The sequence below is a fragment of the Halopiger goleimassiliensis genome (assembly GCF_000455345.1).
In the GTDB taxonomy this organism is placed as follows: Archaea; Halobacteriota; Halobacteria; order Halobacteriales; family Natrialbaceae; genus Halopiger_A; species Halopiger_A goleimassiliensis.
On record NZ_HG315690.1, the window covers coordinates 588,815 to 645,113 of the forward strand.

The 56,299-nt window shown below is 66.2% G+C and carries 56 protein-coding genes and 1 tRNA gene; 26 read left to right on the forward strand and 31 right to left on the reverse strand.

The genetic code is table 11. The features are described from left to right. A partial coding sequence (locus TX79_RS02885) for an SDR family NAD(P)-dependent oxidoreductase (RefSeq protein ID WP_049928247.1) occupies positions 1-699 on the reverse strand: 699 nt, incomplete at its 3' end. A 152-nt stretch (positions 700-851) separates the two neighbouring features. On the opposite strand from TX79_RS02885, the gene TX79_RS02890 reads away from it, so the two are divergent. Both TX79_RS02890 and TX79_RS02895 read left to right on the forward strand, forming a co-directional pair. Beyond that, on the forward strand, positions 852-1,304 hold the full coding sequence (locus TX79_RS02890; RefSeq protein ID WP_049925657.1) for a universal stress protein: 453 nt from the start codon (positions 852-854) through the stop codon (positions 1,302-1,304). 113 nt (positions 1,305-1,417) lie between these two features. Further along, the gene (locus TX79_RS02895; RefSeq protein ID WP_049925659.1) at positions 1,418-1,882 is read left to right on the forward strand and encodes a universal stress protein; all 465 of its coding nucleotides are present in this window, start codon (positions 1,418-1,420) and stop codon (positions 1,880-1,882) included. 458 nt (positions 1,883-2,340) lie between these two features. Here TX79_RS02895 and TX79_RS02900 read toward each other — a convergent pair whose 3' ends face one another. Then, a complete protein-coding gene (locus TX79_RS02900; RefSeq protein WP_049925661.1) occupies positions 2,341-4,041 on the reverse strand; it encodes an acyl-CoA mutase large subunit family protein in 1,701 nt (566 codons plus the stop codon). 210 nt (positions 4,042-4,251) lie between these two features. Here TX79_RS02900 and TX79_RS02905 point away from each other — a divergent pair, with 210 nt between their 5' ends. Next, on the forward strand, positions 4,252-4,920 hold the full coding sequence (locus TX79_RS02905) for a potassium channel family protein (RefSeq protein WP_049925663.1): 669 nt from the start codon (positions 4,252-4,254) through the stop codon (positions 4,918-4,920). A gap of 2 nt (positions 4,921-4,922) precedes the next feature. Then, positions 4,923-6,467, forward strand: coding sequence for a TrkH family potassium uptake protein (locus tag TX79_RS02910; RefSeq protein WP_230198532.1), 1,545 nt, complete (start codon positions 4,923-4,925; stop codon positions 6,465-6,467). A 105-nt stretch (positions 6,468-6,572) separates the two neighbouring features. Here TX79_RS02910 and TX79_RS02915 read toward each other — a convergent pair whose 3' ends face one another. The 16 genes from TX79_RS02915 to TX79_RS02990 all read right to left on the reverse strand — a co-directional run bounded on the left by TX79_RS02915 (position 6,573) and on the right by TX79_RS02990 (position 22,341). Beyond that, positions 6,573-7,379 (reverse strand): CBS pair associated ParBc domain-containing protein, encoded by an 807-nt coding sequence (locus TX79_RS02915; RefSeq protein WP_049925664.1) that lies wholly within the window; start codon positions 7,377-7,379, stop codon positions 6,573-6,575. Between the two features lie 71 nt (positions 7,380-7,450). Then, the gene (locus TX79_RS02920) at positions 7,451-8,953 is read right to left on the reverse strand and encodes a DHH family phosphoesterase (RefSeq protein ID WP_049925665.1); all 1,503 of its coding nucleotides are present in this window, start codon (positions 8,951-8,953) and stop codon (positions 7,451-7,453) included. A gap of 116 nt (positions 8,954-9,069) precedes the next feature. After that, entirely contained in the window at positions 9,070-10,596 is a 1,527-nt protein-coding gene (locus TX79_RS02925) for an NADH-quinone oxidoreductase subunit N (protein WP_049925666.1), read from the reverse strand. Then, positions 10,596-12,131, reverse strand: a complete 1,536-nt coding sequence (locus TX79_RS02930; RefSeq protein ID WP_049925667.1) for a complex I subunit 4 family protein — start codon at positions 12,129-12,131, stop codon at positions 10,596-10,598. The genes TX79_RS02925 and TX79_RS02930 overlap by 1 nt, the downstream gene beginning before the upstream one ends. Beyond that, positions 12,128-14,176: an NADH-quinone oxidoreductase subunit L gene (gene nuoL, locus TX79_RS02935; protein WP_049925668.1), complete on the reverse strand. Its 2,049-nt coding sequence runs from the start codon at positions 14,174-14,176 to the stop codon at positions 12,128-12,130. Before nuoL ends, TX79_RS02930 begins: the two co-directional genes overlap by 4 nt. Before the next feature lie 2 nt (positions 14,177-14,178). After that, a complete protein-coding gene (gene nuoK, locus TX79_RS02940) occupies positions 14,179-14,487 on the reverse strand; it encodes an NADH-quinone oxidoreductase subunit NuoK (protein ID WP_049925669.1) in 309 nt (102 codons plus the stop codon). Next, positions 14,484-14,933 (reverse strand): hypothetical protein, encoded by a 450-nt coding sequence (locus TX79_RS02945; RefSeq protein ID WP_049925670.1) that lies wholly within the window; start codon positions 14,931-14,933, stop codon positions 14,484-14,486. The genes nuoK and TX79_RS02945 overlap by 4 nt, the downstream gene beginning before the upstream one ends. Beyond that, a complete protein-coding gene (locus TX79_RS02950; protein WP_049925671.1) occupies positions 14,930-15,211 on the reverse strand; it encodes an NADH-quinone oxidoreductase subunit J in 282 nt (93 codons plus the stop codon). The genes TX79_RS02945 and TX79_RS02950 overlap by 4 nt, the downstream gene beginning before the upstream one ends. A gap of 40 nt (positions 15,212-15,251) precedes the next feature. After that, entirely contained in the window at positions 15,252-15,713 is a 462-nt protein-coding gene (locus tag TX79_RS02955) for a NuoI/complex I 23 kDa subunit family protein (RefSeq protein WP_049925672.1), read from the reverse strand. Continuing rightward, positions 15,710-16,804: a complex I subunit 1/NuoH family protein gene (locus tag TX79_RS02960; protein WP_049925673.1), complete on the reverse strand. Its 1,095-nt coding sequence runs from the start codon at positions 16,802-16,804 to the stop codon at positions 15,710-15,712. Before TX79_RS02960 ends, TX79_RS02955 begins: the two co-directional genes overlap by 4 nt. Continuing rightward, positions 16,801-18,453, reverse strand: coding sequence for an NADH-quinone oxidoreductase subunit D (locus TX79_RS02965; RefSeq protein WP_049925674.1), 1,653 nt, complete (start codon positions 18,451-18,453; stop codon positions 16,801-16,803). Before TX79_RS02965 ends, TX79_RS02960 begins: the two co-directional genes overlap by 4 nt. Beyond that, the gene (locus tag TX79_RS02970; protein WP_049925675.1) at positions 18,450-19,157 is read right to left on the reverse strand and encodes an NADH-quinone oxidoreductase subunit B; all 708 of its coding nucleotides are present in this window, start codon (positions 19,155-19,157) and stop codon (positions 18,450-18,452) included. Before TX79_RS02970 ends, TX79_RS02965 begins: the two co-directional genes overlap by 4 nt. Then, the gene (locus TX79_RS02975; RefSeq protein ID WP_049928249.1) at positions 19,151-19,564 is read right to left on the reverse strand and encodes an NADH-quinone oxidoreductase subunit A; all 414 of its coding nucleotides are present in this window, start codon (positions 19,562-19,564) and stop codon (positions 19,151-19,153) included. The genes TX79_RS02970 and TX79_RS02975 overlap by 7 nt, the downstream gene beginning before the upstream one ends. Positions 19,565-20,077: 513 nt before the next feature. Then, on the reverse strand, positions 20,078-20,713 hold the full coding sequence (locus TX79_RS02980; RefSeq protein ID WP_049925676.1) for an AIR carboxylase family protein: 636 nt from the start codon (positions 20,711-20,713) through the stop codon (positions 20,078-20,080). Between the two features lie 50 nt (positions 20,714-20,763). Continuing rightward, positions 20,764-21,075: a hypothetical protein gene (locus TX79_RS02985; protein ID WP_049925677.1), complete on the reverse strand. Its 312-nt coding sequence runs from the start codon at positions 21,073-21,075 to the stop codon at positions 20,764-20,766. A 105-nt stretch (positions 21,076-21,180) separates the two neighbouring features. After that, entirely contained in the window at positions 21,181-22,341 is a 1,161-nt protein-coding gene (locus tag TX79_RS02990; protein WP_049925678.1) for a 5-(carboxyamino)imidazole ribonucleotide synthase, read from the reverse strand. Positions 22,342-22,489: 148 nt separating this feature from the next. Between TX79_RS02990 and TX79_RS02995 the strand changes: the two genes are divergently transcribed. From TX79_RS02995 to TX79_RS03005, 3 genes are all read left to right on the forward strand, one after another. Continuing rightward, complete coding sequence (locus TX79_RS02995; protein WP_081655473.1) at positions 22,490-24,601, forward strand: methyl-accepting chemotaxis protein; 2,112 nt, start codon at positions 22,490-22,492, stop codon at positions 24,599-24,601. 126 nt (positions 24,602-24,727) lie between these two features. Continuing rightward, on the forward strand, positions 24,728-25,147 hold the full coding sequence (gene ribH / locus TX79_RS03000; protein WP_049925679.1) for a 6,7-dimethyl-8-ribityllumazine synthase: 420 nt from the start codon (positions 24,728-24,730) through the stop codon (positions 25,145-25,147). A 2-nt stretch (positions 25,148-25,149) separates the two neighbouring features. Continuing rightward, complete coding sequence (locus tag TX79_RS03005; RefSeq protein WP_049925680.1) at positions 25,150-26,298, forward strand: pyridoxal phosphate-dependent aminotransferase; 1,149 nt, start codon at positions 25,150-25,152, stop codon at positions 26,296-26,298. 78 nt (positions 26,299-26,376) lie between these two features. Here TX79_RS03005 and TX79_RS03010 read toward each other — a convergent pair whose 3' ends face one another. Together TX79_RS03010 and TX79_RS03015 are read right to left on the reverse strand one after the other, a co-directional pair. After that, the gene (locus TX79_RS03010; RefSeq protein ID WP_081655474.1) at positions 26,377-27,126 is read right to left on the reverse strand and encodes a bacteriorhodopsin; all 750 of its coding nucleotides are present in this window, start codon (positions 27,124-27,126) and stop codon (positions 26,377-26,379) included. After that, positions 27,123-28,709, reverse strand: coding sequence for a methyl-accepting chemotaxis protein (locus tag TX79_RS03015; protein ID WP_049925681.1), 1,587 nt, complete (start codon positions 28,707-28,709; stop codon positions 27,123-27,125). Before TX79_RS03015 ends, TX79_RS03010 begins: the two co-directional genes overlap by 4 nt. Positions 28,710-28,883: 174 nt before the next feature. Here TX79_RS03015 and TX79_RS03020 point away from each other — a divergent pair, with 174 nt between their 5' ends. The 5 genes from TX79_RS03020 to TX79_RS03040 all read left to right on the forward strand — a co-directional run bounded on the left by TX79_RS03020 (position 28,884) and on the right by TX79_RS03040 (position 32,400). Next, on the forward strand, positions 28,884-29,690 hold the full coding sequence (locus tag TX79_RS03020) for an alpha/beta fold hydrolase (protein WP_049925682.1): 807 nt from the start codon (positions 28,884-28,886) through the stop codon (positions 29,688-29,690). 265 nt (positions 29,691-29,955) lie between these two features. After that, the gene (locus tag TX79_RS03025; RefSeq protein WP_049925683.1) at positions 29,956-30,705 is read left to right on the forward strand and encodes an HNH endonuclease; all 750 of its coding nucleotides are present in this window, start codon (positions 29,956-29,958) and stop codon (positions 30,703-30,705) included. 110 nt (positions 30,706-30,815) lie between these two features. After that, positions 30,816-30,918 (forward strand) — tRNA-Gln (locus tag TX79_RS03030). 270 nt (positions 30,919-31,188) lie between these two features. Next, complete coding sequence (locus TX79_RS03035) at positions 31,189-31,716, forward strand: hypothetical protein (RefSeq protein WP_049925684.1); 528 nt, start codon at positions 31,189-31,191, stop codon at positions 31,714-31,716. A 231-nt stretch (positions 31,717-31,947) separates the two neighbouring features. Beyond that, on the forward strand, positions 31,948-32,400 hold the full coding sequence (locus TX79_RS03040; RefSeq protein ID WP_049925685.1) for an SPW repeat protein: 453 nt from the start codon (positions 31,948-31,950) through the stop codon (positions 32,398-32,400). A gap of 20 nt (positions 32,401-32,420) precedes the next feature. Here TX79_RS03040 and TX79_RS03045 read toward each other — a convergent pair whose 3' ends face one another. Continuing rightward, positions 32,421-33,080: a hypothetical protein gene (locus tag TX79_RS03045; RefSeq protein WP_049925686.1), complete on the reverse strand. Its 660-nt coding sequence runs from the start codon at positions 33,078-33,080 to the stop codon at positions 32,421-32,423. Between the two features lie 203 nt (positions 33,081-33,283). On the opposite strand from TX79_RS03045, the gene leuS reads away from it, so the two are divergent. The 3 genes from leuS (at position 33,284) to TX79_RS03060 (ending at position 37,180) form a co-directional block, all read left to right on the forward strand. Continuing rightward, a complete protein-coding gene (leuS, locus tag TX79_RS03050; protein ID WP_049925687.1) occupies positions 33,284-35,968 on the forward strand; it encodes a leucine--tRNA ligase in 2,685 nt (894 codons plus the stop codon). A gap of 245 nt (positions 35,969-36,213) precedes the next feature. Then, positions 36,214-36,507, forward strand: a complete 294-nt coding sequence (locus TX79_RS03055; RefSeq protein WP_049925688.1) for a HalOD1 output domain-containing protein — start codon at positions 36,214-36,216, stop codon at positions 36,505-36,507. A 73-nt stretch (positions 36,508-36,580) separates the two neighbouring features. Continuing rightward, on the forward strand, positions 36,581-37,180 hold the full coding sequence (locus tag TX79_RS03060) for a DUF420 domain-containing protein (protein WP_049925689.1): 600 nt from the start codon (positions 36,581-36,583) through the stop codon (positions 37,178-37,180). 68 nt (positions 37,181-37,248) lie between these two features. Here TX79_RS03060 and TX79_RS03065 read toward each other — a convergent pair whose 3' ends face one another. Further along, entirely contained in the window at positions 37,249-38,022 is a 774-nt protein-coding gene (locus TX79_RS03065) for an ABC transporter permease (protein ID WP_049925690.1), read from the reverse strand. Next, positions 38,019-39,026, reverse strand: a complete 1,008-nt coding sequence (locus tag TX79_RS03070) for an ABC transporter ATP-binding protein (RefSeq protein ID WP_049925691.1) — start codon at positions 39,024-39,026, stop codon at positions 38,019-38,021. Before TX79_RS03070 ends, TX79_RS03065 begins: the two co-directional genes overlap by 4 nt. 100 nt (positions 39,027-39,126) lie before the next feature. On the opposite strand from TX79_RS03070, the gene TX79_RS03075 reads away from it, so the two are divergent. From TX79_RS03075 to TX79_RS03090, 3 genes are all read left to right on the forward strand, one after another. Beyond that, the gene (locus tag TX79_RS03075; RefSeq protein WP_049925692.1) at positions 39,127-40,083 is read left to right on the forward strand and encodes a TIGR03557 family F420-dependent LLM class oxidoreductase; all 957 of its coding nucleotides are present in this window, start codon (positions 39,127-39,129) and stop codon (positions 40,081-40,083) included. Between the two features lie 446 nt (positions 40,084-40,529). After that, positions 40,530-41,420 (forward strand): hypothetical protein, encoded by an 891-nt coding sequence (locus tag TX79_RS03085; RefSeq protein WP_154660449.1) that lies wholly within the window; start codon positions 40,530-40,532, stop codon positions 41,418-41,420. A gap of 68 nt (positions 41,421-41,488) precedes the next feature. Next, positions 41,489-42,487, forward strand: a complete 999-nt coding sequence (locus TX79_RS03090; RefSeq protein ID WP_049925695.1) for an aldo/keto reductase — start codon at positions 41,489-41,491, stop codon at positions 42,485-42,487. Between the two features lie 12 nt (positions 42,488-42,499). On the opposite strand, the gene TX79_RS03095 is transcribed toward TX79_RS03090, so the two are convergent. From TX79_RS03095 to TX79_RS03110, 4 genes are all read right to left on the reverse strand, one after another. Then, on the reverse strand, positions 42,500-42,958 hold the full coding sequence (locus TX79_RS03095; protein ID WP_394324990.1) for a hypothetical protein: 459 nt from the start codon (positions 42,956-42,958) through the stop codon (positions 42,500-42,502). 146 nt (positions 42,959-43,104) lie between these two features. Continuing rightward, entirely contained in the window at positions 43,105-43,746 is a 642-nt protein-coding gene (locus TX79_RS03100; RefSeq protein WP_049925696.1) for a DsbA family protein, read from the reverse strand. 50 nt (positions 43,747-43,796) lie between these two features. Then, positions 43,797-45,212: a heme o synthase gene (locus TX79_RS03105; RefSeq protein ID WP_049925697.1), complete on the reverse strand. Its 1,416-nt coding sequence runs from the start codon at positions 45,210-45,212 to the stop codon at positions 43,797-43,799. 103 nt (positions 45,213-45,315) lie between these two features. Further along, positions 45,316-45,669 (reverse strand): DUF7111 family protein, encoded by a 354-nt coding sequence (locus tag TX79_RS03110; RefSeq protein ID WP_081655475.1) that lies wholly within the window; start codon positions 45,667-45,669, stop codon positions 45,316-45,318. A gap of 93 nt (positions 45,670-45,762) precedes the next feature. Between TX79_RS03110 and TX79_RS03115 the strand changes: the two genes are divergently transcribed. From TX79_RS03115 to TX79_RS03125, 3 genes are all read left to right on the forward strand, one after another. Further along, positions 45,763-46,662 (forward strand): DUF3267 domain-containing protein, encoded by a 900-nt coding sequence (locus TX79_RS03115; RefSeq protein WP_049925698.1) that lies wholly within the window; start codon positions 45,763-45,765, stop codon positions 46,660-46,662. Positions 46,663-46,745: 83 nt separating this feature from the next. Next, complete coding sequence (locus TX79_RS03120; protein WP_049928253.1) at positions 46,746-47,030, forward strand: PadR family transcriptional regulator; 285 nt, start codon at positions 46,746-46,748, stop codon at positions 47,028-47,030. 277 nt (positions 47,031-47,307) lie between these two features. After that, entirely contained in the window at positions 47,308-47,502 is a 195-nt protein-coding gene (locus TX79_RS03125) for a cold-shock protein (RefSeq protein WP_049925699.1), read from the forward strand. 240 nt (positions 47,503-47,742) lie between these two features. Here TX79_RS03125 and TX79_RS03130 read toward each other — a convergent pair whose 3' ends face one another. After that, positions 47,743-48,600 carry a 3-hydroxyacyl-CoA dehydrogenase family protein gene (locus TX79_RS03130; protein WP_049925700.1) on the reverse strand — a complete coding sequence of 286 codons (858 nt, stop codon included), beginning with the start codon at positions 48,598-48,600 and terminating at the stop codon, positions 47,743-47,745. A gap of 144 nt (positions 48,601-48,744) precedes the next feature. On the opposite strand from TX79_RS03130, the gene TX79_RS03135 reads away from it, so the two are divergent. From TX79_RS03135 to TX79_RS03145, 3 genes are all read left to right on the forward strand, one after another. Beyond that, positions 48,745-49,299 carry a DUF7409 domain-containing protein gene (locus TX79_RS03135; RefSeq protein ID WP_394324996.1) on the forward strand — a complete coding sequence of 185 codons (555 nt, stop codon included), beginning with the start codon at positions 48,745-48,747 and terminating at the stop codon, positions 49,297-49,299. Positions 49,300-49,394: 95 nt separating this feature from the next. After that, positions 49,395-50,189, forward strand: a complete 795-nt coding sequence (locus TX79_RS03140; protein ID WP_049925702.1) for a class I fructose-bisphosphate aldolase — start codon at positions 49,395-49,397, stop codon at positions 50,187-50,189. 2 nt (positions 50,190-50,191) lie between these two features. Next, positions 50,192-51,049, forward strand: coding sequence for a class 1 fructose-bisphosphatase (locus tag TX79_RS03145; protein WP_049925703.1), 858 nt, complete (start codon positions 50,192-50,194; stop codon positions 51,047-51,049). Between the two features lie 55 nt (positions 51,050-51,104). Here TX79_RS03145 and TX79_RS03150 read toward each other — a convergent pair whose 3' ends face one another. Further along, the gene (locus TX79_RS03150) at positions 51,105-51,410 is read right to left on the reverse strand and encodes a hypothetical protein (protein ID WP_230198533.1); all 306 of its coding nucleotides are present in this window, start codon (positions 51,408-51,410) and stop codon (positions 51,105-51,107) included. Between the two features lie 4 nt (positions 51,411-51,414). Then, entirely contained in the window at positions 51,415-52,593 is a 1,179-nt protein-coding gene (locus TX79_RS03155; RefSeq protein WP_049925704.1) for a hypothetical protein, read from the reverse strand. Between the two features lie 569 nt (positions 52,594-53,162). Between TX79_RS03155 and TX79_RS03160 the strand changes: the two genes are divergently transcribed. Together TX79_RS03160 and TX79_RS03165 are read left to right on the forward strand one after the other, a co-directional pair. Then, positions 53,163-54,962, forward strand: coding sequence for an acyl-CoA carboxylase subunit beta (locus TX79_RS03160; protein WP_049925705.1), 1,800 nt, complete (start codon positions 53,163-53,165; stop codon positions 54,960-54,962). A 228-nt stretch (positions 54,963-55,190) separates the two neighbouring features. Next, on the forward strand, positions 55,191-55,541 hold the full coding sequence (locus TX79_RS03165; RefSeq protein ID WP_049928255.1) for a DUF5658 family protein: 351 nt from the start codon (positions 55,191-55,193) through the stop codon (positions 55,539-55,541). 125 nt (positions 55,542-55,666) lie between these two features. Here TX79_RS03165 and TX79_RS03170 read toward each other — a convergent pair whose 3' ends face one another. After that, positions 55,667-56,281, reverse strand: coding sequence for a GNAT family N-acetyltransferase (locus TX79_RS03170; RefSeq protein WP_081655587.1), 615 nt, complete (start codon positions 56,279-56,281; stop codon positions 55,667-55,669). Positions 56,282-56,299 lie beyond the last annotated feature (18 nt).

The following is a 56,299-nucleotide window of genomic DNA, read 5'->3' on the forward strand; positions in this document are numbered from 1 at the left end:
CTCGCCGCTGACGTACTCCGTGTCGGGATCGACGAAGAAGTACAACGGGCCGACGAGGTCCTCGTAGCTGGCCGGTCGGTCGCGGGGGAGTTCGTCGGGGAACTCCTCGGAGTTCTCCACGACGTACGGCGAGATGGCGTTGACCGTGATACCGTCGTCCTGCGTGTCGGCCGCGAGCATCCGCGTGAACATCAACACACCGGTCTTCGCGACGAAGTACGGGAAGTTCCCCGGGCTGACCAGCCCCTTCTCGCTCGAGGCGTAGCCGAGGTTGACGATCCGGCCGTACTCCGCCTCGCGCATCGTGGGCAGCGCCCGCTTCGAACAGAGGTAGGTGCCGTTGAGGTTCGTCTCGAGCACCCGGTTCCAGGTCTCGAAGTCGATCTCCTCCCAGTGGCGGGGGGCGAAGTCGCCGACGTTGTTGACCAGCACGTCGACCGACCCGAGGTCGGCCTCGACGGTCGAGAAGATCCCGTCGACGCTCTCGGGGTCGGTCACGTCGCCCTGGACGGTAGTCACCGCCGGCGCACCGCGCTCGCGTGCGTCCTCGGCGACCTCGCGGGCGGCATCGGCGCTGGTGTGGTAGTGGACGGCCGTCCGTGCGCCACAGTCGGCGAGCGCGAGCAGGAGTGCGCGACCGACGCCGCGCGCGCTCCCCGTCACGAGCGCCGTCTGGTCGGAGATGTCGGGTCCGTTCATATCACCTCCTGAACGGGGCCAGCCCTAACCCGCTATCGATCGGTTCCGGCCGGTTCCGTCGCGACCACTGCCCCGTGGACCGATCGTCCGGGTCGACAGTTCGGTCCTCCTCTTCGCGTGGATTTACAATCGGTGATGTCCCTACTGGAAGTATGGAACTGAACACCGTGTTGCTGGCCGTCGGTCCGGGCGACGCCGACCGAAGCGACGACCTCGCCGAAGCCGTCCTGCAAGTCGCCGGGCCGGCGGACGCGACGGTCGTCCTCGCTCACGTCTTCACGGACTCCGAGTACGACGAGGTCGTCTCCCGCCTCGAGTTCGACGACGAGGCGGCGATCGAACCCGACGAAGTCGCCCGCCGCCACGCGACGATCCGCGAACTGCAGGACTTTTTCGACGACCACGGCCTCGCGTACGAGACGCGCGGGTCGGTCGGCGACCACGGCGAGGCCATCGTCGATCTGGCCTCGGACGTCGACGCCGACCGCGTCGTCGTCGGCGGCCGTCGCCGTTCCCCGACCGGAAAGGCCGTCTTCGGATCGACCGCACAGGAGGTGCTGCTCTCGGCCCCCTGTCCGGCGACGTTCGTCCGGAGCGACGAGTGATACCGCCGCCGATCACCGTGCGTCCAACGACGAGTGCAGCGTTCATTCCGCCCCTCTTCTGTAATTCTGCAAGTACGGGAATACTTAAGCGGGTCGCAACGCCAATAGTTGTCATGGCTATCGATACGGTCCTGCTCGCTGTCGGCCCGATGGATACGGTCCGCGCCGAGGAACTCGCCGAGACCACCCTCGAGATCGCCGACCCGCTGGGGGCGACGGTCGTGATCGGCCACGCCTTCACGGACGAGGAGTACGAGGAGTTCCGGGAGGAGCTGGGCTTCGAGGCCCGCGTCGAGAACGTCGATCCCGACGAGGTGGCCCGCCGTCGACCACCCGTCGGCGACCTCGAGGAGATGATGGAAGCGGCCGGCGTCGACTACGAAGTCCGTGGCGAACGCGGCGAGGTCGCCGCCAAGGTAGTCGACATGGCCATCGACGTCGACGCCGATCGGATGATCCTCGGCGGCCGTCGCCGCTCTCCCGCGGAGAAGGCCGTCCTCGGGTCCGTCTCCCAGGAGATCATCCTTCAGGCCCCCTGTCCGGTCACGTACTTCCGGGATCTCGACGTCATGGAGTGACGCGTCGCGTCGGTCGGATCTCGAGATACCTCATCGGTGCTGTTTCTGTGGAATATCGTGCGGATGGCACACTCGCAGCACGGAGATCCACAGTTGATCAGTACAGCCCACAGATTTTTCACTGCAGAAGACTACTCGGAAATAATGCTCTCTGAACTTCTGGTTATTACGGCTATAAGCAGTATTTTCGTTGGGATACCGCTCGTTCTTTTGTTAAGTAAGATACTCAGAGGTGAGTTCTGGCCGGGACGGATATACGCCCAATACAAGGAAGGTAAACACGACGTTTCTAATTCTGATGATAGGTAAGCAATGCTACTGATCACCCGCTCGATCGAACGAGCATCGAGCACAACTTCGAGTGACGACCGACCCGATCCCGTTTGCAACCCCGAGCCGCTACCGAACGTCCCCGGTTCCGACGAGGTCCGCAGGTCGAACCAGTCCCGTAATCGTCCTCAGGCCAAGCCGATTCGCTCGCTGTAGGCTCCGTGTCGTCGCTCGAAGACGGACATGATCTCGCCCATCGTCGCGTAGGCCTTCACGGCGTCGACGATGTACGGCATCGCGTTCTCGCCGCGCTCGAGGGCCTCGTCGAGCGCCTCGAGCGTCTCCTCGACCACCGCGTCGTCGCGTTCCTCCTTGACCGACTCGAGGCGTTCGCGCTGGCGTTCCTGGGCGGTCTCGTCGACCTGCAGGATGTCCGGGCTGGTGTCCTCCTCGAGGGTGTACTCGTTGACGCCGACGACGACCTCCTCGCCGCGTTCGACCCGTTCCTGGTACTCGTAGGCGGCGTCCTGGATCTCCCGGTGGAAGTAGCCGTCGTCGATCCCCTGCAGGATGCCGTCCCGAACGGAGCCGTCTCCCATGTCGCGGATCTCCTCGATGTAGGCCATCGCCTCCCGTTCGATCTCGTTGGTCAGCGACTCGACGGCGAAGCTCCCGCCCAGCGGGTCGACGATGTCGGCGACGCCGGACTCCTCGGCGATGATCTGCTGGGTGCGAAGGGCGACCCGAACGGCCTCCTCCGAGGGCAGTGCCAGCGCCTCGTCGAAGCTATTCGTGTGCAGCGACTGGGTACCGCCGAGGACGCCCGCGAGCGCCTGGATCGTCACGCGGACGATGTTGTTCATCGGCTGCTGAGCGGTCAACGACTGGCCCGCCGTCTGGGTGTGGAACTTCAGCCGCTTCGATTCCGCGCGCTCGGCGTCGTACCACTCGTCCATCACGCGGGCGTAGATCCGCCGGGCGGCCCGGAACTTCGCGATCTCCTCGAAGAAGGAGTTGTGGCAGTTGAAGAAAAAGGAGAGGCGGGGCGCGAACGCGTCGACCTCGAGGCCGCGGTCGACGGCGTCCTCGACGTAGCCGAAGCCGTCGGCGAGCGTGAACGCGAGTTCCTGGACGGCCGTGGAGCCGGCCTCGCGAATGTGATAGCCCGAGATCGAGATGGGGTGGAACTTGGGGGTCTCCTCGGTCGAGAACTCGACGACGTCCGTGACGAGGTCGAGCGAGGGTTCCGGGGGGATCACCCACTCCTTCTGGGCGATGAACTCCTTGAACATGTCGTTCTGGAGGGTGCCCCGGATCTCCTCGCGGGGAACGCCCTGCTGGTCGGCCAGCGCGACGTACATGGCGTAGATCACCGGCGCGGAGGGGTTGATCGTAAAGCTCGTGGAAATCTCGCCGAGGTCGATCCCGTCGAACAGGATCTCCATATCGCGCAGCGTGTCGACCGCGACGCCCTCCTTGCCGACCTCGCCGTCGCTCATCGGGTCGTCCGAGTCCAGACCCATCAGCGTCGGCATGTCGAACGCGACCGAGAGCCCCGTCTGACCCTCGTCGATCAGGTAGTGGAATCGCTCGTTGGTCTCCTCGGCCGTCCCGAAGCCGGCGAACTGCCGCATCGTCCACGTCCGGCCGCGGTACATCGTCGGGTACGGCCCCCGGGTGTACGGTTCCTCGCCCGGAAACCCCAACTCCTCGAGGTAGTCGAGATCGGCGACGTCCTCGGGGGTGTAGAGGCGATCTACCTCGAGATTCGAGACGGTCGCGAAGCGATCCTGTCGTTCGCCGTGGCGCTCCAGCACCGGATCGAGCGTCTCACGGTCCCATTCCTCGGTCGCCTTGCGGATCGCCTCGAGGTCGTCGGCGTCGTACATGGATGCAATATTTGCCAGCCTGGTTGGTAAGGATTCCGGGGTGTGGTATCGAACGACATCCAGGTCGGTATCGCAACACCTTTTTTCGAACCACCGAAAGCGTGCCGTAGTCATGCATATCGGGGAGGGTTCGGTTCCACTGATCGTCGCCCAGCAGGGATCGTCCGCCCCTGTCTCGAGGGCCACGTCGCGTCACGGAGGGTCCCAGTAATGTATCTCGTCGTCATCGGAGCCGGGAAAACCGGCCGAAGCCTGGTCGAACTCGCAGTCGAAGACGGACACGACGTGGTCGTCGTCGAAATCGACGAGGAGAAGGCGAACGCCATCTCCGCCGACTACGACTGTCTCGTGTTGCACGCCGACGCGACGAACGACGGCACGCTCCAGGACGCGGGGATCGACCGGGCCGACGCCGTGATCTCCACGACGAACGTCGACGCCGTCAACATCATGGTGATGTTGCTCGCCCAGGAACACGACGTGCCCAACCTGTTGAGCGTCGTCCACGAGCCGGCACACCTCCCCGTTTTCGAGAAGATCGGCGTCAACGTCATCGAGAATCCCCAGCGGCTGATCGCCGAGTACCTGTATCACTCCGTTCAGTATCCCGGGGTCAGCGACTTCGTCGAACTCGCCGACGGGACGGAACTGGTCGAACTCGCGGTCGATCCGGGATCGCCCGTCGCCGACCAGTCCCTGGCTGACGCGAAGTCGTCGGGCGAGCTTCCGGAGGGCTGTCTCGTCGTCGCCCTGCAACGCGGCGACGAGTTGTACCCGCCGGACGGGACGACGGTGCTCTCGGCCGGTGACGACGTGACGCTGCTCGTCGACGACGAACACATCGACGACGCAATTGCGGCCTTTTCCTCGCCCGAGTGAGTATGGTATCGGTGCAGTTCGGAACCGTCGCGCGCGACGTCGGCCGCATACTGCGAGTCGTCGCGCTGATGCCGCTCGCCTCGATTCTCGTCGCCGTCGTCGTCGGCGAGTTCTACGCCGTTCCCGCGTTCGTCGCCACCGCCGTCGTGTTCGCCGCCGTCGGGACGGGCCTCGCCCGGCGGTACGCGGACGCGCCGCAGCCGGGCAAACTCCACGGGATGATGATCGCGGCGGCGGCGTGGGCGTTCGTCGCCCTCCTCGGAAGTCTCCCGTTCCTGCTCGTCGCTGGAACGATCGCGTACGGCCCGTCGTGGCTCGCCACGCCCGAACTCGGCGAGACGACCGCGGCGTTTCTGCGGCCGTTACACGCCGTCTTCGAGAGCATGAGCGGCTACACCTCGACCGGTCTCACGATGGCGACCGACGAATCGACGCTGCCGTCGTCGATCCAGTGGTGGCGCTCGTTCACGGAGTGGGTCGGCGGCGTCGGCGTGATCGTCCTCACGGTCGGCATCCTCGCCAGGCCGGGCAGCGGCTCGCTGACCCTCTACGAGAGCGAGGCCCGCTCCGAGAAGATCCACCCCAGCATCGTCTCGACGGCGCGGGACATCTGGAAACTCTACCTCGGGTTCACGGTCGGAGCGATCGCCCTCTTCTTCCTCGCCGGCATGCCCGTCTGGGACGCGATCAACCACGCGATGACCGCCATCTCGACGGGCGGATTCTCGGTTCACGCCGACTCGATCGGCCACTACGGCGAGCCGCTCATCGAGTACGCCGTCATCCCCGTGATGGTCGCGGGATCGATCGCCTTCCCCGTCCACTACCTCATCTTCAAAGGGGAGATCCGGAACCTCTACGCCGACCTCCAGACCCGCTGGGTGTTCATCTGGTTCACCGTCGGCAGCGCGGTCCTGATCGCGATCCTCTCGCTGCGCGGGTTCTACGGCTCGCTCGAGGAGACGATACGGATCGGCCTGTTTCAGTTCGTCTCTGCGACCTCGAACGCCGGGTTCGGGACGGCGACGCTCGGCGGGGGGACCGAGCAGGTCTGGACGGCCGACGCGATCCTCTTTCTCTGTCTCGGGATGTTGACCGGCGCGGCAGCCGGGTCGACGGTCGGCGGCCTGAAGCTCATCCGCGTCATCACGCTCGTGAAAGGGGTCCGGTGGCGCATCAGCGGAGTATTTACGCCGGTCTCCGCGGTGCGACGCCTGCAACTCGGCGATCGGCGGCTCTCGGCGGACCAGGCCGCGAAGGAGATCGAAGAGGCCGCGATCGTACTGGTGCTCTGGTTCGCGTTTCTCGCGATCGGGATCGCGGTCATGCTGGCGATCCTCCCGACCGAGACGCCCACGGAGTACGTGATCTTCGACGTGATGAGCGCCCAGAGCACCGTGGGGCTCGACACCGGTATCACCGGGGTGGAGATGCCCAACGCCGGGAAAGCGGTGCTGATCATCAACATGTGGGTCGGCCGTCTCGAGATCATCCCCGTCGTCGTCCTGCTCCGCGGGGCGTTGCTCCGGTTTGATCTCTACCGGTGACGGCTTCGAGGCTGCGAGCCGACTTGCTGCCGTGATCGGAGCGAAACGAAACCGGGTAATCGGGCGACGGTCGACCCCTCAGCGGGTCCGAAGTGTGACCGGGGGTCAGTCGCCCGACTGGAGCCGCTGGGTCGTCTGGACGAGCGGGTGGTGGGCGTAGTCGACGACTTCGATGTCGTCGATCCGCTCGAGTCCCTCTTTCTCGGCCGTCTTGGCCATCCCGAGGTCGATCTCCCGATCGACGACGATCACGTAGGCGTCCATCTCGTCGATCCCCAGGCGATCGGCCGCGAGCACGCGGTGGTGGCCGTCCGCGAGCAACAGCGTCCCCGCGTTGTCGATGACCACCAGCGGTTCGGCCAGCCCGCGCTCGAGTTCGTAGCGCCGCCCCTCGAGTTCGTCGGCGTAGACCCGCCCCTGGGTCGGCGTCAGCGCCTCGAGGGCGACGGTCCGTCGCTCCTGCTCGAGGTCGATCTCGTGGATCTGTTCCAGGGTTCGCATCAGTTTGCCCACCTTCTGGGGCGTCGCGCGTTCGATCTGGCTGCGGACGACGTCGGCGTTGGAGATGATGCCCACCAGGTTGCCGGCGTCGTCGACGACGGGGAGTTTCTGGATCCCCGACCGGAGGATGACGCGGGCGGCGTCGTTGACCTTCATCTCGGGGTGGGCGACGAGCAGGTCGGTCGTCATCACCTTGAAGATCGGTTCGTCCTCGTCGGCGAGCAACAGATCGCGGGCGCTGACGAACCCCTCGACCCGACGGCGTTCACAGACCGGATAGCCGCTGTGGTCGTCGCTCTCGGCGATGCGTTTCGCGACGGCTCCGACGGTCGCGTCCGGCGAGACCGTGGCCACGTCGCGGGTCATGTACTCCTGGACCTGCGCCTTGCTCCTGTCCGACGTGACCTCCATGCCTCGCCGTACGGACCGGGCGCGCAAAAGTACTGTTATCGGCCTCCCGCCCCCGACGGCATCCGCACCGATCAGGCCGACTCGCCGTCGCCGCGCTCGCCGGCGTCGGTGAACAGCCACTCGCTGGTCCGGTCGTACGCGCCGACCGGGACGCCGGGTCTGGTCTCGATCGCCTCGAAAAAGCGGTTCGTGATCACTTCCTCGACGACGCTGACTATCGAATCGACCTCCTCGTCGTCGTCCACGTCGCCCAGGATCCCCACCTCGAGTTGGGCACCAGCCATGTCGGCGTGACCGCCAGCGCTGCCGATCCGCTCGAACGCGTCGCGGAGGGTCTCGCCGAGGTCGACGTCGTCGGCGCGGGACCGGGCCGAGAGGTAGGCCATTTCGTCCCGGAAGCCAAACACCAGCGTCGTGTCGACGCCCTCCATCGCGAGCAACTGGTCGGCCGCCTGCGGGAGCGCGTCCCGGTTCGAGAGGCGGCCGACGCTGGCGACGGCGACCGAATCACGCTGGTCCCGATTCTTGATCGCCCGCGCGATGGTCTCTAAGGTTTCGCCCTCGATCGTCGGCTGTTCGATCTGCTCGAGGAGGCTCACGTCCGCGTGTCCCCAGAGGATCGACGCCGCCCGGAAGTCCGCGGGCGAGACCTCGCGGGTGAAGTCGCTGGTGTCGACGCGGATGCCGTAGAGTAACGCCGTGGCGGTCGCCGTCCCGAACTCGAGGTCGTACCGGTGCAGGAACTCGGTGAGGATCGTGCTGGTCGCCCCAACGTGTTCGCGAAGTTCGACGAACGTCCCGGGCACCGGTCCGCGCGGGGGATGGTGGTCGACCACGATGTCGACGTGTAACGTCTCCGGGAGGCCGTCGTTGACGCCCGGCCGGGAGTGATCGACCAGCGCGAACGACGAGAACTCCTCGAGCGACGCCTGATCCTCGAGGTTGCGCAACGGGAGGTCGAGCAGGTTGACCATCGCCCTGTTCTCCTGGTGGGAGATTTCGCCGAAATAGCAGGCCTCGGCCTCGAGGCCGTGCCACTGGGCGATGTCGACCAGCGCGACGGCGCTTGCGATCGCGTCGGGGTCGGGATTGTCGTGGGTGACGACCGCCAGCGGCCCGTCGATCGACTGCAGTTGATGCCGGAGTTCGATCGCCGATTCCGCACCCGGGCCGAGGCTCACGTCGGCGACCCGGTCCGCGATCGCACTCTCGGCGTCGACCACGTGATCGGCGAGGTCGCCGAACTCCGTTCGGTCGGCCGGCGTCGGGTTACCGCCCAGATACGCGACGATCGACGACTCCGGGAACCGTTCGCGGGCTCGCCGGAGCGCGACGCGGTTGACGTCGGTCCGATCTGCGCCGACGAAGACGGTCTCCGGGTCCTCGATCGAGGCGATCGCCGAGGGATCGGTCGGATCGGCCGCTCGAGCGGGGATGCTCGCGTCCCGCAGCGTCTCGACGATGCTCTCGTCGGCGGTGACGACGAGCAGGCGGTCGGTCCCGTCGCGCTCGGCCAGCTCCTCGATGATCCCGCGACAGACGCTACCGCAGCCGAGCACGAGCTGTAACCCCATCCTCGTATCGCGGCTTGCAACCCCGGCCGGTAAAAGCTACCGGGTCCAGCGAACGGCGAGCGGCCGGTCGGCTACCGATCGGGAACTCGCAAAAACGGTCGAATCGATGCCGCCGATCAGGGCGGCCAGACGTCGCCAGCGGTCTCGAGCGCGACTTCGACGACCGGTCCGAAGCCGGGCAGCAGGACGACCGTCATCACGGCGGCGAACGCGATCGCCGCGTAGATGCCGGTCGGCTGTGCGAGCGGGTCGCGCTCGACCAGCGGCTCCTCGATCCAGACGGCCTTGACCAGCCGCGCGTAGTAGTACAGCGACAGGGCGCTGTTGACCACCAGCGCGGCCGCGACCAGCAGCAGGCCGGTCTCGAGTGCGCCGACGAACAGGAAGTACTTGCTCCAGAAGCCGCCCAGCGGCGGAATGCCCGCGAGGCTGAACATGAAAATCGCGAGCGCGAAGCAGGCGACGGGCGCGCGGCGGGCGAGGCCGTTGTAGTCCTCGAAGGTGCGGCCGACGCCCCAGTGTTCGGCCAGCGCGACGAACAGGAACGCGCCGGTGTTCATGAAGCCGTAGACGAGCAGGTGCATCATCGCCGCGCCCATGACCAGTTCGCCGCCGTCGACGGTGAGGCCGGCCAGGCCGATCAGCACGTAGCCCGCGTGTCCGATCGAGGAGTACGCGAGCATGCGCTTGACCTTGTCCTGGGTTGCGGCGGCGAAGTTCCCGACGGTCATCGTGACGACCGCGAGCACGACGAACGCGAGCGTCCAGTCGATGCCGATCAGTTCGTTCGTCACGTCGATCGGGAACGCCGTCGAGAAGACGCGGAACGCGATCACGAAGCCGGCGGCCTTCGAGGCCGACGAGAGGAAGGCCGAGATCGGCGCGGGCGCGCCCTCGTAGGCCTCGGGGGCCCAGAAGTGGAACGGGACGCTGGCCGTCTTGAACGCGATGCCGCCGATCAGCATCAACACGCCGAGCCCCAGCAGCCCGCCGACCTCAGCGCCGTCGTCGACCAGCGTTCCGAGTTCGGTCGCGATGGCGTCGAGTTGGAGGACGCCGGTCGCGCCGTAGATCAGCGAGATGCCGTAGACCATGATCGCCGAGGACAGTGCGCCGATCAGGAAGTACTTCAGCCCGGCCTCGACGCTGCCGCGGTCGTCCTTGAGAATGGACACGAGCGCGTACGACGGCAGGCTCGAGAGCTCGAGCGCGATGAAGACCGTCACGAGGCTGTTGGCGGTGGCCATCGTGGCCATGCCCGTCGCCGCGAGCATCATCAGGGAGTAGTACTCGGCCTGGTAGGCGTGGCCGTCCATGTAGTCGTAGCTGGCGACCGACACCAGCGCGGTGACGATCGCGACGACGATGGTGAAGTACAGGGCGAGCTGGTCGACGACGAGCTGGCCGTCGAACAGTTCGATCGCCCCGAAGCCCTCGATCCCGCCGAGCCCGACGTCGGCGGCGATGAACCAGGCGGCGACGCCCAGCGCGGCCAGCGAGCCGACGGTCGCGGTACCCGCGAGCAGTGCGCGATTGGTCGACCGCGGGCTGACGCTGTCGATCAGGAACAGGACGAGTGCGGTCGCGGCCAGCAACAGGGCCGGCGCGAGCGCGACCCACTCACCGAGTTCGATCAGCGCCATTACAGTTCACCTCCGGTCTCGAGGATCGGATCGACTGCGTCCGTGATCATCTCGAAGATCAACTCGGGTGCCACGCCCAGCGCGATGATGATCCCCAGCAACACGAACAGCGGGGCGACGTCGTGTAGCGGGGCGCGGCCGACGTCGTAGTCGGTTTCCAGGGTGTACGGTCCGAAGATCGCCCGCTGCATCGCAAACAGCAGGTAGCCCGCGACGAGGACGATGCCGAACATCGCCAGCGCGGTGAAGATCGGTGCGTACGCGAGTACCTCGGACTGGAACGCGCCGAAGAAGATGTAGTACTCGGCGGCGAAGCCGGACAGCAGCGGCAGGCCCATGTAGCCGAACGCACCGGCGACGAAGACGCCCGCGGCGACGGGCATCCTGTCGGCCATTCCGGACATGTCCGAGACCATCCGGGTGTGGGTGGCGTTGTAGATGACGCCGACGGTCATGAACATCAGCCCCGAGATCAACCCGTGCGAGACCATCTGGAACGTCGCGCCGCCGACGCCGAACTGGGTCAGGGCGATCAGGCCCAGGATCACGTAGCCCATCGACGACACCGACGAGTAAGCGACGATCCGCTTCAAGTCGGTCTGGGCCAGCGCGAGCAAGGCACCGTAGATGACGCTGATGACCGCGACGACCGCGATGGGGACGAGGAACGGTTCGATCACCTCGTCCGGGAACATCGTGAAGTTGAACCGCAACAGCGCGTAGGTCCCCATCTTCAGCAGGACGCCGGCGAGCAGCACCGACGCGGGCGTCGGCGCTTCCACGTGGGCGTCCGGCAGCCAGGTGTGGAAGGGAACCACGGGCACCTTCACGGCGAAGCCGAGGAACATCGCGACGAACACGACCGACGCGAGCGTCGTGCCCTCGATGCCGTAGAAGGCGTCCGGGGTGCCCGCAAGCAGCGCCTGGGCGATCTCGGGGAGCGCGAAACTCGAGACGCTATCGCCGAGGCCGAACACGAGCGTGACGAACGCGCCGAACATTACCAGCGACGCCACGTTCGTGTATACGAAGAACTTGATCGCGGCGTACTTCCGGCGCGGGCCGCCCCAGATGCCGATCAGCAGGTACATCGGGATCAGGACGGCCTCCCAGAAGATGAACCAGAGGAAGAAATCCAGCGCCGCGAAGACGCCGATGAGGTTGGCCTCGATGAACAGCACGAGCCCGTAGAACTGGGACTCGCGCTCGTCGATCGGCGTCCAGGAACTCACGATCGCCAGCGTGACCAGGATCGTCGTCAGCACGACCAGCGGCAGGCTGATCCCGTCGAGGCCGACGAACCACGAGATGGCGTAGTCGCCGAACTGGACCCACTCGTACCGGGACTCGAAGGCGATCTCGCCGCCCTCGAGCAGGGCGTTGCCGCTGCCGTCGAAGGCCGCGAACAGCCAGAGGCCGATCGCGGCGGGCACGAGGCTGATCCAGAAGGCCAGTTTGCCGGCGATACGGTCAGGCGCGAGGAACACGGCTCCCGCGCCGATCAGCGTCACTGCGAGCAGGATCTCGATCATCATAGGAACCACCCTCCGAGCAGTCCGAGGCCGAGCAACAGCAGGACGAACCCGGTCACCAACAGTGCGGCGTAGTTCGTGACGACGCCGGTCTGGAGTCGCTTCATCCAGCTCCCGCCGAACAGGCTGGTCGTCGAGACGCCGTTGACGACGCCGTCGATCACCGTCTGGTCGAACCGGTCGGCCAGCCGGGAGAGCGGCAGCGTCAGGCCCTCGGCGAGCCAGACCTGGTACTCGTCCTGGTAGTAGTTCTTCTTTGCCACCGCGCCGATCGAACCGAGCCGCTCCGTGTGCGCGGTCGGCTCGGGACCGCTGTAGAGCCACCAGGCGAGGCCGGCACCGGCCAGCGCGAGCAGCAGGGACACCCCCGCGCCGAGCAGGACCGTCAGCGTCTCACTTCCGACGTAACCCGTCGCGTAGACCGCGTCGGCCCCGAAGATCATCTCCGAGTAGGCCTCGTAGGTCGTCCCCTCGACGCCGCCCGCGAGCCAGTGCTCGAGGAACGTGAGGTCGATCCCCGTGAGCTTGTACACCGGCGCGAGGTTGGCAGCGCCCGCGACGAGTGCGAGGGTACCGAGTACGACCAGCGGTGCCTTGATCGACCAGCCGACGGGATGGGGGTTTTCGGCGACCTCCGACCGGGGTTCGCCGTGGAAGGTCAGTTTGACCATCCGGAAGGTGTAGAAGCCGGTGAAAAAGACCGCGAGCAGTCCCATCGCGTACGCGACCAGGAAGATGGGCTGCTCGAGGCCGACGATCAGGGCGTCGTAGAGCACCTCGTCCTTGGACCAGAAGCCCGAGAACGGAACGATCCCCGCGAGCGCGAGCGCGCCGGCGAGGAACGTGTAGTAGGTGATCGGCGCTTTCGATTTGAGGCCGCCCATCTTCCACATGTCCTGTTCGTGGTGCATGAGGACGATGACGGCACCGGCACCGAGGAACAGCAGGGCCTTGAAGAAGGCGTGGTTCATCAGGTGGAAGACCCCGGCGACGTAGCCGCCGACGCCGAGGCCGAGCATCATGTAGCCGTACTGGCTGATCGTCGAATAGGCCAGCACCTGCTTGATGTCGTCCTTGACGACGCCCATCGTCGCGGCGAACAGCGCGGTGAAGCCGCCGACGAAGGCGATGATCGCCAGCGCGGTCGGCGACAGCGCGTAGTAGCCGAACATCCGGGCGACCAGATAGACGCCGGCCGCGACCATCGTCGCCGCGTGGATGAGCGCGGAGACGGTCGTCGGGCCTTCCATCGCGTCGGGGAGCCACGTGTGCAGCGGGAACTGCGCCGACTTCCCGATGACGCCACCCAGCACCAGGAGTCCAGTGATCGTCACCCACGTCTGGGCGTCGAAGCCGCCGGGAATCGACGCGTCGCCGGTTCCGTCGATGGCCGCTTCGGCGGCGTGGACGAACGACTCGTCGCCGGCGAACGCGACCGTGCCGAACGTCGCCGCGATGGCGACGACCCCGAGCAGGAAGAAGTAGTCACCGAAGCGGGTGACCAGGAACGCCTTCTTCGCGGCCGACGGCGCGGACTCCGTGCGGAACCAGAAGCCGATCAGCAGGAACGAACACAGCCCCACGAGTTCGAAGAACATGAACGCCATCAGCAGGTTGTCCGCGTAGACGAACGAGAGCATGCTGAACGTGAAGAGGCCGAGACCGGCGTAGTACCGCGGCAGGCCGGTCTCGCCCTCGGCGTTCATGTACCCGAGGCTGAAGACGTGGACGAGGAACGCGACCAGCGAGACGATCACCAGCATCAGCGCCGCCAGCGGATCGATCAGGATGCCGAACGTGAACTCCACGGCTCCATTGACCTCGCCGGCCACGTCGCCGACCACCCAGGTAAACAGCGTCTGCTCGTGGGGTTCGCCGCCCGCGACCGTGACGAGCGTCCACAGCGAGAGCAGCAGGGAGCCAGCCGTCGCTGCGATGCCCGGGATCGCCCCCTTCTTCGGCAGGTACTTGCCGAAGGTCAGGGCGACCACGAAGGCCACGAGCGGGAACAGTGCGATCGCCGGTGCGTAGTCGAATGCGCCTTCCATCGTCACCACCTCATCGTCGTCGGGACGGTGACGTCGACGTCACCGAAGTTGCGGTACAGCACCAGGATGATCCCGAGTCCGATGGCGACCTCCGCTGCGGCGAGCGCCATCGTGAACAGGCCGAACACCTGCCCCGTCAGGTTGCCGTGCAGGAACGAGAACGCGACCAGGTTGATCACCGCCGCGTTCAACATCAGCTCGACGGACATCAGGAACATCAGTGCGTTGCGACGCGTCAGGATGCCGAAGAGGCCGATACAGAACAGCCCCATCGACAGCATCACGAAGTACTCGATCGGCACCGACGTCATCGGGACTCACCCCCGTCGGTCGACCGATCGGTCGACTCGCCCCCGTCGGTCGCCGTGCGGTCGCGGCCGCCGTCGGCCACGACGTCGGAGCCGGCCCGACTCGAGGTCGCGCTCGTCGTGGCGAGCGGGGCCACGGGTTCGCCCTCGTCCTCGCGTTTCGCGAGCACGAGCGCGGCGTCCAGCGCCGCGTCGAGGACGATCGCGATCAGTAGCAAGGCGACGAGGAACGGCTCCGTGTCGGCCACGGCACCCTCGGTCGACTGCAACGCCTCGAGGTCGAAGAGGGCGTAGCCGATCTCGGAGGTGATCGAGAGCCCCTCCGGGAAGCCGGTCGGTCCCCCGAACTGCGTGTTCAGGACGACCGCCACCATCAGTCCGAAGAGGACGACGGCGAGCAGGCCAGGGAGGACGGATCCCTCGCGTCGGAGTCGCGGTCGAGTCGTCATGTCTGTACCACCTCGTCGGCGTCCGCGTTCGCAGGCTCCTCGCGCTGGGTGAGCATCACGGCGAACGTGATGAGGATGAGGACCCCGCCGACGTAGACGAGGACCTGCATCACGGCGACGAACTCCGCCGCCAGCATCACGTAGTAAATCGCGACGCTCAACAGCGTGACGCCCAGCATGAGCGCCGAGTGCCAGGGGTCACGGAAGAGCACCACACCGAGCGCACTGGCGAGGGTGACGAACGCGAACAGCGCGAACGCGATCAACTCGTATGGCATGGTTGGTTTCGTTGCCCGTATTGGGGGGACGGGCGACCCGTCACTGGTAGTCCACCTCTCCTTCGCCCTCGCCGATCCACGCGCCCCGGTCGGGTTCGCGTGACTCGAGGGGGTCGATGTCCTTGTACCACGGGACCGACTTCAGCTGCTCCTTGTTGTAGACGAAATCCTGCTTCGTGTCCGCCGTGAACTCGAAGTTCTGCGTGAGCAGGATGGCGTCGGTCGGACACACCTCCTCGCAGAGCCGACAGTAGACGCACTGTCCGATGTGGAGGTTGTACTGTTCGCCGTTGCGCTGTTCGTCCATCACGATCTGGATGGTGTCGTTCGGACAGACGTTCTCGCACTGGCGACACCAGATGCAGCGCTCCTGGCTCCACTTGTGGACGCCCCTGAACCGGGGGGAGACGTCCGGTGCGGTCTTGGGATACTCCACCGTGAAGGTGGAGCCGTCCAGCGCGTGTTTCATCGTCGTCGCCATGGATTTGAGCAGTCCGATCATTGAATCACCCCGACGATCGCAGCGGTCAGGAACAGGTTCGCGAACGAAAGGACCAGCAGGCCCTTCCAGCCGATTTCGATCAGGTGGTCGATGCGCACGCGCGGCACCGCCGAGCGGAGCCACTGGGTCAGCAGGAAGACGGCCCAGATCTTCAGCAGGAACCAGACGATGCCAAGCGCTTCCGGACCGGGACCGGCCGGACCGCCCAAGAAGATCGTCGCGATGATTGCACCGCCGAGGAAGATGTGGAGGAACTCCCCGAGGTAGACCAGCACGAAGTTGACCGAGGAGTACTCGGTCTGGTAGCCGGCGACCAGTTCGGCCGGCGCTTCGGGCATGTCGAAGGGGTTGCGGCCGACCTCGGCGAAGTTCGCGATCAGGAACAGCACGAACGCGAACGGGTTGACCAGCGCGTACCAGGCCGGAATCGAGACGACGCCGAGGTCGACGAGCGTCTGGCTCGTCTGGGCGTCGACGATCGTACTCATCTGTAACGACCCGGCGAAGATCACCACGGACATCCCGGTCACGACGAGCGGGATCTCGTAGGCGATGTTCTGAGCCACCGCCCGGAGTCCGCCCAGCAGCGAGTACTTGTTCCCCGAGGCGTAGCCGGCCATCGCGAGCCCGATCGAAGCGATGCCGGCGACGGCGAAGACGTACGCCAGGCCGACCTCGGGGTCCGCGAGGTGGATGCCGCTACCCATGGGGATGACGGCGAACCCGAGGAGTGCCGATCCCGTGAGGACGATCGGCGCGATGTCGTAGGCCGGACGATCCGCGCCCTCGGGGACGATGTTCTCCTTCGAGAGCATGCGGACCGCGTCGGCGATGATGATCCCGATCCCGGCCGGGCCGAGGTGGTTGATCGAGATCCGGTCGGTGAACGCCGCGGTGATCTTCCGCTTGGCCCACGGGCCGGCGACGGCGGTCGTCGTGAGCATCAGCGTCCCGACGATCGCCGCGCCGACGAACGACGCGATCAGTTCGCCGAGGACGCCGAACTCGGCGAGGCCGGTGACCTCGCCGATCCGCTCGGGCAACAGCACCGTTTCACCGCTTTGCAGCGGCACAGCTCCCGTTCCGGTCATCGATCCACCTCCCCGAGGACGACGTCTAAGCTACCGAGCGATGCGATCAGGTCGGGGATGTACTCCCCTTCAGACATCTCGGGCAGCGCCTGCAGGTTCGAGAAGCACGGACTCCGGATCTTGAACCGGGCCGGCTTGTCCGTGCCGTCCGAGCGCATGTAGATCCCGAGTTCGCCCTTCGCGGCCTCGACCGCGCGGTAGATCTCCGCATCGGCGTCCGGCTTCAGGGTCCGCGGGACGTTCGCCTGCACGTCGCGTTCGTCCTCGGGCCACTCCTCGAGCAGGTCGAGACACTGCTCGACGATCTTGGCCGACTCCTCGACCTCCTCCATGCGACAGAGCACGCGGGCGTAGTTGTCACAGCCCTCGCGCGTGACGACGTCCCACTCCAAGTTGTCGTAGTAGCCGTAGGGATCGTCGCGCCGGAGGTCGTAGTCGACGCCGGAGCCGCGGGCGACCGGACCAGTACAGCCGTAGGATTTGGCTACCTCGGGCTCGAGGACGCCGGTGTCGATACACCGGGTCTGGAAGATCTCGTTCGAGGTGACCATGTCGTGGTACTCGTCGACCTTCGCGGGGAGTTCGTCGAGGAAGTCCCGCGTTTTCTCGATGAACTCCTCGCGGGGTTCCGGCAGGTCCCAGGCGACCCCGCCGACGCGGAAGTAGTTGAACATCATCCGCTGGCCGGTCAGATCTTCGAGGATGTCCTGGACGACCTCGCGGTCGCGGAACGTGTACATGAAGATCGCCGTGAACTCGCCGTAGACGTCCAGCGCGAACGTCCCCAGCGCGAGCATGTGCGCGGCGATCCGGCACAGTTCCGCGCCCATCGTCCGGATGACCTGCGCGTACTCGGGAACCTCGATCTCCGCGAGGTCCTCGATCGCTCGCGCGTAGGCCCACTCGTTCAGGAGGCCGGCCGAGACGTAGTCCCACCGGTCGGGGTAGGGCATGATCTGGTGGCGGTAGGTCCCCGACTGGCACATCTGCTCCTCGCAGCGGTGGAGGTAGCCGATGTCGGGATCGACGTCGACGACGGTCTCGCCGTCCAGCACGGTCTCGACGTGGAGCACGCCGTGGGTCGCCGGGTGATGCGGGCCGATGTTGAGGAACATCGTGTCCGACTCCTCGTCCCGGTGATCCGGCTGGATCGGGTTCTCGTGCTCCGTCAGCGTCACCAGTTGCGGTTGCTCTTGGTCGTAGTCGTCCGAGAGGGGGTGGCCCTGCCACGTCTCGGGGAGCAGGATCCGCCGCAGGTCCGGGTGCTCCGCGTACTCGATCCCGACCAGGTCGTACGCCTCGCGTTCGTGCCAGTCGGCGGTCCGGTACACCGGCTCCGCGCTCTGGCTGACCGGGTCGTCGGGCGTCGTCGGCACGACGACGCTGACCTCGTCGGTCGGATCGTCGAACTTCCGGAGGTGATAGATCGTCTCGTACCGGTCCGCGTACTGCTGGGCGGTCACGCACGCGCAGTGGTCGTATCCTGCCCGATCGCGGAGATCGAACAGCACGTCCTGCACGTCCGTCGGGTTGACGACGAACGCCGGGGCGTTCAGGTGGTCGTCCCGCCCGACGATCCGATCGCCCAGCAACGCCTCGAGATCGGACACACCGTCGGCGTCCGGCGTCGTTTCGAGTCCCGTGCTCATGGTGAATCAGCCCAGTTGTAGCGCATGACGAGGTCGTCCTCGTCGATCTCGTCGGCTAACTTCTGTACCAGTTCGTCCTCGGGGAGGTCGCCGAACTCCTCGAGTTCGTACGGCTTGACGACGACGGGCGAGGACTCGCCGTTCCGGATCCGCTCCTGCAGCTTGAGGATCCCGTAGACGAGCGCCTCCGGCCGGGGCGGACAGCCCGGCACGTGGATGTCGACCGGGATGATCTCCTCGGCACCCTTGACGACGTTGTACCCCTTCTGGAAGGGGCCGCCGGAGATCGTACACGAGCCCATCCCGACGACGAACTTGGGTTCGGGCATCTGGTCGTAGACGCGCTTCATGCGCGGCCCGAACTTCGAGACGATCGTCCCGGGGACGATCATGACGTCGGCCTGCCGGGGCGACGCCCGCGGGACGCCCGCCCCGTACCGGTCGACGTCGTGTTTGAGCGCGTACGTGTGCATCATCTCGATGCTGCAGCAGGCGATACCGAACTGCAGCATGAACATGGAGTTCCCGCGAACCCAGTTCATGAACTTGTCGAACTTCGTGAGGATGAACGGCGACGCGCCGAACGCCTCGCGAAGTTTCGAGTTGAACCGGTCGTCGACGCCCTCGCCCATTCGGGCGTCTCGGGTATCCGTTCCCGGTGCGGTACTCCCGTGGATCGATTGTCTGGGTTCCTGACTCATGATCGGTTACGGTTCGCGTCCACCTGGCGAGAGGAGCGTGCCCACTGGACCGCGCCGTTTCGCCACGCCCATCCGAGACCCACGAGCAGGATCGCGACGAATACGACCATCGGCCCGAGGATCTGGAACAGTGAGACGGCGTCCGATTCGATGGCATCCAGATACACGACCGCCCACGGGAACAGCAGGACGGTCTCGATATCGAAGACGAGGAACAAGAGCGCAACCATGTAGTACTGGATGTTGAACCGGATGCGAGTCCCACCGGTCGGCACTTCGCCACTCTCGTAGGTGGCACGTTTGCTCGTTTCGGGGACGCTCGGGCGCAGCAGGTACGACACCACCATCATACTCAGCGGTATCAGCACGGCCACGGTCGCCAGCGCCCCGATAGCTATCCAATCGTTCATCTCCGTAACGTTCGGGCGTTCATACCGCATGCACATAAGGGTTGATTGTTCGTTTTCCGGTCTAACACCGGCCAAGCCCCGCCGTAAGCGGCGTTCGAACTGCCTGAATAATCACCGAAAACTATCTGTCGGAATCGTCCCGCTGAACGAAACGGTAATTCGAGATTACTGAACGCCAACGGGCGGGTTCGACGGCCGTCTGTTGTGTGAATGATACGATAGGGTGGTTGAGTCTTCGTCGAGCGGGGGCGACCGTACTCGAGCAGTCGCGGCCAGCGTTCGGCTACCCGCACGAGACGACGGCCTCGACGCGACACGACTCGACACCGCGTCGAAATCGGCAGAAAACGTGGCAACTCCGTGAGGCGATTCGGATCGATGACGCGGACCCGAGTCGACAGCACGTCTCGCTTCGCCTACCAATCCGTGATTACGGTCCTCGGACGCTTCGAAGAGCGGGTCGACTCGGTCCGGTCGAGGGGTAGCGCTCGAGCGGCCCGTCCCGTGAATCGACTACTCCTCCCGGAACCGGTCGGTGCCGTCGTCGTGGAGGCGTCGGGAGACGTCCCCGACGCCCTCGCGCAGTTGCTCGTGGTAGTCGACGAGTCGGTCGCGCAGATCGTCGTGCTGGCGTGCGAGGATCTGGGCCGCCGAGAGCGCGGCGTTGAACGACTTGCCGGCGTCGACCGCGACCAGGGGCGCGCCGGTCGGCATCCCGATGACGCTGTCGACCGACTTCTCCTGGACGGGGACGCCGATTACCGGCAACGGGTAGGCGATCGAGGCGGTCATGTTCGGCAGGTCGGCGGACTTTCCGCCCGCGCCCGCGATGATGACCTCGATCCCCCGTTCCTCGGCGGTCTCCGCGTACGCGGTCATGAGGTCGGGGGTGCGGTGTGCGGAGGTGACGTACGTCTCGAACGTGAACCGCTCGTCGGGCGGGTTCTCGAAGTCGGTCTGTTCCGCGAAGCCGAGTTCGTCGACGAAGGCGTCGTAGGCACCCCGGCGTCGCCCGCCGGTCAGCATCGTCTCCAGATCCGAGTCGCTGCCCATGACGATTCCCACGTCGGGGGTCTCCTCCGTCGGTCGGTCCTGCTCGGCCTCGCGGTGGAGCCGGTCGATCAGGTCCGCGACTGCTCGTGCGGTCATACGCGCCGCTTCCGTCCAAGGAGCAATGAAAGGTGGTGATTCGCCCCGTCTCAGCGTCGTCCCTGGCAGCCGCCACGCAGGCGACTACACTGGGAGCGGCGAGTCTTCAGACAGCGGTCGCTTCCCTCGTACTCCTCCTCGAGAATCTCCTCGAGCAGGTCGATCTCGCGCTGGCCGTACCCGTCGTTCGCGATGAAGTGCGGGACGAGGCGTTCTTCGGCGACCCGCCGGCCACACAGCCCCTCGCTCTTGTACTCGCGTACGGCCGCTCGAATCTCCGCTTCCGTCGGTTCGGGGCCGAGATCGATCTCCGGAACGCGACCCTCGAAAAACTGCCCGAAAACGTGTTCTGTGTCGATCACGTTCCACGTGTTATCGGATAACGCATAAAACGTTTTCCCACGCTAGAGCGCCCAAAACGACCGATTATGGCGAACACGTTCGCCTCCGGTCGTTCGAACTGACGGTCAGGATCGGAACGTGACCGCCGCTTCGAGCTCCCGGGCGGTCTCGAGCAGGTCGTCGACGCCGACCTCGTCCTCGCCCGTCACCGTCACGTGGCCCATCTTCCGCAGCGGTCGGACCTGGCGCTTGCCGTACCAGTGGAGGTGCGCGCCGGGAGTCTCGAGGATCCGGTCGACGTCCTCGAGTTCGGCTTCCCGCTCCTCGTCGACGTCGCCGAGGAGATTCGTCATCACGGTCGGGGACCGGAGGTCGGTCGACGCGAGCGGCCATCCGAGGACGGCCCGGACGTGCTGTTCGAACTGCGAACTCCGCGCCCCCTCGATCGTCCAGTGCCCGGAGTTGTGGGGGCGGGGTGCGATCTCGTTGAGCAGAATCTCGCCCGCACTCGTTTCGAAGAGTTCGATGCCGTAGACGCCGCGACCGTCCATCACCTCGAGCACGTCCGCGGCGACCTCGCGCGCTCGCTCCGCGACGGCGTCGCTCGAGCGGGCGGGAACGATCGTCTCCCGGAGGATCTCGTCGACGTGGACGTTCTCGCCGATGGGGAAGGCGGCGATCTCGTCGTCGCCCTTGACGGCGATGACCGACAGTTCGCGCTCGAAGTCGACGAACGACTCGACCATCGCGGGACCGGCGACCGACTCGAGGGCCGGTGCGGCATCGTCCTTTGACTCGACGGGGACGTTCCCGCGCCCGTCGTAGCCGCCGGTCCTCGCCTTGAGCATCACCGGCGCACCGTAGTCGTCGATCGCCTCGCGGACGTCGTCGACGTCCTCGACCGCCCGGAACGGCGGCACCGGAACGCCTGCGGCCTCGAGTTCGCGTTTCTGGACGAGTTTGTCGTGGATCGTCTCGAGCGTCTCGGGGTCGGGGTGAACCGGCGTTCCGGTCTCCTCGCTCACTCGCTCGAGGACGTCCTGGTCGGCCAGTTCGATCTCGAACGTGAGGACGTCGGCGCGCGCAGCGAGGTCGCGGATCGCCGCCTCGTCGTCGAAGTCGGCCACGATCTGGTCGCGCGCGACGAGCGACGCCGGACAGTCCTCCGTCGGATCGAGGACGATCAACTCGACCCCCAGCGGCGCGGCGGCCTCGGCCAGCATCCGTCCCAGTTGTCCGCCGCCGACGACCCCCACGGTCGGTCCGGGCGTCCGTAACGTCGTCATCGCGCGGCGGTTGTTCGGCCCCGCGCTTAAGGATTCGCAATCGCCCCCGAGGACCGAACGAGTTCGGACGCTCCCCGAATTCCGGACGATCTGTCATTCTATGGCCAATAGTGCATTTGTGGAGGATGCGTATCGACAACCAAGGCCTATGCAACCAGCGGATTACATTCGCCGATTCGCGGGCGATCGGCGCGACAACGAACCGACCGACTCGAGCGCGACGAACGGCTCGTCGCCGTCCGACGCCGACGCGGGGACCGACGGCGTCACGATTCCCGACGGCGGCGTCTCCGGACGAACGCCGTCGACGGAAACGATCGGGGGGACTCCCGAGGTCGATTCCAGACTCGAGCGTGCCAGGGCGGCGATCGACTACGGAACCGGAACCGAGCGCCACCTCGAGGCGCTCTCCGGCGGTACGGACCTCGACCTCGACGTGACCGCGTTCGAGGGGAGCTATCCGGTCGCGGTGCCCGTGGATGCAGCGTCGCGACAGGCGCGACTGCTCTCGACGGTCTTCGACGACCGGGATTCGACGCGTGCCTCCCGGGTCGCCGCCATCGCGAGAGCGCACGCCGAGGCCGGCGCTCCCCCGTCGGCGTACGTCGCGACCTACGAACGGGTCGTCGAACGCCTGGTCGATCGGGCCGTCGATCGGATCGACGACGGCGACGACCTCGACGAGGTCCGTGACGGACTGCTCGCTGGACTAAAAGCCACCCTCGTCGACGTACAGGTCGGCGTCGACGAGTTCGCCGACGAGGAGAGCGTCGCACCGCTCGAAGAAGCGGACCACCTCGAGGGAATCGGCGTCGACGACGTGATCGACGCCGTCCCGCGACCGCTGTTCCTCATCGACGACGAACACACGGTCGTCCACTACAACGTCCCGCACAAACGGTTGCTCAACCTCGGCGACGACCACCGGGAGCACGTCGGTCGTGACTGCCGCGAATCCGTCGCGTCGGCGTTTTACTCGGACGGCCGTCGCCACAACACGCTCGCCGACAAGGTCGCCGAAAACCCCCACGACGCCCACGAGGAGTGGGACGTCGACCGGATCGACGCCGACGAGGAGTACGTCGACCGGCCGGTCTACTACGACCAGAGCGTCTCGAAGGATCAGACCGGCACGGAGACCCACATCGAGTTCTTCGCGATGCCGATCTTCGACGCCGAGGGCGAGTTGAACGCTGTGCTCGAACTCGTCGAGGACCGCAGCGACGAGGTCCGGCGGCGCAACAGCGTCGAGGAACTGATCACCGAAGTGACGGACACGCTGTATCGGATCGGCGAGGGCGACCTCGAAGCCCGCGCCGAGTTCGAAGACGAACACGGCGTCGTCGAACCACACCTCCTCCAGTTGACCGACGACGTCAACGAGATGGCCACGAACTTCGAGTCGATCGTCACCCGCGTCGATCAGAAGACGACGGAACTCGCAGAGTCGATCGAACGCGCCACCGAGTACGCCGCCCTGATCGACGACCAGGCGACGAACCAGAGCGAGTCCCTCGAGACCGTCGCCGACGAGATGGAGGACTTCTCCGCGACGATGGAAGAGGTCGCCGCCTCTTCACAGGAAGTCGCCGAGGCGGCGGACGCCGCCCTCGAGGAGGTCGAACACGGGGTCCAGGCCAGCGAAGACGCCCGGGACGTGACCGACGAGGTGATGGCGATCAGTACGGAACTGGTCGATACCGTCGAGCAACTCGACGAGTACATGAGCGAGATCGGCGAGGTCGCCGAGGTGATCGCCGACGTTGCCGATCAGACGAACCTGCTCGCGCTCAACGCCAACATCGAGGCCGCCAAGGCCGACGAGGACGGTGCCGGCTTCGCCGTCGTCGCCAACGAGGTGAAAAACCTCGCTGCGGAGACGCAGGACCACACCGACGAGATCGCCGCCCGGATCGAACAGGTCCAGGAACAGACCGTCGAGACCGTCGACGAGGTCGAAACCTCACACGAGCACGTCCAGGACGTCGAGGCCGAGATCGCCAACGTCATCTCGTCCCTCGAGACGATCTCGGATCGCGTCGAAGCGGCCGTCGACGGCATCCAGGAGGTCGCGGACGCCAACGACAAGCAGGCCGCCTCGGTCGAGGAGGTGATGGCGACGGTCGAAGACGTGCGCGAAAGTTCGAGTCGGGTAACGGAAACGGCGGACGAGATCGTCGAGGAGACCGAGCTACAGGAAGACGCCGTCTTCGAACTCTCGGACCGGGTCCGGACGTTGTCGGATCACGACGACGCGTAGGCCGTCGCTACTGCCCGCCGAGTTACGTATCGAGCGCGGAGGTCGCGGCGTTCGGGTGCCGGTGAGAACGGCCCGGTGCCCGTGAAGAACGGTACCTCTTTTACCCACCCTCTCCACGCGACGCATATGACCACGCTCGGACTGGTGGTCGCGGAGTTCAACCGTCCGATCACCGAGCAGATGGAGGAGGCCGCCCTCGAGGCGGCTGCCGACGACGGGGCGGAGGTGTACGAGACGGTCCACGTCCCCGGCGCGTACGACGCACCGCTGGCCGCGGATCGGCTCGCCCGCCGCGAAGCCGTCGACGCGGTCGCCGTCGTCGGCGCGATCGTGACCGGCGACACCGACCACGACGACGTGATCGGGCACGCGACCGCCCAGCGGCTGACCGACGTCAGCCTCGAGCGTGACACCCCCGTGACCCTCGGCGTGACCGGTCCCGGAATGTCCGCCGCCGAGGCGCGCGAGCGCGTCGACAACGCGGCCAAGGCCGTCGAGAGCGCGCTCGATCTCGCGACCACGCTTCCCGATCCGGAGACGGAGTAACCATGGCTATGGAATTCACCGATCGGCTGACTCGAGTCGAACCGTCCGCGACGCTTGCGATCTCTGCGCTCGCGACCGAACTGGAGAACGAGGGAAAGGACGTCGTCGACCTCTCGGTCGGCGAACCCGACTTCCCCACGCCCGAGAACATCGTCGAGGCAGGCAAGGCGGCGATGGACGCCGGCCACACCGGTTACACCACCTCCGCCGGTATCCTCGAGCTTCGCGAGGCCATCGCCGACAAACTCGCCGACGACGGCCTCGACCACGGCCCCGAGGAGATCATCGTCACGCCGGGCGCGAAACAGGCGCTCTACGAGATCGTGCAAGCGCTGATCGGCGAGGGTGACGAGGTCGTCCTGCTCGACCCCGCGTGGGTCTCCTACGAGGCGATGGTCAAGATGGCCGGCGGCTCGCTGTCCCGGGTCGACCTCTCGCCCCACGACTTCCAGCTCGAGCCCGCGCTCGAGGACCTCGAGGCGGCCGTCTCGGACGAGACCGAACTGCTGATCGTCAACTCGCCGTCGAACCCCACCGGTGCGGTCTACTCCGACGCGGCGCTCGAGGGCGTCCGCGACCTGGCCGTCGAGCACGACGTGACGGTCATCAGCGACGAGATCTACAAGGAGATCACCTACGGCGTCGAGCCCACCAGCCTCGGTACACTCGAGGGGATGGCCGACCGCACCGTGACGGTCAACGGCTTCTCGAAGGCCTACTCGATGACCGGCTGGCGGCTGGGCTACTTCGCCGGCCCCGAGGAGCTGATCGACCAGGCCGGCAAACTCCACAGCCACTCCGTCTCCTCGGCGGTCAACTTCGTCCAGCACGCCGGCGTCGAAGCCCTCGAGAACACCGACGAGGCCGTCGACGAGATGGTCGCGGCCTTCGAACAGCGGCGCGACCTCGTCGTCGACCTGCTCGACGACCACGGCGTCGACGTCGCCGTCCCCGAGGGGGCATTCTACATGATGCTCCCGGTTGCTGAGGACGATCAGGCGTGGTGTGAGGGCGCGCTCGAGGACGCCCACGTCGCCACGGTACCGGGCAGCGCCTTCGGCACGCCCGGCTACGCCCGCGTGTCCTACGCCGCCAGCGCGGAACGCCTCGAGGAGGGTATCGAACGGCTGGCCGCGGAAGGCTACCTGTAGCGGACGTCTGTTTCGTCCCGGCTCGAGTGTTCTACCCGGTTCACGACGGATAGCTGCTGCGTTGGGCTTCTGTCCCGCTCAATCGTCGGTGGGCGCGCCGGGTCCGACGGTTGGGCTGTCAGCCGTGCCGTCGTCGCCGGACCGCCCGGTACGGCCGGCCACGTGATCCAGCGCGGTCGGACTTCTGAACGTGAGCAGTCCGACGCCGACCAGCAACAGGAGGTCCAGATAGGAGCCCAAGAAGATCCCCGCGAACGAGGTCAGGATCGCGAGGTTCTGCTCCGAGAGGACGCCGACGATCGGCAGAACGGCCCAGATCAACACCGAGATGTTTCGGAGTTTGCCGTAGAGGAGTCGTCGTTCGCCGCTGACCTCATGGGTCGCACGCGAGACGGGACCGACGAGCAACGCGACGGTGGCGACGATGCAGACGAACACCAGTACCGACGCGATCGTCGCTGCCCCGCCCGAGAGGTTCCAACTGGCGAGGACGCTGGCAGGCAGGCCGTAGACCACGAGGATCAACAGCCCCGTCATCTCGGTACTCGCGCCCGCGACGCGACCGATGAGCCACGCGACGGGGCCGTACGCGACGAAGTAGCCGAGGAATCGTGCGTGGGGGTAGGCGACGCCGTCGGCCGTCGTCCGCGTCGGGATCTCGTTGGCCATGAGGGCGTTGGCGACCGCCATCGCGAAACAGGCGAGCGTAATCGCGAACCCGTAGCGTCGCCGCCGGGTGGGCTGTTGGAGCGTCCATCCGAGGAATCCGAACGTCGCGATCCCGAAACAGACCGCGAACGCCCAGTAGAGGTCGAGTCCGTCGATCATTCGCCCTCACCTCCGGCTGCCGGCCGTCCGACCGCAGGCGTCGACCCGTCGTCGACGGAGAAGACGTCGAGCGTCCGCGCCAGGTTTTCGGCCTGGCGATCGAGCGCGTTCGCGCGGTCGGAAACCTCGTCCGCCGTCGCCGCCGTCTCCTCCGCGGCGGCCGCGACGTCTTCGGCTTCGTCCGTCGTCTGGGCCGAGACCGTCGCCACGTCCTCGACGATGTCGGCGATCTCGGCCGCCGACTCGGCCTGCCGGGTCGCCGCGTCGTCGATCTCCTGGATCCCCGTGTTGACCTGTTCGACCCCGTCGGCGATCGTCTCGAGGTGCTCCTGGAGGTCCGCGATCGTCGTCGCCGTGTCGGTGATCCGATCCTCGAGGGCGTCGATCTCCGCCGCACTGGTGCCGGCACGTCGCTGGATCGACTGGAGGATCTCCTCGATCTCGGTGACGGCCTCCTGGGTCTCCTGTGAGAGTTGCTTGACCTCGTCGGCGACCGCGCCGAACCCTTCGTCGGCCCCCTCGGCGTCGGCGCGGGAGGCCTCGATGGCTGCGTTGACCGCAAGCATGTTCGTTCGGTGGGCGATCTCGTCGATGAGGGAGATCACCTCCTCGATCCGGGCGGCCTCCTCGTCGAGGGTCTCGATCGTCGTCACGAGGTCTCGCGTCGTGTCGACCGACGCCGCTATCTCCTCGCCGGCGGCGGCAGCGTCCTCGCGACCGCTCGCCGCGAGATCGGCGACGCGATCGGACCGCGCGGCGATGTCCGTCGTCGTCGACGCGACCTCCTCGGTCGTCGCCGAGAGGCCCTCGACTTCTGCACTGGCGTTCTCGAGCGCGCCGGTCTGGGTTCGCGACCCGTCTGAGATCTCCTGAACGCCGGCGGCGACCTCGTCGTTCGCCCGCTTGATCTCGGTGGCCGACTCCTGTAACTCGGTCGAGGAAACGTCGAGCGCCTCCGCGACCGTCTGCCCCTCCGCGACGATCCCCTCGAGTCGATCCACCATGTCGTTGAACGCCTCCGCGATGGCGACCATCGCCTCGTCGTCGGTTTCGGGCTCGAGTCGCCGCGTCAGGTCGCCGTCTGCACAGGCGTCCATCGCCGTCGAGAACCGGTCGGCTTCCGCGAGCAATCGATCGTTTCGTCGTTGAGTCTCCCGTTTGGCTTCACGAGCGCGTTCCCGCTCGCGGTCGAGATCCGACAGCGTCGCGTCGAGCGAATCGCGCATCTCGGCGACGGAATCGTAGAGTGTGCCGACCTCGTCGATCCGGTTCGACTCGAGGTCGACGTCGAACTCGCCGTCGCCGATTCGCTCGGTCTTCTCGCTCAACTGGCGGAGGGCAAGCGCAACGTTGCCGCCGATCCCGATGCCGACGAGCGCGAGGTGAACCACGAAGACGATCAACAGCACTGCCATCGCGGCGATCGCTCGGTCAGCGGTCGTTGCTTCGGGACTCTCGAGGACGTACCAGGCGAACAACAGCCCAACCGCGAGCGTGAGGACGACGACGACCGCGAGGAACGACGTCGTCTTGACGCTGTATCGACGCCGGACGAAATCGGGGGTGACGTGTTCGACGTTCATGGGGGCGTACTCGTCGTTCGGCGACCGATGCTATAGTGATTGCCATATGTCGAGTTGATTTATATATAACTCGTGTAGGAATAGAGTACAATATCGTAGTTATAAACGACAGTGCTGTAGATATATTATCCGATTCACATATATTTTTCTACCTGGTCTACAGAACGTCGCCCGATGACGGACCCAGCTACCGACATGTACCGCCACCGTGCCGATGCGCTCGCGACCGAGGCCGGATCCGGGCCGGAACTGCTCTGTGCCCACGGGTCGCTGATGGATCGAACGATGTACGCCCCGCAACTCGAGGCGCTGTCCGACGAGTACCGCGTCGCAGCGTACGACCTCAGGGCGCGCACCGAACGCGCGGGATCACCGTACGACCTCTGGGACCTCGCGGGAGACTGTCGGGCAGTCATCGACGGTCTCGGAATGGACCAACCCGTCCTCGCGGGAATGTCCATGGGCGGGTTCACGGCGCTGCGCGTCGCGCTCGAGTATCCGGACGCGATCTCCGGTCTCGTGCTCATCGACGCCATCTCCCAGCCCCATCCCGAGGACGACGTCGAACTCTACCAGGGGATGATCGATTCGATCCGCGACGAAACGCAGGTGCCGGAGAACACGGCCCGAACGTCCTCCCACTTCCTGTTCGGCGAGACGACGCGCGAAGAGCGTCCGGAACTCGTCGAATCGTGGATCGACCGCTGGACTACCTATCCCGGCGAGGCCGTCTACCACGAGATCAGTTCGTGGCTCGACCGCGAGGACGTCACCGACCGCCTCCACGAGGTCGACGTGCCGGCGCTGGTGATCCACGGCGAGGAGGACGCCTCGCTCGACGTCGAACAGACCGACCCGATGGTCGAGGCGCTCGACGCCCGTCGCGAGGTGATCCCCGAGGCCGGCCACTCCTCGAACGTCGAACGCCCGGAACCGGTCAACGCGGCGATCCGGGAGTTCCTCGAGTCCGTCTACGCGTAACCGGCGCGGCGTCGGTTTCAGTGGCGTCGACAGCGGTACCGCTGGCGATCGTCACTGCTAGTCACACCCGAGAACCCACGCGGTCGTCTGTCCCGGGCGACGAAGTCTTCGGCCTCTTCTCGTACGTGACCTGAGCGTCCACTATCCGATGGCGAGTACGTCGCCAGAGCAGGTACGACTCGAGGTCTGCATCCGCGGAATCGGACTCGAGTCGTTTTACTTTCACTCTGGTTGGCTCGTGTTTATTTCAATTAGAAGTTGCAGTATGGAATGTCCGACCTGCGGCAAAGCGTTAACTACCGAACGGGGAATGCGCCAGCACCACACGAAAGTCCACGGAGATCCGCTGCCAAACCGGACGTGCAAGGGGTGTGAGTCGGAGTTTTACGATCCGAAAGCGCGCCGAGACTACTGCGACGACTGTAACCCGAACGGCGGAGCGCACAACGGGAACTGGAAGGGAGCGAAAGAGACGACCGAGTGCAAACTGTGCGACTCATCGTTCGAGTACCATCCCTCGGACAAGCCAGGGGTGTACTGTCCGGACTGCGTCGAAGCCGCGCCCGGGTTACTCCCCGAGTCGTATCCGGAACGAGGGGAACGAGTACGCGTACCGTGTCTAAACTGTCAAAGCGAACTCGAGGTCCGCCCGAAGCGCCTCGAAAATCGGGATCGAGGCTGCTTCTGCACGCTCGAGTGTTACGGCGAGTGGCTCTCCGAGAACGTCGTCGGTCCCGACCACCATCAGTGGGAGGGCGGGCCGATCGAGTACGGGCGATCCTGGTGGCGGATCCGGCGGCGAGCGCTCGAGCGGGACGGGTACGAGTGTCTGCACTGTGGCGGCGAGCCCGACGAACTCGGGCGAAATCCGGACGTCCACCACGTCCGGCCGGTTCGGTCCTTCGATCGACCGGAGGAGGCCCACACGATGGATAACGTGGTAACGCTGTGTCGAAGCTGTCATCGCCTCGCGGAGGAGGGGACGATCGATGTATCGATCGAGAACGAAAAGTAACACTATTGTGTGACGGCGGCTTACCTCGCCACCGACGGCGAGTCGCAGTCCCGTGGTGGTGAGCAGTTCCGACGGAACTGCGAGGACGCGGGACGACGTACTCAGCGAGAAGTCCCGTGGTGTAGTGGCCAATCATCTGGGCCTTTGGACGGATTCGGTTCCGGCCGATTCGGAAGAGAGCCCAGGACGGCGGTTCGAATCCGCCCGGGACTATATCAATTTTCTTTCATATTCTCCACACTCTCCGTGCGATCCGCGAGAGTCTATACGCGAACCCCCTCGGTCGCCGTTCGGCGACGGAGTCTCGAGAGCACCAGCCGGGCGACCCGTGGCGTAAATCGCGACCGATCACGACGGTCGCCTCTCCTCGAGCCTGGCTACGATTCACAGCACCGATAAACGATTTTGAAACGTCACGAAAGGTGAGAAACCGCCGTCCACGAACGACCGGTTATTTGAGACGAATCGACGTACCCGAAGTCGATGACGGACGCCCGAACCGAACCCCCCGCGATCGATTACAGAACGGTACACTCGATCGGAAAGCTCCTCCTGACGACGCTGTCGTTGCTGTTTCTGCTATCGCTGGTGTCGTTGCTCCCCGGCGTGGATCGGCTGATCCCGGGTACGCCGGTGACGTTCGTCGCGGTCGTCAGTGCCATCGTGACCGTCGCCGTCGTGGCCCTCCTGCTGTATCTGGCCCCGGCGCTCGCGCGACTCGTGCGGAAGACGCTGACGGGACCCGACCGGGTCGTCGACGACGTCGCGTCGATCGTCCAGCTATCGGTCGTCTTCGTGGCGGTCCTCGTCGCCCATCGCGGCCTCGAGCCGGCTATCACCCCGTTGCTCGAGGGGCTGGCGTGGATGTACGACGTGGTCTTCCTCGCCGTCGCGTTGCCCCCGCTCGCGATCCTTGCGGCACGACTGTACGTCTCGCTGGACCCGATGGCGGAGTTACTGGCCGACCGCCTCTCGGGCGAAGCGCCAGAGGGCGACGGGACCGACGGCTGAGGCGCGGACTGGCACCCCCACTCGAAACGACTGTCGGTAACGACGGATTACCGAGGACACGGGACACGACCCAGTCGGTGATTGGACCGCTGTAACGAACCTTTTGATTGATTCACACGTTCGGATAGGAGCGGACCGTCAGCAACTACTGGCACCGTTTTCGGCAGTTCGGCTGGAACGGTCGTCGCGCTTTTTCACCGGTAGCGGCGTAGCCTCGAGCGGTGAGACAGCGTGAGCGAACCGACGAGCGATCCTGGCGAGACGAGAACCCGTGAACAGGGCGAACCGAACGGACAGCTGTGGCTCAGCGGTATCGTCTCGGTGATCGGCCTGTGGATCACGGTCTCGCCGTTCGTCTACGAAACCGCCGCGACGATCGAGTGGAACAACTGGATCGTCGGCGCGGCCATCTTCCTGCTGGCAGGGTACAACTTCTACCGGATCTACACGGCCCACCCGACGAGCGCCGGGGTGATGTCCCTGGTGGCCTTGCTCGGTCTGTGGGCCATCGTCGCGCCGTTCGCGATCGACGGCCAGTTCGCGATCGATGGACTCGAGGCTGCGGCCCAGGGACTCGTCTGGAGTAATATCGTCTCCGGCCTCCTGAGCGCGCTCCTGGCGGCCTACGTCACCTACGCGGCCGGCAGCGAGGTGCGGACCGGAGCGCCCACCGGAACCCGGTAACGGTCATAGCGGGGTTCCACTCACGACGGCTCTCCGTCACCGGGAACGTCCTCCGGCGGTCCTCCCTCACCGGGAACGTCCTCGGGTGGTCCCGTATCGTCGGGTCCGACGGGGACGCCACCATCCGAATCGCCGAATACCTCTGGGAGATCGACTCCGTCCGAGGTCACGTCGTCGAGGAACGAATCGTCCGGGCCGACGTCGTCGAAGAACGAGTCGTCGACCGACGGACCGTCGGGATCGACGTCGTCCGGCATCGTCGGAAGATCCACCTCGTCCGGACCGGTCGGAACCTCGACGTCGGGACCGAACGGCAGGTCGATGGTGGGTGCTCCGTCCTCGTTACCCGGGCCGTCGGTCGGCCCCTCGGCGTCCTCCGCGTCGTCCGCTTCTCCCGACGGACGATCGTCGTCGGCATCTGACGAGTCGAGACCGTCTCCCTGCTCGTCGCCGCTGTCACCGGGTTCCTCGTCGGAACCGACGCCGAGGTCGTCGCCGTCCTCGAGCGACTCTTCCTCGGAGGACTCCGCCCCGTCGACGTCGCCGGACGGCCCGGGGCCGCCGTCGAAGACGCCGGGCATCACGACGACCGCGAGCAGACTGAAGGTGAGGAAGACGGCGACGACGGTCACGAACAGGGCGAGCAGCGACGTCTCGGACGCGCTCGAGCGGGTGGGCATCGCCAGGAGAGACGGTCCAGCGGGCCTTCGTTAACCGTCGCCCACAGCCGATACTGAGCCGCGAGCGCTCGAGGCGTCGACGTGTTCGGTCACGTTAAACCGACGCCGCGTCCGCCGTCGATCTCGCAATCGCGCCTCGAACCCGGGCGAACAATGATATAGCCGGCACGCCCACTGTCGGGCAACGGAGTACCCGAGACCCAATGACGAGTCACTACGACCACGCCCAGGTACAGGAGTTCTGGCAGTACGTGTGGGAACGCGACGAGGTCTACCGCCTCGACGACGCCGCCGACCCGACGTACGTCCTCGGGATGTTTCCCTACACCTCCGGGACGCTCCACATGGGCCACGTCCGGAACTACGCGATCACGGACGCCTACGCCCGATACCGGCGAATGCAGGGTGACGACGTCCTCCACCCGATGGGGTGGGACGCGTTCGGCCTGCCGGCGGAGAACGCCGCCCACGAACGGGCGACAGACCCCGAATCCTGGACCCAGGCCTGTATCCGGCGGATGCGGGAGGAACTCGAGACGATGGGCTTCGGGTACGACTGGTCCCGCGAGATCACCACCTGCGAACCTAACTACTACCGATGGAATCAGTGGCTGTTCAAACGACTCTACGAGGCGGGTCTCGTCGAGTACGACGCCGCCTCCGTCAACTGGTGTCCGGACTGCGAGACGGTGCTCGCGGACGCGCAGGTCGACGAACGCGAGGTCGAGCGGAGTGAGACCTCGAAGGCAGCGACCGGCGAGACCGCAAGCCGCGTCTGCTGGCGCTGCGAGACGCCCGTCGGTCGGCGGGAACTCGACCAGTGGTTCTTCACGATCACCGACTACGCTGAGGAACTCCACGAGGGTCTCGAGGAACTCGAGGAGTGGCCCGACGGCGTCCGGGAGATCCAGCGCAACTGGATCGGCCGGCAGGAGGGAGCGAACGTCGCGTTCGAGATCGAGGGCCGCGAACCGGTCGAGGTCTTCAGCACCCGCCCGGAGACGATCTACGGCGCGACCTACCTCGCGGTCTCGCCCGGGCACGACCTGGCGGGCGAACTCGCCGATTCGGACGAGGACGTGCGGGAGTACGTCGAGACCGTCCGGGAACTGCCGCCGGACGAGGTCGGCTTCTCGGGCGTCGAAACCGACGCGACGGCGATCCATCCCCTGACCGGCGAGGAACTACCGGTGTACGTCGCCGGCTACGTCCTCGAGGACGTCGGAACGGGCGCGGTGATGGGCGTGCCGGCCCACAACGAGCGCGATCACGCGTTCGCCAGCGAACACGACCTGCCGATCGAGACCGTCGTCGTTCCGAAGGACGACCCCCGCGAGATCGACGTCGCGGACGAACCGTACACCGGGGAAGGGATGCTCGACGGCGGCGGCGAGTACGACGGCCTCGAGACCGAGACGGCCCGCGAGCAGTTGCTCGAGGAGGTCGCCGCCATCGAGGGGGACGTCACCTACCGCCTGCGGGACTGGCTGATCTCCCGGCAGCGCTACTGGGGGACGCCGATCCCGATCGTCCACTGCGAGGAGTGTGGTCACGTGCCCGTCCCCGACGAGGAGTTGCCGATCGAACTGCCGGAGTTCGTCCGGACCACGGGGAATCCGCTCGAGGAACACGAGTCGTTCCGCCACACCGAGTGTCCGGACTGCGGCCGGCCAGCCGAGCGCGAGACCGACACGATGGACACGTTCGTCGACTCCTCGTGGTACTTCCTGCGCTTTCTCTCGCCCGACCTCGAGGAGGCCCCGTTCGACGCCGACCGTGCGAACGAGTGGCTGCCGATCGACGTCTACGTCGGCGGCGAGGAACACGCCGTACTCCACCTGCTGTACATCCGCTTTATGACGCGGGCGCTGGCCGACCTCGGCCTGCTCGAGGTGCGCGAACCCGTACAGCGACTGCTCAGCCAGGGGACGGTGCTGTACGACGGCGAGAAGATGTCCACCTCGAAGGGGAACGTCGTCGATCCGCTGGAGTACGGTGCGGAGACGACGCGGCTGTTCGTCCTCTCGGCGGCCCACCCCGAACAGGACTTCGAGTGGACGGCGAACAACGTCCGCGGTGCCTACGACCTCCAGCAGACGCTGTACGGGATGGCGACCGACTTCGTCGACGAGGGCGACGCTCGAGTCGAGCGCGAGCCACACGACGAGTACGTCGCCCGCGAGATCGATCGCACCATCGCGGCAGTCACCGACGAGTACGAGCGGTTCCGGTTCCACCGGGCGGCGACCGAGATACGGGAACTCGCCCGCCTGCTCCGGCGGTATCGCGAGTACGACCGCCCCCACGGCGAGATCTACCGGCGCGGCCTGTTGACCCTCGCGGCGCTGATCGCGCCGATGGCCCCCCACCTCGCCGAGGAGTGCTGGAACAAACTCCGGGGCGAGGGACTGGTCGTCCAGGCGGAGTGGCCCGAACCCGAACACGACGTCGAGGAGTACGCCCTCGAGCGCCGATTCGTCGACCGGACCCTCGAGGACGTTCGCGACATCGTCGACGTGGCCGACATCGACGCACCGGAACGGATCGAACTGGTCGTCGCCCCAGACTGGACGTACCGGGTGGCTGACGTGGCCGCGGACCGGGACGAGGGTGCGACCATCGACGCCGACGCGCTCCTCGAGCGTGCGCGGGAGGGCGACCTCGACGCCCCCGACGATGAGGCACTCGAGCGCTACGTCGCTGATCTGGTCTCGCGGACGAACCAACACGGGTTCGATGGGTGCCTCGACCCCGAGACGGAACGACGCCTCCTCGAAACGGCGACGTGGCTCGTCGTCGACGAGTTCGACACCGACGTCGTGGTCCGACAGGCAGACGACGACCCGGGAAAGGCACGTCCGGGGAAACCGGCCATCAGGATCGATTGAGGGCCCTCCGTCTCACGCGGGAGTCGACCCGCGGGGGGACCGTCGAGCTATCCGTCACGAAAAATATCTTGTAACTAGTACGAACGCGACCTCGCGTATCGACCGATTCGAGTCGACCCGGCAGAACCGGCGGCTGTTGGCACCGTTCGGTAACCTTCGATATCGAAGGTAATCGGAGCGTTCCTATCAGGTTCTCGATTTAGAAGGACAGTTTTATTCGACCGGATTCGAAACGGAGGGATACGATGGAGGGTGGTGACCGCGTCGACGAGACGATACCGACCCCACCGAGTCGCGCAGTTATCGAAGCCGTTGCCGACGCGGAGGGGGTTTCGCCCGCAGAGCTGTGTCCCCCTGCGTACGATCCGTTACACGAAGCGATCGATCCGGACGCTCTCGACGCCCTCTTCGAGGACCGCGCCGACGGCGCTCCACGGTCGACCGGCAGCGTCTCCTTTCCGTACTGTGGCTACCTCGTGACGGTCGAGGAGGACGGCTCGGTGACCCTCGAGCCCCTCGAGTCGACCGACGACGAGTAACGGACCTTCCTCTCCCGCGTGGTACGGGAGTCGAATGACAAGACAAATGGCGGGGCTGTGCGAACGATCGACAATGGCAACTGTCTCGGCGAGACGACGGCTACGGGAGCGACCCCTGCGGCTGACGATCCTGTTGACCGTCGCCGGCTACGCGCTCGTCATCGGGACGTTCGTGCTGGACGTGCCGATCTACCCCGACCTCACCAACGCGCAGGTGAACGCCTTGACCCACGCGATCGCGGTCATCAACGCGGTGACGACCGTGGCCCTCGTCCTCGGCTGGTACTGGATCCGCAAAGGCGAGGTCCGCAAACACCGGGCGGCGATGCTCACCGCCTTCGCGACGATCCTCCTCTTTTTGGTCGTCTACCTGATCCGGGTCGGCGGCGGCGGGACGAAGGAGTTCGTCGGCTCTACCATGATCCGCAACGCGTACCTCCTCATGCTGGCGATCCACATCGTGCTCTCGATCGTCGCCGTGCCGGTCGTCCTCTACGCGCTGATCCTCGGCCTCACCCACACGCCGACGGAGTTGCGCGACACCGCCCACGCCCGGGTCGGTCGCATCGCCGCCGCCTCGTGGATCGTGAGCCTCGTGCTCGGGATCGTCACCTACGTGATGCTCAACCACGTCTACGAGTACCGGTTCACGATGCTCCTCCCGCCGCTGTAAGCGGGAACTACCGGCGAACCGGTACGAACGAGAAGCCGATTTTCCCGGATCCGTTCGACGAACGTCGCTCAGTCGGTCCGCGGAATCGACCGCGCACCCAGCGCGAACGCGAGGACGGCGACCGCCGCGAGGATCGCCAGGTTCGCCAGCGCGGGATCGAATCCGGCCACAGCAGGGACCTCCGCCCCGGGATAGGACGCCGCGCGCACGCCGCGGGCGAAGTACGTCAGCGGCGAGACGTTCACAAGCGGTTCGAACCAGCCGGGGAGTTGCTCGAGGGTGATGAACGTCTCCGAGAGGAACAACAGCGGCAGCGCCAGCGCGTTGCTGGCGGCGATCGCCCCGTCCTGGGAGTCCGTGTAACTGCCGAGCATCGCGCCGATGCCGCAGAAGCAGACGACGCCGACCAGCACGTACGGCACCAGTAGCGGCGAGAAGGCGATCTCCGCTCCGGTGAGGACGATCACGAGCGCGAGGATGAGCACGCACGCCAGCCCGATGATGGCGGCGTTGACGACCGTCTGGGCGAGCAGCCACTCGCCTCGGGATTGGGGCGTCGTCGCCAGTTTCTCGAACCGGTTGCCCTCACGGTGGCGCGCCACCTCGCTTCCCATCCGCGAGAACGGGGTAAAGAGCACCACCACCGCGAGATATCCCGGCACGTAGTAGGCGGCCGGTTCCGCGAACAGCCCACCGCCGCCGGGATCGGTCCGGACGAGCGCCCCGAAGATGACGATCAGGATCACCGGGAAGAAGAACGTGAAGAAGACTGCCGTCCGGCGACGGACGAACGATCGCCAGCCGGCGTCGACCTCAGCCCGGACGCGTCCGAGTCGGGTCACGACGTCTCACCCGCACGTGCGGTCCCGGTGGGTTCCTCGGCGTCCGCATCCCCCGACTTCGCGCCGCCCTCGGTCCGTTCGCGCTCCGTCTCGTCCGCGAGTTCGAGGTAGACGTCCTCGAGGTCGGGTTCGCTCCAGGAGAGCCCGGTGTACGCGATCCCCTCCCGCTCGAGGTAGTCGACGACGGTCCCGATCGCGGCCGGATCGACGTCGTGGACGACGAGCTCGGCGTCGCCGCTCGAGACGCGATCCGCAGACCGGTCCCGATCGACGCGCTCGACGTCGTACTCGAGCTCCGCGAAATCCTCGGGCCGAGCGTCGGTCTCGATCGCGAGCCGACTCGAGCCGCCGTAGGTGGCGACGAGGTCCTCGGGACTGCCCTGCGCGACGAGCGAGCCGTCGGCAAGCAGGCCGACGCGGTCGGCCAGCCGTTCGGCTTCGGCCATGTCGTGGGTGGTGAGAACGACGGTCGTGCCGCCGGCGGCGAGGTCCTCGATCAGCCGCCAGACCGTCCGTCGGCCGGCGGGATCGATGCCCGTCGTCGGCTCGTCGAGAAAGAGCACGTCCGGGTCGTTCACCAGCGTCGACCCGACGCAGACCCGGCGCTGCTGGCCACCGGAGAGGTTCTCGTACCAGGTGTCGGCGGCGTCGACGACGCCGACGTCCGCGAGGACGGTCTCTGGGTCGCGGGCGTCGTCGTACAGCCCCGCGTAGTACGCGAGCAGTTCGCGGGCGGTCAGCCGGTCCGGCGGCGAGAACGCCTGCGGGAGCACCCCCAGTCGGTCCCGATCGACGTCGGTCGGCGACGCGCCCAGCACGCGGGCCGTGCCAGAATCGGGATCGGTCGTCCCCGTCAGCGCACGGACGAGCGTCGTCTTGCCCGCGCCGTTGGGGCCGATGAGGGCGAACACCTCGCCCCGCTCGACCGCGAGGGTGGCCCCCGCCAGCGCGACCGTCTCGCCGTAGCGCTTCTCGAGCGCCGTCGCCTCGACTACGGCTTCCATGCGGGAGCGTTCCCACCCATCGCGGGTAAGGCGTTCGATTCCCGACCCGTTGCCTGCGCAGGTCCAATCGTTACCCACCCGTTCGTGGTAGCGAAGCCGGATGCCACAGCTCGGATACACCCTCTCTAGCGAGGAACACGGCCCGCAACGACTCGTCGAGATCGCCGAACGCGCCGAGAACGCCGGCTTCGACTTCCTCTCGATCTCGGATCACTTCCACCCCTGGGTCTCCGCACAGGGGGAGTCGCCGTTCGTCTGGTCGACGCTCGGCGCGATCGCGAACGCGACGGACGAGATCGAGGTCGGCGTCGGGGTCACCTGCCCCATCATTCGGATCCACCCGGTCAACGTCGCCCACGCCGTCGCCACGGTGGACGAACTGTTCGGCGACCGGTTCACCTTCGGCGTCGGGACGGGGGAGAACCTGAACGAACACGTCACCGGTCAGCGGTGGCCGGAACACGACGTCCGCCTCGAGATGTTAGACGAGGCGATGGCGGTCATGCGCAAGCTCTGGACGGGCGAGACGGTCAGCCACCACGGCGAGCACTACACGGTCGAGAACGCGCGGCTGTACACCTGTCCGGAGGAACAGCCGACGACGATCGCGAGCGCGTTCGGCCCGCAGACGGCCGAGTGGGTGGCCGACAACGCCGACGGGCTGTGGTGTTCAGGCCCGAAGGAAGGCCCCGTCGAGGCCTACGAGGACGCCGGCGGCGACGGCCCGACCTACACGCAGTTACACGGCTGTTACGCCGAGAGCGAGGAGGAGGCCGTCGAGACGGTCTACGAGTACTGGCCGAACGGCTCGATTCCGGGCGAACTCGGGCAGGAACTGCCGACGCCCGCCCACTTCAAGCAGGCCGCACAGCTGGTCGAGAAGGCAGACATCGCCGAAGCCGGGACCACCACCAGTCCGGATCCGCAGGCCCACGTCGACAGCATCGAGCAGGCGATCGACGCCGGCTACGATCACGTCTACTTCCACCAGATCGGTCCCGATCAGGAGGCCGCGATCGAGTTCTACGAGACGGAAGTGTTACCCTCGTTCCAGTGAGACTGGCTCCAGCACGGGGATTCCCGCCACCTCCGGCGCCCTGCGCCTGCAAACGCGACACAGTTAGGAAGTAGGTTCAGGATGCATCCGACCGTGGAGGTACCTGATGCGTCGCATACTGAACCCCCACACGAACACGCTGCACAGGGCGATCGACGACGCCGACTCACTCCGAACACCATGTGGGTCCCTCCGTCACGTAACGCGGGGGGAAGCGCGAGCCGTCTCCGAAAGCGAACTCGAAACGTTCGAGTCGGTCGATCGCTGCGGGAACTGCTTCGAAGGTAGCGGCGGCTACTGAACGGCGACCGGGAGCGAAGCCGACGAGACGCCGGATCGGCCCGTTTCTGCCCCGGCAGCCGACGACGAAACGACTACCGCGACCCGGGGAAGGACTGTCGCTGATACGAATAGTTAAGACAGTTCTCCTGCGATACATGTCGATAATGAGACGGACACAGGTTGCGGTAGCGGCAGTGGTGGGAATGCTGTTGCTGGCTGGGTGTATGGACGTCACGATGAGGACCACGGTCGGTGCCGACGGCGACATCGAATCCATCGACACCAAGCTCGAACTCGACGAACTCGTCTACCAGATGATGGAACAACAGGCACAGATGGAAGGGTACAGCTCTCTCGAGGCGATGCTCCAGGAAGACACTGACGAGGACGTTCGGGACGACGCCGTCGGGGACGTCTCGGTGTTGACCGTTCCCCACGAGCACACGATCGTCATGTCGATGACCGACGTCGACGTCGACGAGATGGACGGGATCAATGTCACCGTCGAGAACGACACGGTCATCTACGAAGAGGAAGGCACCGGGAGCCAGCCCTTCGACGAGGAAGACATCTGGGACGACGGCGGTTGGGGCGAGGAGACGAGCCAGAGCCCCGAGTTCTCGACGCTGTCGACGGGCCAGGAGACCGCTGATCGCACGAACGAGTCCGACGACGGTTTCGGTGACAGTGAGAACGGATTCGGGGGCAACGAGGATGGCTTCGGTGACACCGAGGACGGTTTCGGCGACGGTGACGTGTTCCAGGACGATTCCGGCATCTACCAGGAGATGATGGAGGTGGAGTTCGAGTACACCGTCGTCATGCCCGGCGAGATTCAGGAGACGAACGCCGACGAGATCAACGAGGAGGAACGGACCGCGACCTGGACCGTGACCGTCGACGACGAGTCCGACGTCGAGGACGAGGTCGACACCTTCTACGTGGAGAGCTCGATCGACGAAGACGACGGTATCCCCGGGTTCGGCGGTGCCGCTGCGCTGGCGGCCCTGTTGACGGTAGCCGGACTCGGTTTCCGGACAGCCGTCACGGAGTAAGCGGGCCCCGCTCGCGTTTCGCTGGATTCATCGCGGTTTTGTCGGTGGACGACCAACGGTCCGTTGCAATGGAGTACGTGACACTCGGCAACACGGGTACGACCGTCTCGAGGCTCTGTTTCGGCACCTGGCGGTTCGCCAAGCGACACGGCGACACCGTCGAAACGGACCGCGAGGAAGCCCACGATCTGCTGGACACGGCGTGGGAGCAGGGCATCAACTTCATCGACACCGCCAACGTCTACGGCGATCCCAACGGCACCAGCGAGGAGTGGATCGGCGAGTGGCTCGCGGACCACGACCGCGAGGACTTCGTCGTCGCCTCGAAGGTCTACTTCCCCTTCGACGGCTGGGGCGAACCCGGCCCGAACGACTCCGGCCTCGGGCGCAAGCACATCCGCGCCCAGATCGAGGGGACGCTCGAGCGTCTCGGCACCGACTACCTCGATCTGTACTACATCCACCGCTGGGACGAGAACACGCCGATCGAGGAAACCATGCGGACGCTGACGGAACTCGTCGAGGAGGGGAAGGTCCACTACCTCGGCGCGTCGTCGATGGCCGCCTGGCAACTGACGAAGGCCCTGTGGACGAGCGACGTCGAGGGCCTCGAGCGGTTCGACGTCACCCAGCCGATGGTCAACGCGGTCCAGTACGACGAGGTGAGCGACTACCTCGACGTCTGTGCCGATCAGGACCTGGCAGTCTGTCCCTACTCGCCGCTCGCGGGCGGGTTCCTCACGGGCAAGTACGAGCGCACCGGGGACGGCGGCTTCGAAGCCCCCGACGGTTCGCGCGGGAGCCTCGACGAGATGTTCGACGAGTACTACGTCACCGAACGGGCCTGGGACGTCCTCGAGACCGTCGAATCGGTCGCCGAGGAGGTCGACGCGACGCCCGCGCAGGTGTCGTTGCGCTGGCTGATGGAACAGGACGAGTTCACCTGCGTCCCGATCGTCGGCGCGCGAACGCCCGCCCAACTCGAGGAGAACGTCGGGGCCGTCGAGATCGATCTCACGGACGAGCAGTTCGAGCGGATCGACGCGGCCCGAAGTTCCGACGACTGAGGGTCCGTTGGTTCAGGCCGATCGCGTGACGATCGGCGCGAAATCGTCCAGCGCGGGGCCACCCAGTACGTCGATCGTCGCGACGCCAGCCGCCGCGAGGAGTGCGAGGACGATCACGACCGTCACCCAGGCGATCGCCGCAATCGCGGCCGCGTCGCTCCAGTCGCCCGGGTATCGCCGCTTCACGAGCGCGACGTAGGTGACGAACAGCAGCACCTGTCCCAGCAGGGGCACCCAGCCGAACACGACGCCGCCGACGACCAGCACGACCGCGCCGATCAGGCCGGTGATCGCCGCGTTGACGTAATCATTCGAGTCGACGACGTACCGAGCGCCGAGATAGATCCCCAGGCCGCCGGTCAGCATGCTCACAGCGAGCGTGGTGAGTACGACCATCTCCAGCGTTAGCCGGTCGATCTCGAGGTGAGTGTCGCCTGCACGTGCGAGTAGCCGTTCCGAGACAGTCGTCATCGGATCACGATCGGCGAGCGTTCCACGCGATGCTGACCGGCATTGTCGGAGTTCTGTGTACCCCAACATCGACCGGCCGCTACACCAGGCTCACCCTCGAGAAGGAGTCACGGAGCTTCCGTCCCGCTTTCGAGTGTGACGGACGTTCAGGCGGCGTCCTCGACCGCGGCGACGAGTTCGTCGACGTCGAACGGATCGTCGAGGCGTTCGCCGTCGACCACGACCGCCGGCGTTCCGCGAACGCCGGCCTCGTCGCCGCGTTCCCAGTCGGCAGCCAGCGTCGGGTAGTAGGTCTCGGCCTCGAGCGCGCTCGTCACGGCCTCGGGGTCGGCGTCGACGGAGGCCGCGAGGTTGGCGAGGGCGTCGTCGCCCCGGTCGTCGGCGTCCATCACCGCGGCCTTGTACCGGAAGAACGCGCCGTTCGGGTCGTCGGCGTCGCCGGTCTCGTCCTGAACCGCCCGCGCGGCGTTGGCCATCTCGAGGGACTCGTCGGCAGCCCCGACGACGAAGTCGTAGTGGCGGAGTGTGATCTCGTCGCTCGCGAGCAGGTCGGCCTCGAGTTCCGGGACTACGTCGCCCTCGAACTCGCGACAGCCGGGACAGCCCAGATCCTCGTAGACGTCGACGGCGACGTCACCGTCGCCGCGACTCGGCACCGGTAGCTGGCGATCGGCCTCGACGGCCTCGAGCGGGTCGGGCATCGACGGCTCGAGCAAGCTGCTACAGCCCGCGAGTGCGACCGAGAGCGACGCCCCCGCGGTCGCCGAGAGAAACGTACGGCGGCGCATACCCTACCTGTGGCTCGAGCGAGTGTAGATGCGTCGATCGGCGAACCCGATCAGAAGACGAGCGCGTCGACGACGACTGCGACGAGGACGGCCCCGAGGAAGGCGTTCGAGGCGTGGAACGACCGGAACGCCGCACGCTCGGTCTGTTCGAAGTGCAAGGCGACGGCGGCCCAGAGGAACAGGCCCCCGAAGATCGCGACGGTTGCGGCGTAGAGTACGCCGAGTTCGGTGAGCCAGGCCAGCGCCACGGCCGAGACGAGCGTCGCCGCGATGTAGTAGACGATGTGTTTGCGCGTCTCGGTCTCGCCGCGGACGACGGGCATCATCGGGAAGCCGCCGCGGGCGTAGTCGTCCTTGTACGCCAGCGCGAGGTTGTAGAAGTGCGCCGGGGTCCACAGGAAGATCACGCCCGCGAGCGCGAGCGCAGGCAGGCCGATCTCGTTCGTGACTGCCGCCCAGCCGATCAATGCGGGTAACGCCCCGGCGAAGCCGCCGATGACCGTGTTCTGGACCGTGTTCGGCTTGAGCACCAGCGTGTAGACGACGCTGTAAAAGAGGATCGCGGCCAGACCGAGCGCCGCCGCGAGCGCGTTGATCGTCAGGAAGACGGCGATCGAAGCGATCGTCAGCAGGCCGCCGAACGCCAGCGCGTTCCGAACGGGCACGAGGTCGTTTGCCAGCGGGCGGTCGGCCGTCCGGGACATCCGCTGGTCCACGTCGCGCTCGAGGACGTGGTTGAACGTCCCCGACGCGCCGATCGCGAGGACGCCGCCACCGAGCGTCGCGACGATCGTGTGGAGATCGAGGTTCGAGCCCGCGGCCAGTGCCATCCCCGCGGCGGCCACGAGACAGAGCAACCACATCAGGCGTGGTTTCATCATCTCGAAATACGCGACTGCGGTGAGCCTGGCGCGAGCGAGGCGGCTCGAGGGGAGGGTTCGTTCGGCCGCGGCGGGGGGTTCCTCGATCGGCTCCGGCGCGTCGATACCGTCGTCGTCCTCGCCGGTCGCGAGTTCGAGGTCCCAGGCCAGCGCGAGGACGACGGTCCCGAAGATGGCGACGCCGAGGGTCAGATGCAGGCCGGGCGTGATGGCGGACGGTCCCAGCACCGCCGTGGCCGCCCCGACGCCCACCTGGACGAGGTAGAGGACGCTCCCGGCGAAGATCGACCAGCGGACGCGCCGCGAGACGTCACCCAGAAGGGCACAGACGGCGGTCGTCGCGAGCAACAGGCCGACGAAGACGGCGGCGATGCGGTGGAGCCAGGCGATCAGTAGCTGTGTGTCGCTCAGCGGGTCGGCCGGCGTATGGCAGGTCGGCCAGGTCGAACACGCGGACGCGGCGTCGGTCAACGACGTCGTCGCGCCGGCGATCAACAGCAGATAGACGCCCAGTCCCGTCGCTGCGAGCAGTCCAGCGAACCGCCGTCGCGTCTCTATCGGGCGGGGAAAGGACTCGGATGCCACGGCTACTCTCGTCTGGATGGTTCGCCTCCGGCTATTTAGCAGTCCCGCTTTGACCGCCCCCCTTTCGTCGGGCCGTCGGGCGTCTCACAGGACCGTCGGTCGGTCACATCCCCATGTCTTCGGCCGCGGAGGGGACGGGTAACTCGTGAGCTCGGACGCCGAGCAGTTCGGCGGCGTGATCCAGCGCCATGTCGAACCCGTAGTAGCGCTCGAGTTCGTCGCCGTCGGCGGTCGGCCGAACTTTCAGCATCGCGTATCCCTCCCGATTCTGCGCGATAGCGGCGGTTCTTCCGGTCTCTGACTCGCCCGTCGTCTCGAACGTCAGCAGCCGTTCGGTCTCCGTCTCGGTATACGTCGCCCGCACGCCCGCATCCTCCGCAGTCCGTTCGTCGGCCCCCTCGCCGGGGTCGGATTCCGCGTCGGCAGGATCGTCGGGGCCGGATTCGGCGTCGGTCATGGGAGACAGTCGCGGATCCAGCACCGGGAAGCTATCGGTTCAGCCCGGTCGGAGATCGATACCGCTTTTTCGTCGCCCCCGGGAGGAAGGGCCGTGCGCCGAACGGAGCCGACCCGGTCCCGACGGATCGTCGCGACCGTTCGATTCACGCGAACGGTCACTCTCCAGTGGCTGGTCGCCTCCGTCGTCGCCTTCTTCGGCTTCGCGTACTGCTTCGGGGCCGTCGCCTCGACGATCCACGGTCGATCGCTCGAGCCGATCACGATCCCGGCGCTGTCCACGGCGGAGTTGGCAGGCTGGTCGATCGTCGCCCTCGTGGTCGTTGCGCTGATCGTCGCCGTCCACGAACTGCTCCACGGCGTCGCGATGGCCGCCTTCGGGGGATCGCCGGAGTACGGCCTCGACGTGTCCCGGTTTCTCTTTCCCTACGCCTATGCCGCCTCCGAAGGGACGCGGTACAGCCGCGGACAGTTGCTGGTGGCGCTACTTACACCCGTCGTCGCCATTACCGTGGTCGGCCTCGCGGCGTCGGTCGTCGTCTCCTCGCCGCTTCTCCCGCTCGTGCTCGCCGTCAACGCCGCGGGGTCGACCGGGGATCTCTGGATGGCCGCCGTCGTGAGCCGGTATCCGGCCGACGTCCGGATCGGGCCGCTGGCAGACGAAGGCACGGACGGCTTCGCCATCTACGCGACCGACGACCGCGACCACTCCCGGGCGGGAGCGGACGCCGTCGTCGCGTTCTGTAGGGGTTTCCTCGGGACGCTCACGGTGCTCGTCGTAGGTGGGCTCGCCGTCGTCTTGCTCTCGCTTGCCGTCGGCTCCGGCACCGTCGTTCTCGGCAATCCGGACGGCGGCTGGTTCCTCCTCCGACACGAACGCCTGTCGACTGGCGGCGCGGCGCTCGAGGTCGGTGCGTCGTTGATCGCTCGCCTGTCGATTCTCGGCGGCGGTATCTGGCTGCTGGCTTCCCGACTGGTTCGGGCCATCGACTGATGGACCGCCGCGGCGAGTCGCGTCGCTGCCGAACGCTCGAGCGGAATCGAAACCCTCGAACGCTCGCACTCGATGAACCGACCATGGGCAAGTGGCTCCAGAGCGGCCGCCGTCGGGACGTCTGTTACCTGCTCGCGGCCGCGGAGGACGGCGAACTGCGCGGGCAACAGCTCAAATCGCGCCTCGAGTCCCACTACGACGATCGGCTCGAGCCGAAGGCGTTCTACGGCTCGCTGTCGGCGCTCGTCGACGCCGGCTTCGTCGAGAAGCGGACCGACGGGATCCACGACGTGTACGCGTTGACCGACGCCGGGCGACGCCGAGTCCGGGAACACTACCAGTGGGTCCGGGAGTGTCTGGAGGAATAACACCGACGAGCGCGCGTAGGAAGCCCCAGCGGGTTCGATCGCGTTGTGCGTACGATCCGCTCGTCGCACCGCCGTGAACCGACGGCGACACGAACCGACGGATCCACCACTACTGGCTCGATAGCTGTCGATCCCGACACTAATCACCGGCAGAACATAGCCACTGGTGACATTCTTCCAGTATTTTTCCCGATTTAGTTATCTATTTCTGCAAAATACCGAATCTAGCGGACGAATGCAAACACTTATCCGTGTCTCTTCCCACTGTTCAGTTGCAATGGCAAACGGTAAGGTTGATTTCTTCAACGACACAGGCGGTTACGGTTTCATCGACACTGAGGACGCGGACGAGGACGTTTTCTTCCACATGGAAGACGTCGGCGGTGAGGACCTGACGGAAGGCACCGAAATCGAGTTCGACATCGAGCAGGCCCCCAAAGGTCCGCGCGCGTCGAACGTCGTTCGACTTTAACTACGGATATCTACCGTCGCCTCACGGCGACCGAATCTCCGCACGATTTCTTGCGACGCTACCTCGAGAGCGCCAGCGCTGCGTTCGAGTACTCGCTCCCCGTCTGGTGAGCGGTCGCGTTGACGACACAGGTGGCTTCGGCTCCACGCTCGGCGGCGAACACAGCCCCTGCAGCGTGGACTGTGATCGCCTGACCGGTATCCCTCGACTTCGAGGACCGCTCCACCGGCCGCGTCGCGGTCAGTCGTCGTACTCGTAGAAGCCCTGGCCGGTCTTTTTCCCCAGGTCGCCGGCCTCGACCTTGCGCTTGAGGAGGTAGGCTGGCTGATAGCGGTCGCCGAGTTCCTCCGCGAGCGTCTCCGAGGCGTGCAGACAGACGTCGAGGCCGATGTGGTCTGCGAGCGTCAGCGGCCCCATCGGGACGTTCGTCCCCAGTTCCATCCCGCGGTCGATGTCCTCCTTCGATGCCACGCCCTCGTCGTAGGCGCGAATCCCCTCGTTGATCCAGGGCATCAGGATCCGGTTCGTGACGAACCCGGGCTTGTCGTCGGACTCCCAGGTCGTCTTCTCGAGGCTCTCGGCGACCTCGTGGGCCAGATCGGTCACCTCGGGGCTCGTCTTCTCGCCGACGACGACTTCGACGCCCTCCATCACCGGCACCGGGTTCATGAAGTGCAAGCCGACGACGCGCTCCGGGTGCTCGAGATCGGACGCGATCGAGGTGATCGAAAGCGTACTCGTGTTCGTCGCGAGGACCACGTCCTCGACACAGACGGCCTCGAGATCGGCGAACACCTCCTGCTTGACCTCGAGGTTCTCGAGGACCGCCTCGACGACAAGGTCGGCGTCCCCGAGGGCATCGAGATCGGTCGTGCCCTCGATGCGCTCCCGGATCGTCCCGGGATCGGTCGGTAGTGCGTCCCGATTCGCGAGGCGCTCTAAGCTGTCGTCGATGCGATCGAAGCCGTTCTCGACGAACTCCCGTTCGACGTCGCGCATGACCACGTCGTAGCCGTTGGTGGCCGCCACCTGTGCGATGCCGCTGCCCATCGTTCCCGCGCCGACGACGCCGATACGATCGATCGAATCGCGAACCATGGCGACCCATTCGCGAGAGGACGGCGTAAACGTGCGGGTCGTTTCACCGGTCGCTCCAGGCACGATAGTCACGTTAATTACATATTCCACGGAGGATAACTTTCAAGACTGGACAGTGAGAGCTACCGGTAACTGGTGAACCGCGTGCGCAAGAACGACATCGTGACCGAATCCGAGGACGCACGACCGCTCGAGTCCGACGAGGAGGCCGCGCTCGAGGCCGCAGACGTCGATCCGGACGCCGTCCGCGAGAAGGAATATTCCTACCGGGCGCTGCTCGAGGCGGGGGTCGACGAGTCGGTCGCCGACGCCCTTCGCCGGCGGTTCTCGTTGCCGTGGTCGTACGAGACCGACGGCGACCTGGACCGGCGCTCGAACGAGGTTCGAGGTCTCGCCGATAGCGAACGGGAGTGGATCGCCGTCAGCGGGGACGAAGACTGGCAGTCGTTCGAGTACGAGACCGAAGACGTCGACGTGATCCCCCGCGAGAAACCCGACGAGCGTCCGTACCCGAAACCGACGCCCGTGACGGCCGTGACCGGCGTCGGCCCCGACGACGCGGAGAAGCTGGCCGAAGCCGGGATCGTCTCGGCCGAGCGGCTGGCGACGATAAACGCGTTCGAGGTCGCCAACGCGCTCGACCTGGACGTGCTCCACGTGCGAACGTGGCGACACAACGCACGCGAACTGCTCGCCTAATCTGCCGTAATCGGCCGCCACTTACTACAGAAGTACGTAATTTAGATAATTAGGACCATCAGAGATATATACCGCACTGGTGGACCATCTACCAGATGATCCCGATCGACGACTCACCGATCGTCCGCGACGGCAAGTCACTGATTCTGGCGATGGACCACGGACTCGAGCACGGGCCGGTCGACTTCGAGGAGGTGCCCGAGAAGCTGGATCCGTCGACGGTGTTCGAGACGGCGACCCACGACGCCGTCACCGCGATGGCCGTCCAGAAGGGGATCGCCGAAGGGTACTACCCCAGCTACGAGGACGACGTCAACCTGCTGGCGAAGGTCAACGGGACCTCCAATCTGTGGATGGGCGAGTACGACTCGGCGGTCAACTGGTCGGTCGACTACGCGGCCGAGATCGGCGCGGACGCCGTCGGGTTCACACTCTACGGCGGGTCGAACCACGAAGTCGAGATGGCCGAGGAGTTCCGCGACGTCCAGGAAGCGGCCCGCGAGCACGACCTGCCGGTCGTCATGTGGTCGTACCCGCGCGGGCAGGGCCTCAAGAACGACACCAAGCCGGAGGTCATCTCCTACGCGACCCGCATCGGCCTCGAACTCGGTGCCGACATCGCGAAGGTCAAGTATCCCGGCAGCCCCGAGGCGATGGAACACGCCTGCACGGCCGCCGGCGACATGAAGGTCGTCATGAGCGGCGGTTCGAAGACGTCGGACTACGAGTTCCTCTCGACCGTCGAGGCTGCCATCAACGCCGGCGCGAAGGGACTGGCCGTCGGTCGGAACGTCTGGCAGCGCGAGAACCCCACGCGGATCCTCGACGCGCTCGAGCAGGTCATCTTCGAGGAGGAGACGGCTGACGCGGCACTCGAGGCGACCGAATAGGAATGTCCGGAACCGATCCGGTCGAGGACGTCGTCGGAACCATCGCCCGCTCGGCGATCGAGATCCGCCAGGGGCTGGTCGGCCGTCGCGGAGAGGCCGACGAGGAGAACCCCACCGGCGACAGGCAGGCCGAGGCCGACGTCTGGGCCGACGAGTTACTCGCCGAGCGGCTGACCGCCATCGACGGCGTCGCCGAGTACGCGAGCGAGGAGCGCTCCGAAATCGTCGACGGCGGTGACGAGCGGCTCCACGTCGCCGTCGATCCGCTCGATGGCTCGTCGAACCTCAAGTCGAACAACACGATGGGGACCGTGTTCGGGATCTACGACGAACCCTTGCCCGCGCCGGGCACCTCCCTGGTCGCCTCCGGCTGGATCCTCTACGGCCCCATCACGACCATGGCCTACGCCCGCGACGGCACGGTCACGAAGTACGAACTCACCGGCGGCGAACGCGCGGTCGTCGAAGAGGACGTTACCCTCCCGGAGGATCCGTTCGTCTACGGTTTCGGCGGCCGCGTCCCCGAGTGGACCGACGACTTCACCGCGTTCGCTCGCGAGATCGAATCCGACCCGAGCAACAAACTCCGTTACGGTGGGGCGATGATCGGCGACGTCAACCAGGTGTTGACCTACGGCGGCATCTTCGCCTACCCGGCGCTCGAGGGCAGCCCCCGCGGGAAACTCCGCCTGCAGTTCGAGGGGAACCCGATCGCGTACCTCGTCGAGACCGCCGGCGGTCGCTCCTCGGACGGCGACCAGTCCATCCTCGAGGTCGAACCCGAGGACCTCCACGACAGGGTCCCCGTCCACGTCGGGAACGCCGCGTGGATCGACCGCCTCGAGGACGCCCTGGCGTAGTCCCTGACGGTCCGTTCTTCTCGTCGAGTGCCGGCGACTGCGACGTATTTCCCTGTCAACTGCGGGTCTCGTTTCGCCGCCGGCCGCTCCACGGAGCCGTGATAGCGACGTAGAGGGCGACGCCTGCCAGGAGTATCACGTAGAAGCCCCACCGCGGCCAGGCCCGCTCGAGAAAGAGCAGGACGACGAAGAGCACCCAGGCCGCGAGGATCACGGCATCGAGGAGAATCCGACTGCCCAGTCGAACCGTCCGCCGGATCGGGCCGTCGGTGGGTCTCGATGCGTCGTCGGATCGTACCGAGTCGTCGGTGGACGACGTGGCGTCCTCGGTCGATCGATCGTCGGAAGGGACGTCGGTCATCGGACTAGAAGTGTACGCCGCGTTCTTCGGTCAGTTTGTACGCCGAGACGCCCCAGACGTAGCTCTGCCCGGGCCACCAGGTGCGGGCGTTGTTGAAGCCGGCGACGAGGACCTCGCCCTCGGGGAGGTCCGGGTGATCGTAGTAACTCACCGACCCGCTGTCGCCGTCGGTGAGGTCCATCTCGCCGCCCCACCGAATCTGGCCGCGCCGACAGAACTCGTCCGTGAAACACGTCACCGCGTCGAACCCCTGAACCCGGCCGGTCGTGTGACCGGTCAACGCGCCCACTTTCTCGAGTTCCTCGCCCCGCGCGACGAGATCGGCCAGTCCGAACCGGGTTAGCTGCCCGCGGACGCGGACGGGACGGGGGGCTGCGATCTCGCTCGTCGGTTCGAACCGACCGTCCGGTTCGATCAGGGCGACGTCCTCGGTCGGGTACGCGACCGACACCGTGCCGAGGTCGATCGTCTCTGCATCGTCCACCGGGAGCATCAACCCTTCGTCGAGCGGCTCTTCGACGCCCTCGTAGGCGTGTTCCGCCGTCGCGAAGAACCGCCGCGCCGAGTCCGGATCGTAGATGGCGGGACTGAGCGTCGCCATACTCGAAGCGGTCTCGCAGACGACGCCGCTCGGTGCCCGCCCGTCGGTGACGTCGAACGCCGACGCGAAACGCGGATTGGCGGGTTCGGGACTCTCCGAGAAGTCCTCGATCTCGAGGATCGTCTCTGCGTCGATCGAGATGCCCTCCGCGAGGTCCCGGAACAGGTCACGCAGGGAATCCCCTTCGTTCGAGATGCCTACTGAGACGGTCGCGGTCTCGCTGTCGTACGAGCCTGGAACGACCGCACTGCCGAGGTATCCGGTGAACGCGACACTGGCGAGGAGTTCGTTGAGTTCGATCGCTTTGGTGACGGCCGCGTACCACTTCGCGGGTACGTACTTGATTCGTTCTTCTAACGAGAACGGATCGTCCGGATCCGAGCGGACGAGTGCGGTAACGACGGGTACCTCGCCGTCGTCGGCGGCGAGAAAGTCCTCGGCACCGAGGAAACTCGCCATCCCGAGTGCGTACCCGCCGCTGGCGACCGTCCGCAGGAACTCTCGCCGATCCGTTCCCGATTCGATCCGATCGGAAAGCCCTGCGAGTCGTGCGACGAGTCCGTCCGTTCGTTCATCTGACATGCCGTCGTCCCGGTACTGGCTGTTGATGGGCCCGTGCGGGCATAGCTAATGTTCACGTACACGGGGCCCATCGAGAGCTACCGGTAACTACTGCAAAACCGTCGAAAGCCGTTCTGCCTGCAGGTGCCGCCAGCCATCCCCGTTCCCTCTGGCAACTGGCTCGCCACTACGGGAGCCGAAACGACCGATTACTGCCGACGCGAGGGTCGGCGACGTGGTCGACGCTCGAGCCGAAGCGGACAGCTATCGCCCAGAACATAATACCTGCACGACTGAACGGAAGCGTTCGTCACACACCACCGTTTGGATACGGATGTCTCCGTGCTGGTGACCACGGAGGCAGCGACCCACTCTCGATCGGTTCGCGCCCGCTCCACCCCCCGACCTCCCTTCCCCTTCCCTCCTCGCCGACCCCTCGTGGCGAGTCATGGTCGATCCGCGGTGCGAACCGGTTTCTCCCCCTTTCGTCGATCGCTCTTCGAGTCGAACCGCCGGAACGCAGATCGGCTTGATTCGCTGATTGCCACCCGCGGCATGGATTTTTTAGGAACACTCACGCACCGTTAGATATGCGAGTTCGTATCGCAGCAGGGGCGACCGACGAGGAAGCGAGCGCGATCGCCGCTGCGCTGTCCGAACACCTCGGCGACTCCGTCGAGGTGTTCGTCGGCGACGACACGGAGCCGACGGTCGTCCACGAGCGTGAGGAGCACGCGACGTCGGGCCAGCGAGCTACGGCTCCCCAATCCGCGGACGGATCCGCCGGGCCGGAGCGTCCAACGGACGACCTCGAGCCGACCGATCGCGAGCGCAGACTCCGCGAGGAGATCGAAGACATCCACGAGGGTGGCCCCGAGAAGTACAGAGCACAGCTACCGGAGGAGAACAAGCTGTTCGTCCGCGACCGGCTGGACCTGTGGTTCGGCGGCGACGACGACGCTTTCCTCTTCGAGGACGGGACGTTCGCGGCGTTCGACGACTGGCATCCCGATGGCGTCGGCGAGCCGACCGACGACCGACTGCCCGCGGACGGGCTCATCACGGGCGGGGCGACCTTCGAGGGCCGGGACGTCCACTTCATGGCGAACGATTACACCGTCAAGCGCGGCAGTATGGCCGAGAAGGGCGTCGAGAAGTTCCTGCGGATGCAACAGCGCGCCCTGAAGACCGGCCAGCCGGTGCTGTACCTGATGGACTCCTCGGGCGGGCGGATCGACCAGCAGACCGGCTTCTTCGCCAACCGCGAGGGCATCGGGAAGTACTACTACAACCACTCGATGCTCTCGGGGCGCGTTCCCCAGATCTGCGTCCTCTACGGCCCCTGCATCGCCGGCGCGGCCTACACGCCCGTCTTCGCCGACTTCACGATCATGGTCGAGGAGATGTCCGCGATGGCCATCGCCTCCCCGCGGATGGTGCAGATGGTCACCGGCGAGGAGATCAGCCTCGAGGAACTGGGCGGACCGCAGGTCCACGCCCGCGAATCCGGCTCCGCCGATCTCGTCGCGGAAGACGAGGAGCACGCCCGCGAACTGGCCGCGCAGTTGCTCTCGTACCTGCCGAACAACGCCGACGAATCGCCGCCCCGAACGGACGGGACGGCACCGGCGAACTCGCCCGCGGGTCTCGACGCCGTCGTCCCCCAGGAACCGAACCGGGGGTACGACATGCACGACGTGATCGACCGGCTCGTCGACGCGGGTTCAGTCCTCGAGTTACGCCCGGATTACGGGTCGGAGATCCTGACGGCGTTCGCCCGCGTCGACGGCCGACCGATCGGTATCGTCGCGAACCAGCCCGCGAACCGCGCCGGCGCGATCTTTCCCGACGCCGCGGAGAAGGCCGCCCAGTTCATCTGGACCTGCGACGCGTTCAACGTGCCCTTACTCTACCTCTGTGACACCCCCGGTTTCATGGCCGGTTCGGGGGTCGAGAAGGAGGGCATCTTAGAGCAGGGCAAACGGATGATCTACGCGACCTCCTCCGCGACGGTGCCCAAGCAGACCGTCGTCGTACGAAAGGCCTACGGCGCGGGCATCTACGCGATGGGCGGGCCCGCCTACGATCCCGAGAGCGTCCTCGCGCTTCCCTCGGGAGAGATCGCCATCATGGGCCCCGAGGCGGCGATCAACGCCGTCTACGCCCGGAAACTGGCCGAGATCGACGACCCCGAGGAACGCGAGCGGAAAGAACGGGAACTCCGCGAGGAGTACCGCGAGGACATCGACGTCCACCGAATGGCCAGCGAGGTCGTCATCGACGAGATCGTTCCCCCGAGTTCCCTGCGCGAGCAACTCGAGCGTCGCTTCGCGTTCTACGAGGGGCTCGAAAAGGACCTGCCGAGCAAGAAACACGGAACGGTTCTCTGACCGCCTGCAGAGGCACTGTTGACCTTCTACTGAATCGGTCGTCCTCCCCACTGGTACTGGTGGCGGTCCGTCGAGGGACGGTACGGCCGCAGTTGCGAACGATTACTGACGCGTACGCCGGCACCTCGATCGCCTACGGCTGCCATAACAATGCCCCCGACGCTGGAAGCGCCGCGCACGGCGTCCGCTCCCTTCGGCGACGGCCGGTTCGACTCCGGTCGGGAGCGTATGAGTTCCGACGGCGCGTACTCACACCGCGCCCTGCCCGTCGACGTGACGGCGCTCGCCCTCGAGCGTCTCCTCTGGGGGCTGGTCGCGCTGTCGCTGATCGGCGACGTCGCGACGACGTTCCTGGGGTTGCACCTCGGCCTCGCGGAGGCGAACCCGGTCGCCCGCAGCGCGATCGACGGCTACGGCCTCGTCGGGATGCTCGCGCTGAAGGCCGTCGCGGTCGGGATCGGGGTCGCCTGTCGACCCCTCCTGCCCGCCATCTACCGGCCCATCATCCCCGCGGGATTGGCCGTCCCCTGGGCGATCGCCGTCGGAATCAACCTCTATACGATCTCGACGATCGTCTGACCGTCTCGAGGACAGCGTCTCGTACGGGTCACCACGTCTCTCGACGGTCGGAGCATCCCGATCCCGACACAACAGTCGCCGAGCCGGGACCGGCGTGAACGCCGAGCGAGTTCCGACTCCCGACGTCAGTCTTCGAATCGAACCGTGACCTCGTGGGCGGCGTCGCCCCACTCCGACTGCGAGATGCTGTAGCGATAGCAGTCGGCCGGTTCGTCGTTTATCACGACGTAGTTCCGGAGTCGCCCTTCCCGGCTACCGCCGTAGGTCTCGACGTACTTCTCGATCGCCCGGTTCGACCGGTCGTTGTCGACGTGAGCAGCCACGGCCACCAGCTCGAGGTCCAGGCGGTCGAACGCGAGTTCGAGGAACGCCGCGGCGCGCTCGCCGGAGTATCCCCGGCCCCAGAAGGGCTTGCGGAGCCAGATACCCATGCCGAGCGTCCGCTTCTCCCACTCGACGCCGAACCCGGCGGTACCCGCGATCTCGCCGCCACGGTCTTCACCCTCCCGTGGCCGGATCACGTACGACGCGCCGTCGCTCGACTCGTACTGCTCGGTGACCTCCTCGACGAACTCGAGCGTCTCCTTCGGCGTCTCGTGGGGGTCCCACGGCATGTACTCGGTGACCTCGTCGATGTACGGATCCGATGAACAGATCTCGTACAACTCGAGCGTGTCGACAGTCTCCGGACCCACCGCCTCGAGTCGCAGTCGGTCGGTGACGATCGTTTCGGGGAACACGTCGCCCATACGACTCGT

Excerpts from the sequence above, each read along its gene's own strand:
- TX79_RS02890 (WP_049925657.1), top strand. The coding sequence starts at position 852 with ATGGAACTGAACACCGTGTTGCTGGCCGTCGGTCCGGGCGACGCCGAC.
- TX79_RS02895 (WP_049925659.1), top strand. The coding sequence starts at position 1,418 with ATGGCTATCGATACGGTCCTGCTCGCTGTCGGCCCGATGGATACGGTC.
- TX79_RS02900 (WP_049925661.1), bottom strand. The coding sequence starts at position 4,041 with ATGTACGACGCCGACGACCTCGAGGCGATCCGCAAGGCGACCGAGGAA.
- TX79_RS02905 (WP_049925663.1), top strand. The coding sequence starts at position 4,252 with ATGTATCTCGTCGTCATCGGAGCCGGGAAAACCGGCCGAAGCCTGGTC.
- TX79_RS02910 (WP_230198532.1), top strand. The coding sequence starts at position 4,923 with ATGGTATCGGTGCAGTTCGGAACCGTCGCGCGCGACGTCGGCCGCATA.
- TX79_RS02915 (WP_049925664.1), bottom strand. The coding sequence starts at position 7,379 with ATGGAGGTCACGTCGGACAGGAGCAAGGCGCAGGTCCAGGAGTACATG.
- TX79_RS02920 (WP_049925665.1), bottom strand. The coding sequence starts at position 8,953 with ATGGGGTTACAGCTCGTGCTCGGCTGCGGTAGCGTCTGTCGCGGGATC.
- TX79_RS02925 (WP_049925666.1), bottom strand. The coding sequence starts at position 10,596 with ATGGCGCTGATCGAACTCGGTGAGTGGGTCGCGCTCGCGCCGGCCCTG.
- TX79_RS02930 (WP_049925667.1), bottom strand. The coding sequence starts at position 12,131 with ATGATGATCGAGATCCTGCTCGCAGTGACGCTGATCGGCGCGGGAGCC.
- nuoL (WP_049925668.1), bottom strand. The coding sequence starts at position 14,176 with ATGGAAGGCGCATTCGACTACGCACCGGCGATCGCACTGTTCCCGCTC.
- nuoK (WP_049925669.1), bottom strand. The coding sequence starts at position 14,487 with ATGACGTCGGTGCCGATCGAGTACTTCGTGATGCTGTCGATGGGGCTG.
- TX79_RS02945 (WP_049925670.1), bottom strand. The coding sequence starts at position 14,933 with ATGACGACTCGACCGCGACTCCGACGCGAGGGATCCGTCCTCCCTGGC.
- TX79_RS02950 (WP_049925671.1), bottom strand. The coding sequence starts at position 15,211 with ATGCCATACGAGTTGATCGCGTTCGCGCTGTTCGCGTTCGTCACCCTC.
- TX79_RS02955 (WP_049925672.1), bottom strand. The coding sequence starts at position 15,713 with ATGATCGGACTGCTCAAATCCATGGCGACGACGATGAAACACGCGCTG.
- TX79_RS02960 (WP_049925673.1), bottom strand. The coding sequence starts at position 16,804 with ATGACCGGAACGGGAGCTGTGCCGCTGCAAAGCGGTGAAACGGTGCTG.
- TX79_RS02965 (WP_049925674.1), bottom strand. The coding sequence starts at position 18,453 with ATGAGCACGGGACTCGAAACGACGCCGGACGCCGACGGTGTGTCCGAT.
- TX79_RS02975 (WP_049928249.1), bottom strand. The coding sequence starts at position 19,564 with ATGAACGATTGGATAGCTATCGGGGCGCTGGCGACCGTGGCCGTGCTG.
- TX79_RS02980 (WP_049925676.1), bottom strand. The coding sequence starts at position 20,713 with ATGACCGCACGAGCAGTCGCGGACCTGATCGACCGGCTCCACCGCGAG.
- TX79_RS02990 (WP_049925678.1), bottom strand. The coding sequence starts at position 22,341 with ATGACGACGTTACGGACGCCCGGACCGACCGTGGGGGTCGTCGGCGGC.
- TX79_RS02995 (WP_081655473.1), top strand. The coding sequence starts at position 22,490 with ATGCAACCAGCGGATTACATTCGCCGATTCGCGGGCGATCGGCGCGAC.
- ribH (WP_049925679.1), top strand. The coding sequence starts at position 24,728 with ATGACCACGCTCGGACTGGTGGTCGCGGAGTTCAACCGTCCGATCACC.
- TX79_RS03005 (WP_049925680.1), top strand. The coding sequence starts at position 25,150 with ATGGCTATGGAATTCACCGATCGGCTGACTCGAGTCGAACCGTCCGCG.
- TX79_RS03010 (WP_081655474.1), bottom strand. The coding sequence starts at position 27,126 with ATGATCGACGGACTCGACCTCTACTGGGCGTTCGCGGTCTGTTTCGGG.
- TX79_RS03015 (WP_049925681.1), bottom strand. The coding sequence starts at position 28,709 with ATGAACGTCGAACACGTCACCCCCGATTTCGTCCGGCGTCGATACAGC.
- TX79_RS03020 (WP_049925682.1), top strand. The coding sequence starts at position 28,884 with ATGACGGACCCAGCTACCGACATGTACCGCCACCGTGCCGATGCGCTC.
- TX79_RS03025 (WP_049925683.1), top strand. The coding sequence starts at position 29,956 with ATGGAATGTCCGACCTGCGGCAAAGCGTTAACTACCGAACGGGGAATG.
- TX79_RS03035 (WP_049925684.1), top strand. The coding sequence starts at position 31,189 with ATGACGGACGCCCGAACCGAACCCCCCGCGATCGATTACAGAACGGTA.
- TX79_RS03045 (WP_049925686.1), bottom strand. The coding sequence starts at position 33,080 with ATGCCCACCCGCTCGAGCGCGTCCGAGACGTCGCTGCTCGCCCTGTTC.
- leuS (WP_049925687.1), top strand. The coding sequence starts at position 33,284 with ATGACGAGTCACTACGACCACGCCCAGGTACAGGAGTTCTGGCAGTAC.
- TX79_RS03055 (WP_049925688.1), top strand. The coding sequence starts at position 36,214 with ATGGAGGGTGGTGACCGCGTCGACGAGACGATACCGACCCCACCGAGT.
- TX79_RS03060 (WP_049925689.1), top strand. The coding sequence starts at position 36,581 with ATGGCAACTGTCTCGGCGAGACGACGGCTACGGGAGCGACCCCTGCGG.
- TX79_RS03070 (WP_049925691.1), bottom strand. The coding sequence starts at position 39,026 with ATGGAAGCCGTAGTCGAGGCGACGGCGCTCGAGAAGCGCTACGGCGAG.
- TX79_RS03075 (WP_049925692.1), top strand. The coding sequence starts at position 39,127 with ATGCCACAGCTCGGATACACCCTCTCTAGCGAGGAACACGGCCCGCAA.
- TX79_RS03085 (WP_154660449.1), top strand. The coding sequence starts at position 40,530 with ATGAGACGGACACAGGTTGCGGTAGCGGCAGTGGTGGGAATGCTGTTG.
- TX79_RS03090 (WP_049925695.1), top strand. The coding sequence starts at position 41,489 with ATGGAGTACGTGACACTCGGCAACACGGGTACGACCGTCTCGAGGCTC.
- TX79_RS03095 (WP_394324990.1), bottom strand. The coding sequence starts at position 42,958 with ATGACGACTGTCTCGGAACGGCTACTCGCACGTGCAGGCGACACTCAC.
- TX79_RS03100 (WP_049925696.1), bottom strand. The coding sequence starts at position 43,746 with ATGCGCCGCCGTACGTTTCTCTCGGCGACCGCGGGGGCGTCGCTCTCG.
- TX79_RS03110 (WP_081655475.1), bottom strand. The coding sequence starts at position 45,669 with ATGACCGACGCCGAATCCGGCCCCGACGATCCTGCCGACGCGGAATCC.
- TX79_RS03120 (WP_049928253.1), top strand. The coding sequence starts at position 46,746 with ATGGGCAAGTGGCTCCAGAGCGGCCGCCGTCGGGACGTCTGTTACCTG.
- TX79_RS03125 (WP_049925699.1), top strand. The coding sequence starts at position 47,308 with ATGGCAAACGGTAAGGTTGATTTCTTCAACGACACAGGCGGTTACGGT.
- TX79_RS03130 (WP_049925700.1), bottom strand. The coding sequence starts at position 48,600 with ATGGTTCGCGATTCGATCGATCGTATCGGCGTCGTCGGCGCGGGAACG.
- TX79_RS03140 (WP_049925702.1), top strand. The coding sequence starts at position 49,395 with ATGATCCCGATCGACGACTCACCGATCGTCCGCGACGGCAAGTCACTG.
- TX79_RS03145 (WP_049925703.1), top strand. The coding sequence starts at position 50,192 with ATGTCCGGAACCGATCCGGTCGAGGACGTCGTCGGAACCATCGCCCGC.
- TX79_RS03150 (WP_230198533.1), bottom strand. The coding sequence starts at position 51,410 with ATGACCGACGTCCCTTCCGACGATCGATCGACCGAGGACGCCACGTCG.
- TX79_RS03155 (WP_049925704.1), bottom strand. The coding sequence starts at position 52,593 with ATGTCAGATGAACGAACGGACGGACTCGTCGCACGACTCGCAGGGCTT.
- TX79_RS03160 (WP_049925705.1), top strand. The coding sequence starts at position 53,163 with ATGCGAGTTCGTATCGCAGCAGGGGCGACCGACGAGGAAGCGAGCGCG.
- TX79_RS03165 (WP_049928255.1), top strand. The coding sequence starts at position 55,191 with ATGAGTTCCGACGGCGCGTACTCACACCGCGCCCTGCCCGTCGACGTG.